The sequence below is a fragment of the Streptomyces sp. NBC_01261 genome (assembly GCF_036226385.1).
GTDB lineage: Bacteria > Actinomycetota > Actinomycetes > Streptomycetales > Streptomycetaceae > Streptomyces.
In genome coordinates, this window is the sequence record NZ_CP108463.1 from 10,786,112 (window position 1) to 10,840,694 (window position 54,583).

General features: G+C 70.3%; 55 protein-coding genes, 3 pseudogenes and 2 riboswitches (1 of these 60 only partly in view). Of the genes and pseudogenes, 28 read left to right on the forward strand and 30 right to left on the reverse strand.

Annotation, left to right across the window (positions count from 1 at the left end; translation table 11 throughout):
- Positions 1-959, forward strand: partial view of an NtaA/DmoA family FMN-dependent monooxygenase gene (locus OG226_RS47960; RefSeq protein WP_329352768.1) — the 3' portion only. 442 nt of this gene lie to the left of the window's left edge; 959 of the gene's 1,401 nt are visible here — the last part of the coding sequence; its start codon lies beyond the left edge, outside the window; its stop codon occupies positions 957-959.
- Between the two features lie 184 nt (positions 960-1,143).
- On the opposite strand, the gene OG226_RS47965 is transcribed toward OG226_RS47960, so the two are convergent.
- From OG226_RS47965 to OG226_RS47975, 3 genes are all read right to left on the reverse strand, one after another.
- On the reverse strand, positions 1,144-2,124 hold the full coding sequence (locus OG226_RS47965) for an ArsR/SmtB family transcription factor (protein WP_329352769.1): 981 nt from the start codon (positions 2,122-2,124) through the stop codon (positions 1,144-1,146).
- Between the two features lie 208 nt (positions 2,125-2,332).
- Positions 2,333-3,160, reverse strand: coding sequence for a DUF1684 domain-containing protein (locus OG226_RS47970; protein WP_329352770.1), 828 nt, complete (start codon positions 3,158-3,160; stop codon positions 2,333-2,335).
- 252 nt (positions 3,161-3,412) lie between these two features.
- Positions 3,413-3,901: a beta-class carbonic anhydrase gene (locus OG226_RS47975; protein ID WP_328685817.1), complete on the reverse strand. Its 489-nt coding sequence runs from the start codon at positions 3,899-3,901 to the stop codon at positions 3,413-3,415.
- Positions 3,902-4,142: 241 nt separating this feature from the next.
- Between OG226_RS47975 and OG226_RS47980 the strand changes: the two genes are divergently transcribed.
- Complete coding sequence (locus OG226_RS47980; RefSeq protein WP_329352771.1) at positions 4,143-4,967, forward strand: DUF427 domain-containing protein; 825 nt, start codon at positions 4,143-4,145, stop codon at positions 4,965-4,967.
- 134 nt (positions 4,968-5,101) lie between these two features.
- Positions 5,102-5,929, forward strand: coding sequence for a hypothetical protein (locus tag OG226_RS47985; RefSeq protein ID WP_329352772.1), 828 nt, complete (start codon positions 5,102-5,104; stop codon positions 5,927-5,929).
- Positions 5,930-5,941: 12 nt separating this feature from the next.
- Here the strand turns inward: OG226_RS47985 and OG226_RS47990 are convergent, their stop codons facing one another.
- Positions 5,942-7,102 (reverse strand): hypothetical protein, encoded by a 1,161-nt coding sequence (locus OG226_RS47990; RefSeq protein ID WP_329352773.1) that lies wholly within the window; start codon positions 7,100-7,102, stop codon positions 5,942-5,944.
- 337 nt (positions 7,103-7,439) lie between these two features.
- Here OG226_RS47990 and OG226_RS47995 point away from each other — a divergent pair, with 337 nt between their 5' ends.
- The 4 genes from OG226_RS47995 to OG226_RS48010 all read left to right on the forward strand — a co-directional run bounded on the left by OG226_RS47995 (position 7,440) and on the right by OG226_RS48010 (position 9,534).
- Entirely contained in the window at positions 7,440-7,766 is a 327-nt protein-coding gene (locus OG226_RS47995) for a plasmid stabilization protein (RefSeq protein ID WP_329353722.1), read from the forward strand.
- 46 nt (positions 7,767-7,812) lie between these two features.
- Positions 7,813-8,157, forward strand: coding sequence for a hypothetical protein (locus tag OG226_RS48000; RefSeq protein ID WP_328685822.1), 345 nt, complete (start codon positions 7,813-7,815; stop codon positions 8,155-8,157).
- Positions 8,158-8,281: 124 nt separating this feature from the next.
- Positions 8,282-8,355: riboswitch (cobalamin riboswitch) on the forward strand.
- A gap of 57 nt (positions 8,356-8,412) precedes the next feature.
- The gene (locus tag OG226_RS48005; protein WP_405854459.1) at positions 8,413-8,631 is read left to right on the forward strand and encodes a CbtB domain-containing protein; all 219 of its coding nucleotides are present in this window, start codon (positions 8,413-8,415) and stop codon (positions 8,629-8,631) included.
- A 36-nt stretch (positions 8,632-8,667) separates the two neighbouring features.
- On the forward strand, positions 8,668-9,534 hold the full coding sequence (locus OG226_RS48010) for a CbtA family protein (protein ID WP_329352774.1): 867 nt from the start codon (positions 8,668-8,670) through the stop codon (positions 9,532-9,534).
- A 72-nt stretch (positions 9,535-9,606) separates the two neighbouring features.
- Here OG226_RS48010 and OG226_RS48015 read toward each other — a convergent pair whose 3' ends face one another.
- Together OG226_RS48015 and OG226_RS48020 are read right to left on the reverse strand one after the other, a co-directional pair.
- Positions 9,607-10,410: an SAM-dependent methyltransferase gene (locus OG226_RS48015; protein WP_329352775.1), complete on the reverse strand. Its 804-nt coding sequence runs from the start codon at positions 10,408-10,410 to the stop codon at positions 9,607-9,609.
- A 76-nt stretch (positions 10,411-10,486) separates the two neighbouring features.
- Positions 10,487-11,335 carry a universal stress protein gene (locus tag OG226_RS48020; protein WP_329352776.1) on the reverse strand — a complete coding sequence of 283 codons (849 nt, stop codon included), beginning with the start codon at positions 11,333-11,335 and terminating at the stop codon, positions 10,487-10,489.
- Between the two features lie 172 nt (positions 11,336-11,507).
- Positions 11,508-11,720, forward strand: a riboswitch (cobalamin riboswitch).
- Between the two features lie 54 nt (positions 11,721-11,774).
- Between OG226_RS48020 and OG226_RS48025 the strand changes: the two genes are divergently transcribed.
- The 3 genes from OG226_RS48025 to OG226_RS48035 are packed head-to-tail and all read left to right on the forward strand — an operon-like array spanning position 11,775 to position 14,637.
- The gene (locus OG226_RS48025) at positions 11,775-12,836 is read left to right on the forward strand and encodes an ABC transporter substrate-binding protein (RefSeq protein WP_329352777.1); all 1,062 of its coding nucleotides are present in this window, start codon (positions 11,775-11,777) and stop codon (positions 12,834-12,836) included.
- The gene (locus tag OG226_RS48030; protein WP_329352778.1) at positions 12,833-13,846 is read left to right on the forward strand and encodes a FecCD family ABC transporter permease; all 1,014 of its coding nucleotides are present in this window, start codon (positions 12,833-12,835) and stop codon (positions 13,844-13,846) included. Before OG226_RS48025 ends, OG226_RS48030 begins: the two co-directional genes overlap by 4 nt.
- Positions 13,843-14,637 carry an ABC transporter ATP-binding protein gene (locus OG226_RS48035; protein WP_329352779.1) on the forward strand — a complete coding sequence of 265 codons (795 nt, stop codon included), beginning with the start codon at positions 13,843-13,845 and terminating at the stop codon, positions 14,635-14,637. Before OG226_RS48030 ends, OG226_RS48035 begins: the two co-directional genes overlap by 4 nt.
- A 48-nt stretch (positions 14,638-14,685) precedes the next feature.
- Here OG226_RS48035 and OG226_RS48040 read toward each other — a convergent pair whose 3' ends face one another.
- Entirely contained in the window at positions 14,686-15,465 is a 780-nt protein-coding gene (locus tag OG226_RS48040) for an SDR family NAD(P)-dependent oxidoreductase (protein WP_329352780.1), read from the reverse strand.
- A gap of 138 nt (positions 15,466-15,603) precedes the next feature.
- On the opposite strand from OG226_RS48040, the gene OG226_RS48045 reads away from it, so the two are divergent.
- The 4 genes from OG226_RS48045 (at position 15,604) to gap (ending at position 18,345) form a co-directional block, all read left to right on the forward strand.
- Positions 15,604-15,840 (forward strand): hypothetical protein, encoded by a 237-nt coding sequence (locus OG226_RS48045; RefSeq protein ID WP_328685830.1) that lies wholly within the window; start codon positions 15,604-15,606, stop codon positions 15,838-15,840.
- Entirely contained in the window at positions 15,840-16,217 is a 378-nt protein-coding gene (locus tag OG226_RS48050; RefSeq protein ID WP_328685831.1) for a toxin Doc, read from the forward strand. Before OG226_RS48045 ends, OG226_RS48050 begins: the two co-directional genes overlap by 1 nt.
- A gap of 61 nt (positions 16,218-16,278) precedes the next feature.
- Positions 16,279-17,235: a GlxA family transcriptional regulator gene (locus tag OG226_RS48055; RefSeq protein WP_328685832.1), complete on the forward strand. Its 957-nt coding sequence runs from the start codon at positions 16,279-16,281 to the stop codon at positions 17,233-17,235.
- A 111-nt stretch (positions 17,236-17,346) separates the two neighbouring features.
- Positions 17,347-18,345: a type I glyceraldehyde-3-phosphate dehydrogenase gene (gene gap, locus OG226_RS48060; protein WP_328685833.1), complete on the forward strand. Its 999-nt coding sequence runs from the start codon at positions 17,347-17,349 to the stop codon at positions 18,343-18,345.
- A gap of 185 nt (positions 18,346-18,530) precedes the next feature.
- Here the strand turns inward: gap and OG226_RS48065 are convergent, their stop codons facing one another.
- On the reverse strand, positions 18,531-19,022 hold the full coding sequence (locus OG226_RS48065) for a GNAT family N-acetyltransferase (protein WP_329352781.1): 492 nt from the start codon (positions 19,020-19,022) through the stop codon (positions 18,531-18,533).
- Positions 19,023-19,348: 326 nt separating this feature from the next.
- Between OG226_RS48065 and OG226_RS48070 the strand changes: the two genes are divergently transcribed.
- The 3 genes from OG226_RS48070 to OG226_RS48080 are packed head-to-tail and all read left to right on the forward strand — an operon-like array spanning position 19,349 to position 20,887.
- Positions 19,349-19,711: an ArsR/SmtB family transcription factor gene (locus tag OG226_RS48070; RefSeq protein ID WP_329352782.1), complete on the forward strand. Its 363-nt coding sequence runs from the start codon at positions 19,349-19,351 to the stop codon at positions 19,709-19,711.
- Complete coding sequence (locus OG226_RS48075) at positions 19,695-20,222, forward strand: SRPBCC family protein (RefSeq protein ID WP_329353723.1); 528 nt, start codon at positions 19,695-19,697, stop codon at positions 20,220-20,222. The genes OG226_RS48070 and OG226_RS48075 overlap by 17 nt, the downstream gene beginning before the upstream one ends.
- Positions 20,222-20,887, forward strand: a complete 666-nt coding sequence (locus OG226_RS48080) for a dihydrofolate reductase family protein (protein WP_328685836.1) — start codon at positions 20,222-20,224, stop codon at positions 20,885-20,887. The genes OG226_RS48075 and OG226_RS48080 overlap by 1 nt, the downstream gene beginning before the upstream one ends.
- Before the next feature lie 107 nt (positions 20,888-20,994).
- On the opposite strand, the gene OG226_RS48085 is transcribed toward OG226_RS48080, so the two are convergent.
- Genes OG226_RS48085 through OG226_RS48095 form a run of 3 tightly spaced genes read right to left on the reverse strand, consistent with a single transcriptional unit; the run spans position 20,995 to position 23,747 of the window.
- Positions 20,995-21,651 carry a response regulator transcription factor gene (locus tag OG226_RS48085; protein ID WP_329352783.1) on the reverse strand — a complete coding sequence of 219 codons (657 nt, stop codon included), beginning with the start codon at positions 21,649-21,651 and terminating at the stop codon, positions 20,995-20,997.
- Between the two features lie 45 nt (positions 21,652-21,696).
- Positions 21,697-23,442, reverse strand: coding sequence for a sensor histidine kinase (locus tag OG226_RS48090; protein ID WP_329353724.1), 1,746 nt, complete (start codon positions 23,440-23,442; stop codon positions 21,697-21,699).
- 56 nt (positions 23,443-23,498) lie between these two features.
- Positions 23,499-23,747, reverse strand: coding sequence for a hypothetical protein (locus OG226_RS48095; protein ID WP_329352784.1), 249 nt, complete (start codon positions 23,745-23,747; stop codon positions 23,499-23,501).
- A 108-nt stretch (positions 23,748-23,855) separates the two neighbouring features.
- On the opposite strand from OG226_RS48095, the gene OG226_RS48100 reads away from it, so the two are divergent.
- Entirely contained in the window at positions 23,856-26,492 is a 2,637-nt protein-coding gene (locus OG226_RS48100) for an alpha-L-rhamnosidase-related protein (RefSeq protein WP_329352785.1), read from the forward strand.
- Positions 26,493-26,699: 207 nt separating this feature from the next.
- Positions 26,700-27,962 carry an MFS transporter gene (locus tag OG226_RS48105; protein WP_329352786.1) on the forward strand — a complete coding sequence of 421 codons (1,263 nt, stop codon included), beginning with the start codon at positions 26,700-26,702 and terminating at the stop codon, positions 27,960-27,962.
- Positions 27,963-27,988: 26 nt separating this feature from the next.
- Here OG226_RS48105 and OG226_RS48110 read toward each other — a convergent pair whose 3' ends face one another.
- Positions 27,989-29,242: an acyltransferase family protein gene (locus tag OG226_RS48110; protein ID WP_329352787.1), complete on the reverse strand. Its 1,254-nt coding sequence runs from the start codon at positions 29,240-29,242 to the stop codon at positions 27,989-27,991.
- 148 nt (positions 29,243-29,390) lie between these two features.
- Here OG226_RS48110 and OG226_RS48115 point away from each other — a divergent pair, with 148 nt between their 5' ends.
- Positions 29,391-29,960 (forward strand): hypothetical protein, encoded by a 570-nt coding sequence (locus OG226_RS48115; protein WP_328685841.1) that lies wholly within the window; start codon positions 29,391-29,393, stop codon positions 29,958-29,960.
- A gap of 106 nt (positions 29,961-30,066) precedes the next feature.
- Here the strand turns inward: OG226_RS48115 and OG226_RS48120 are convergent, their stop codons facing one another.
- The 3 genes from OG226_RS48120 to OG226_RS48130 form a co-directional block, all read right to left on the reverse strand.
- Positions 30,067-30,231, reverse strand: a complete 165-nt coding sequence (locus OG226_RS48120; protein WP_329352788.1) for a hypothetical protein — start codon at positions 30,229-30,231, stop codon at positions 30,067-30,069.
- 87 nt (positions 30,232-30,318) lie between these two features.
- Positions 30,319-32,040: an MFS transporter gene (locus tag OG226_RS48125; protein ID WP_329352789.1), complete on the reverse strand. Its 1,722-nt coding sequence runs from the start codon at positions 32,038-32,040 to the stop codon at positions 30,319-30,321.
- A gap of 44 nt (positions 32,041-32,084) precedes the next feature.
- Positions 32,085-32,552 (reverse strand): MarR family winged helix-turn-helix transcriptional regulator, encoded by a 468-nt coding sequence (locus OG226_RS48130; RefSeq protein ID WP_328685844.1) that lies wholly within the window; start codon positions 32,550-32,552, stop codon positions 32,085-32,087.
- An 88-nt stretch (positions 32,553-32,640) separates the two neighbouring features.
- On the opposite strand from OG226_RS48130, the gene OG226_RS48135 reads away from it, so the two are divergent.
- A complete protein-coding gene (locus OG226_RS48135; protein ID WP_328686641.1) occupies positions 32,641-33,210 on the forward strand; it encodes an RNA polymerase sigma factor in 570 nt (189 codons plus the stop codon).
- On the forward strand, positions 33,207-33,827 hold the full coding sequence (locus OG226_RS48140) for a hypothetical protein (RefSeq protein ID WP_329352790.1): 621 nt from the start codon (positions 33,207-33,209) through the stop codon (positions 33,825-33,827). Before OG226_RS48135 ends, OG226_RS48140 begins: the two co-directional genes overlap by 4 nt.
- A 10-nt stretch (positions 33,828-33,837) precedes the next feature.
- On the opposite strand, the gene OG226_RS48145 is transcribed toward OG226_RS48140, so the two are convergent.
- The 7 genes from OG226_RS48145 to OG226_RS48175 all read right to left on the reverse strand — a co-directional run bounded on the left by OG226_RS48145 (position 33,838) and on the right by OG226_RS48175 (position 41,523).
- Positions 33,838-34,686: a PaaX family transcriptional regulator gene (locus OG226_RS48145; RefSeq protein WP_329352791.1), complete on the reverse strand. Its 849-nt coding sequence runs from the start codon at positions 34,684-34,686 to the stop codon at positions 33,838-33,840.
- 12 nt (positions 34,687-34,698) lie between these two features.
- The gene (locus OG226_RS48150) at positions 34,699-35,136 is read right to left on the reverse strand and encodes an acyl-CoA thioesterase (protein ID WP_328685847.1); all 438 of its coding nucleotides are present in this window, start codon (positions 35,134-35,136) and stop codon (positions 34,699-34,701) included.
- A complete protein-coding gene (locus tag OG226_RS48155) occupies positions 35,133-37,502 on the reverse strand; it encodes a bifunctional salicylyl-CoA 5-hydroxylase/oxidoreductase (protein ID WP_329352792.1) in 2,370 nt (789 codons plus the stop codon). The genes OG226_RS48150 and OG226_RS48155 overlap by 4 nt, the downstream gene beginning before the upstream one ends.
- A complete protein-coding gene (locus OG226_RS48160; protein ID WP_329352793.1) occupies positions 37,499-39,157 on the reverse strand; it encodes an AMP-binding protein in 1,659 nt (552 codons plus the stop codon). Before OG226_RS48160 ends, OG226_RS48155 begins: the two co-directional genes overlap by 4 nt.
- Positions 39,158-39,218: 61 nt before the next feature.
- Positions 39,219-40,184, reverse strand: a complete 966-nt coding sequence (locus OG226_RS48165) for an acyl-CoA thioesterase (RefSeq protein ID WP_329352794.1) — start codon at positions 40,182-40,184, stop codon at positions 39,219-39,221.
- A complete protein-coding gene (locus tag OG226_RS48170) occupies positions 40,181-40,666 on the reverse strand; it encodes a cupin domain-containing protein (RefSeq protein ID WP_328685851.1) in 486 nt (161 codons plus the stop codon). The genes OG226_RS48165 and OG226_RS48170 overlap by 4 nt, the downstream gene beginning before the upstream one ends.
- Before the next feature lie 2 nt (positions 40,667-40,668).
- Positions 40,669-41,523 (reverse strand): fumarylacetoacetate hydrolase family protein, encoded by an 855-nt coding sequence (locus tag OG226_RS48175; protein ID WP_329352795.1) that lies wholly within the window; start codon positions 41,521-41,523, stop codon positions 40,669-40,671.
- Positions 41,524-41,739: 216 nt separating this feature from the next.
- Here OG226_RS48175 and OG226_RS48180 point away from each other — a divergent pair, with 216 nt between their 5' ends.
- Positions 41,740-42,177, forward strand: coding sequence for a RidA family protein (locus OG226_RS48180; RefSeq protein ID WP_328685853.1), 438 nt, complete (start codon positions 41,740-41,742; stop codon positions 42,175-42,177).
- A 265-nt stretch (positions 42,178-42,442) separates the two neighbouring features.
- On the opposite strand, the pseudogene OG226_RS48185 reads toward OG226_RS48180, so the two are convergent.
- From OG226_RS48185 to OG226_RS48195, 3 genes and pseudogenes are all read right to left on the reverse strand, one after another.
- Positions 42,443-42,975: pseudogene (locus OG226_RS48185) on the reverse strand (hypothetical protein); the annotation flags it as partial.
- Positions 42,976-43,194: 219 nt separating this feature from the next.
- Positions 43,195-44,160: a hypothetical protein gene (locus OG226_RS48190; RefSeq protein ID WP_328685855.1), complete on the reverse strand. Its 966-nt coding sequence runs from the start codon at positions 44,158-44,160 to the stop codon at positions 43,195-43,197.
- 183 nt (positions 44,161-44,343) lie between these two features.
- On the reverse strand, positions 44,344-45,243 hold the full coding sequence (locus tag OG226_RS48195; protein WP_328685856.1) for a helix-turn-helix domain-containing protein: 900 nt from the start codon (positions 45,241-45,243) through the stop codon (positions 44,344-44,346).
- 162 nt (positions 45,244-45,405) lie between these two features.
- On the opposite strand from OG226_RS48195, the gene OG226_RS48200 reads away from it, so the two are divergent.
- From OG226_RS48200 to OG226_RS48210, 3 genes and pseudogenes are all read left to right on the forward strand, one after another.
- Positions 45,406-45,792: a signal peptidase I gene (locus tag OG226_RS48200; protein WP_329352796.1), complete on the forward strand. Its 387-nt coding sequence runs from the start codon at positions 45,406-45,408 to the stop codon at positions 45,790-45,792.
- Between the two features lie 50 nt (positions 45,793-45,842).
- A pseudogene (locus OG226_RS48205) lies at positions 45,843-46,352 on the forward strand (condensation domain-containing protein); the annotation flags it as partial.
- Positions 46,353-46,427: 75 nt separating this feature from the next.
- Positions 46,428-47,524 (forward strand): annotated as a pseudogene (locus OG226_RS48210) (IS110 family transposase).
- 8 nt (positions 47,525-47,532) lie between these two features.
- On the opposite strand, the gene OG226_RS48215 reads toward OG226_RS48210, so the two are convergent.
- Both OG226_RS48215 and OG226_RS48220 read right to left on the reverse strand, forming a co-directional pair.
- Positions 47,533-47,850, reverse strand: coding sequence for a hypothetical protein (locus tag OG226_RS48215; RefSeq protein WP_329352797.1), 318 nt, complete (start codon positions 47,848-47,850; stop codon positions 47,533-47,535).
- 13 nt (positions 47,851-47,863) lie between these two features.
- Positions 47,864-50,578 (reverse strand): FAD/NAD(P)-binding protein, encoded by a 2,715-nt coding sequence (locus OG226_RS48220; protein WP_329352798.1) that lies wholly within the window; start codon positions 50,576-50,578, stop codon positions 47,864-47,866.
- A 241-nt stretch (positions 50,579-50,819) separates the two neighbouring features.
- Between OG226_RS48220 and OG226_RS48225 the strand changes: the two genes are divergently transcribed.
- On the forward strand, positions 50,820-51,281 hold the full coding sequence (locus OG226_RS48225) for an RrF2 family transcriptional regulator (protein WP_328685859.1): 462 nt from the start codon (positions 50,820-50,822) through the stop codon (positions 51,279-51,281).
- Positions 51,282-51,503: 222 nt separating this feature from the next.
- Positions 51,504-51,848 (forward strand): DUF190 domain-containing protein, encoded by a 345-nt coding sequence (locus OG226_RS48230; RefSeq protein WP_329352799.1) that lies wholly within the window; start codon positions 51,504-51,506, stop codon positions 51,846-51,848.
- A 16-nt stretch (positions 51,849-51,864) separates the two neighbouring features.
- Here the strand turns inward: OG226_RS48230 and OG226_RS48235 are convergent, their stop codons facing one another.
- The 3 genes from OG226_RS48235 to OG226_RS48245 all read right to left on the reverse strand — a co-directional run bounded on the left by OG226_RS48235 (position 51,865) and on the right by OG226_RS48245 (position 54,348).
- On the reverse strand, positions 51,865-53,187 hold the full coding sequence (locus OG226_RS48235) for an MFS transporter (protein ID WP_329352800.1): 1,323 nt from the start codon (positions 53,185-53,187) through the stop codon (positions 51,865-51,867).
- A 10-nt stretch (positions 53,188-53,197) separates the two neighbouring features.
- Complete coding sequence (locus OG226_RS48240; protein ID WP_328685862.1) at positions 53,198-53,983, reverse strand: nucleotidyltransferase domain-containing protein; 786 nt, start codon at positions 53,981-53,983, stop codon at positions 53,198-53,200.
- A 98-nt stretch (positions 53,984-54,081) separates the two neighbouring features.
- Positions 54,082-54,348: a PqqD family protein gene (locus OG226_RS48245; protein ID WP_328685863.1), complete on the reverse strand. Its 267-nt coding sequence runs from the start codon at positions 54,346-54,348 to the stop codon at positions 54,082-54,084.
- Positions 54,349-54,583: the final 235 nt, after the last annotated feature.

The following is a 54,583-nucleotide window of genomic DNA, read 5'->3' on the forward strand; positions in this document are numbered from 1 at the left end:
GCCGCGGGGGGTACCTCGACCACGCCGACCGCTACCGCCGCGCCGAGGAGTTCCTCGCCGTCGCCCGTGCGATCTGGGACAGCTGGCAGGACGCGGCCGTGTCCGGCTCGGCGGATGCCACGGAGTGGGCCGCACCCGGCGCCGTACGCCAAGTCCGCCACCAGGGACCGCAGTTCGACGTCGACCTCGCACCCACCCTGCCGCGCAGCGCCCAGGGACACCCGGTGATCTTCCAGGCCGGGGACTCCGGCGAGGGCCGGGACTTCGCGGCCCGCAACGCCGACGTCATCTTCTCCGCGCACGGCAACGACTTCGACGACGCGCTCGCCTTCGCCGACGATCTGCGGCGCCGGCTGCGAGCCGTCGGCCGCCCCGAGGACGACCTGCGCATCCTCCCGGGCACCGAGATCATCATCGGCGCCACGGAGGAGGAGGCCCTGGAGAAGAAGCGCTGGATCCGGCTCCAACAGGTCACCCCCGCAACCGCGTTGGGCATCGCCGGACTCCTGTGGGGCATCGACCTCTCCGGCCGCGACGCCGACGGGCCGTTGCCCAAGGAGGACCCGGTCGTCGCCGAGAACGACGGGTCCTTCGGCGCGCGGCGCATCACCGATCCCCGCCAAGTCGTCGCCGAATGGCGGGAGAAGGCCGACGCGAACCGGTGGTCGCTGCGCGAGACCGTCATCGCGCTCGGCCCCCAGCGCGGCCACGTCGGCACCCCGGAGGGCTTGGCCGACAAGTTCGCCCACTTCGTCCGGCACGGCGCCGTCGACGGCTTCAACGTCACGCCGTACCTGATCCCCGACGGCCTCGACGACATCGTCGACCACCTCGTCCCCGCACTCCAGGAACGCGGCGTCTACCGCACCGACTACACCGGTACGACCCTGCGCGAACACCTGGACCTGCGCGAACCCCTCACCCACCGCACCGCGACGGACCACCGCCGGGCGGGCTGACGAACCGACGCCGCGGACGCGGTGCCCACCGGCCCCCTGTGTCCGGTGGCCACCGCGCCCGCGTCGCCCCGGCCCGGCGCCGCCGCGACTCCCACGGCGACCGTGACCAACGATGGCGGTGAGAGGCGCTGGGCGGCAATGAATTCGAAGCCCTTCAAAGTCGCACCGGGGAGGTTTGCCCCGGTCACCGTTCGTCAAGTAAGCGCAGGCCCAGCGCAGTTGCCGAGTGCCGCACGAACTGGCCCTCCCGGTGACTGGCGATCAGGCCCCCGTCGCGCAGCACACCGAGCTGGTAACTGGCGCTGGGCAGCGCGATGTTGGCCGCCGTGGCCACCTCGGACGTCGTACGCGCGCCATGGCTGGCCAGATCCGCCAGGACCACCGTCCGGGTACGGCCCAGCAGCCGCTCCAGCCCGTCCCTGCTCGCCCGCACGATCTCCAGGGGCTGTTTGGCGACCGGGTAGACGAGTACCGGCCCGAGCGTGGGGTCCGCGAGCGCGGTGGGCCTGCGCCAGCAGAAGTACGACGGGATGAGCAGCAGACCGCGCCCGTCCAGGTGCAGCTCGCGGTCGACGGGATAGTCCACCTCAAGGACCGGAGCGTGCCAACGGGCGTGCGGGCGCAGCGCGTTGAGCAGCGCGGAGGTACCGCCGTCGAGGAGCGCGCGGGAGCGCAGCTCGACATCGTTGCCGACAGCCGTCTGGATGCGGGGCCAGTACGGTTCGAGCAGCGTCTTGCAGGACAGTTCCAGGGCGCGCGTCAACGTCCCCAAGGCCTTGGCGCCCGGTCTGTTGAGGGTCGACACCCAGGACGGCAGCGGACGCGACTCGGAGAGCCGGGACAGCTCACGGGTCAGCCGGGTACGGGAGGTGCTCCGCACCTGGTCGAGGCCGCCGGCCAGACCGCCGCCCGTGACCGACGGCGTGAGGAAGTCCGGGATGTAACCCACCGGAGGAATCAGCGTCTGCAAGGGCAACAGGGCCCGCCGGGCCCGCGGATCCTTCGCCAGCCCCTCGCGCACCGACCGGCGCCAGTGCCCGAACTCCAGCGCCCCTTGCCGGGCGTCCAACCGGCAGACACCACACACGAGTTCCCAGAGAGCGTGGGGCCGGCGGGCCACCCGGATGCTCTGCAGGTCCTGCGAGGTGAAGTGGATACGGAGCATGCGGCCTCTTTCCTGCGCGTCGTCCGTGCGCAGTGTCGGTGGGGGTTGCGGCCGCGCGAAAACCTTCGCGCCATTAAGGGGGACGACTGAGGGCTGCGCATGGTTGTCGAAGGGGCAAACGGATGGAGGTACCGCGCTCCGGTGAGCAGCCGGGTTCAACGAACCCGGCTGCGACCTGGTGGCGCCGTGGACGCTTCCGGGGCGACGATCAGGCCGTTCCTCCCCGCTCACGGGGTGTCTTCTGCCCGGCCTCGACGGATACGTCCAGCCGGTTCTCCGCCGGCGGCAGCGGGCAGGTGGCCAGGTCGGTGTAGGCGCACGGCAGGTTCGTCGCACGGTTGAAGTCCAGGACGACCGTGCCGTCGGCGTCCGGCGCGGCGAGCGCCAGGGCCCGGTTCGCGGCGTACGTGGTCACCCCGGAGGTGGCGTCGGTGAAGAGCACCAGCAGTCCGCCCGGCCCACGCCCCGGGAACGCCGTCAGGGCCAGCGACTGCCCGTCCAGCTCGAACTCGACCCGGCCCGGCGCGTCGTACACGTGCTCCAGCCCCTCGACCGCCGCGCCCACGGTCGTAGGACGCGGCGTCTCGAAGGCCGTGTACCGTCCCCGGACCACCCAGCGGGGATCCGGCGCGTAGGCGGGCGTGCCGGCGAAGTCGGTGCGCAGCGGCGCGTCCGGGTGCCGGGGCCGCACGATGTCGTTCCCGCCGCGCTTCGCCACCTCGATCACGGCATCGCCCCAGACCGCGTTCACCCCGCCCCGCTCGGGCAGCACTCCGAAGCGGTGCTCACCCCGCACCGGCGTTCCCTCCACGACGAGTTCCTCACCGTCGTCGAGGGCTACGGCGACCCCGTCGGCGTCGGTCCACCAGGCACCCGGCGCGTCCGGGAAGCGCTGCGGACGGTCGTCCAGCCAGTGCAGCCCGGTGATCGCCAGGAACCCGTGCGGAGCGGCGAGGCGTTCCTCCTGCCCGCGATACCACTCCAGCCAGTCCTGGGTGAAGACCTGGAGGTCGGTCGTGGTCAGGTCAACGGTCATGGTGGTCGCTCCTTCGTCGTGCGAGGCCCGGCCTCGAAGCGGGGTCGTACCAGTGCCAACCGCGGCGGCCCGGCGGGGGATTCCGGTCCGTGTGTGACAGCTTCGTGTCACACACGGACCCGGCGGGACACCGTCCACCCGAAGGCCGGAAAGCGCGATAGTCGAGCGGAGAGGATTCGTCCCCGGGCGGGCCCTCCAAGGGGCGCCCTATCGCCCCTTCGATCCTTTTCGATCGGCCCGGCCGGACGGTTCTCAGCCGACTTCGTTGAGCTTCCCGGTGGCCACGTCGAAGACGAAGCCCCTGATCCGGTCCTTGTGCACGATGGAGGGGTCGGCCTTGATACGGGCGATCGACTGCCGTACGTCGGCGTCCAGATCGGTGAAGGCCTCCGCGGCCCAGGACGGGCGGATACCGGTGTCCTCCTCGATCGCGGCCTTGAAGCCGTCGTCCGTGAAGGTCAGCATGCCGCAGTCGGTGTGGTGGATGAGGATGATCTCCTCGGTGCCCAGGAGCCGTTGGCTGATGGCGAGCGAGCGGATCTCGTCCTGTGTGACGACACCGCCCGCGTTGCGGACGACGTGGGCCTCGCCCTCGTTCAGGCCGAGGATCGCGTACACGTTGAGGCGGGCGTCCATGCAGGCCACGACGGCGAGGTGGCTGGCGGGCGGAAGGGGCAGCGGGCCCTCGAAGGTCTCGGCGTAACGGGCGTTGTTGGCCAGCAGTTCATCGGTCACGGACATGGTGGACCTCGGTTCTCGTCTCGTGTGTTCTCAGCGGTGCTGTGCGGGAGTCGGGGACGGCGCACGGCAACAGAACAGGTCGAAGACGTGGACACGACGCGAGGGCCAGAAGCCCGTCAGCGTGGTGGCGAAGGTCTGCACCCGACCAGTGAACCCTCCGCCACCGCAAACTGGCAAGCAACGGCCGACCGCACCGGCCTCCCGGCCCGCCCCACAACCCACGGATCACGGAGGAACGCTCATGAGCACCTTCCCCACCGCACGAGACGTCAGGACCACCCCCGAAGGCCTCCTCTGGGAGCCGAGCCCCCGCTGGGTACGCGGTCGCAAGGGCGACACCACCGTCGTGGACAGCAGGCACCCCGTCCTCGTATGGGGGCCGGCCGTACCCGTACCGACGTACGCCTTCCCCCACGACGAGGTCCGCGAGGACCTGCTCCACCCGGCGAAGAACCCGCCGACCGGCACGCACACCGGATCACGCGTCTTCTACGACCTTGAAATCGGCGGGGAGCTGGTGGAGAACGCGGCCTGGACCTACCCCGCCGACGACCTGGCGGGGCACATCGCCTTCGAGTGGTTCCGGCGGGTCGGGCGGGGCCTGGACCACTGGTACGAGGAGGAGGAAGAGATCTTCATCCACCCCCGTGACCCGCACAAGCGGGTCGACGCCATCCCCAGCAGCCGTCACGTCCGGGTCGAGATCGACGGCACGGTCGTCGCCGACACCCATCGCCCCGTCCTGCTCTTCGAGACCGGTCTCCCGACCCGGTACTACATCCCGCGCGAAGACGTTCGGCTGGATCTGTTCGAGCCGACCGGCCACAGCACCGGGTGCCCCTACAAGGGCACCGCCACGTACTGGTCGTGGCGGGGCGAGGTCGGCGTCTCCGGTGTCCTGGCGAACATCGTCTGGAGCTATCCGGAGCCGCTGCCCGCGGTCGGCGCCGTAAAGGATCTGCTCGCCTTCTACAACGAGGCGGTCGACATCTCCGTGGACGGCGAGATCGCGGAGCGCCCGGTCACGCCCTTCAGCGAGGCGCTCCCGGAGCAGTCGCCGGCGTGACGGTACCGGTGAAGTCCAGCCCCGTTGGTGAGAGTTGAGGTGAAACACCGCCAACCGGGCAGTCGACACCTTGCACATGCCTCTTCGATGGCTGTCGTGCTCCGGAACCGTCAAAGGGATGTTGAAGGACATTGATGGAGAGTCACAAAAAGGATGAGAAAAAGCATGCACCGAAGCGCAAGGTGCTCGACCTGACCGTTGTGCAGGTGGTGGCGAGTGCGCTTGCCACCGTGGTGGGCGCGGTACTGGCGTCCATGCTCGGGGTGACCGGGACGATCATCGGCGCCGCCGTGGTCAGTACCAGCGCCACCACCGGCGCGGCGGTCTTCCAGCACGCCTTCCGACGGACGGGCGAGGGGATCCGCAGAAGGGTGCCGTCGGTCGCGATGGCGCTGACACCGAGTGAGGAGCGGGCCGTACAACGTGCCGACGCCCGGGCGGCGTTCGCGCTACGGGGCGACACCTCGGCCGGTGCCTCGACACGGGCCGACGACCCCTCCGAGGATCCCGGGGACGCCACCGCCGACGACGGATCGGTGACCACCTACCGGACCACGTCCGGTTCCTTCTGGAGGTCCATCGGCTGGAAGAAGTTCGCCCTGGCGACCGGCCTGGTGTTCGCCCTGGCGATGGTCACGGTGACCGCGGCGGAAATCGTCATGGGCAAGCCGATCGCGGCCGCGGTCAGGAACGAATCCGGCAGCGGCACGTCGCTGGGCGGCGGTTCGGCCGGAAAGAGCGCTCCCGCACACAGCCCGACACCCACGCCGCTCACGTCCAGCAGCGCGGGGTCGTACTCGGGCCGCACCGCCTCGCCGTCCGCGAGCACGGAGCCGGAGAACAGTTCCACTTCCGGTGCCGAGCCGAGCCACAGCGCCGCCTCCAGCCCCGCGGCCTCGGCGTCGAGCGTGCCGTCGGCGAGCGGTGACGCCGTGAACGGCTCCGGCGCCACCGCCCGTTGAGCGGGACCGACCCTACTGAGGCGTCTGGTTCGCGTCGGCCAGCGCCCGGTGGTCGGGATGGCCGGGAAGGTCCAGCTGCCGGCCGAACCGCCGCGAGGCGAGGAGCGCGAGCAGCGCGGTGAGCGCCGCCAGTGCGGCGAGTACGGCCATCAGACCCGCGAACCAGGGCGGCGCGGCGGTGATCCGCAACGCCTGGGAGAGGCGTGAGGAGTGGAACCGCCCGTCGAACAACTGGAGGGCGGCCAGCGCGGCCGGCACCACCACGGACACGGCGAGCACGAACAGGCCGCCGTGCAGGATCAACGCCGGTGCCAGCAGGACGCACAGGATCGACACACCGAGCGCGAACCCGTAGGCGGTGCCGGAGGCTCCGTCACGGTGCAGCGGGAAGTACGACAGCCCGCACAGGATGAGCGCCGTCGCCGCGATCAGCCTCGGCCAGACCGGGGGAGCGGTGCGGCGGGTCGCCGTACGCGCACGTCGTGGGCGGCGTTGACGAGCGGCCGGACGGTCGCCCGCGGGTTCTCGATCGTGCGTGTCCGCCGGGGTCCGTCCGGGCGCCTCGTGCAGCGGAGCCGTAGACCGCTCCGCCGTCGGTCCAGGGGCCTGGGCGGACGCGTCCTGTTCCTCGGCCAAGCGGCCGATCAGCTGGACGAGTTCCTCGACCGGCCGGCCGGCCGCGGCCCGTACCGCCTCCTCGCCGCAGTGCGGCTCCACCGGCGCCCGCTGGAGCAGGGCCATCAGCCGGGTGACCTCTTCCACGGGCCGGCGTTCGGCAGCCGCGCGGATCGCCTCGTCGGCGGCGTCGGGACTGCGCGGCGGCTGGGTCAGCAGGGTAACGAGTCGTGTGACGTCCTCCACGGACCGGTCGACACCGACCGCACGAAGGGCGTCGACGGTGGCCTGCGCGTACTTCGGTGACTGCTCCAGCAAGGTGATGAGCTGGAGCACCTCGTCGAGCGGCCGGTCGGCGACGGCGGCATGCACCAGGCGGTGCATCGGATCGACGTTCTCGCCCTCGGGGCCGGTCTGAGCGGGACCCTCTTGCGTCGGACGTGACGTCGGCGGCGTTCCGTCGGCCGGCCCTCCGTCGGAGGGCGCGAACGCGTGGGCCGCACTGCCGTGAGGTATGTCGGGTTGGTCCGGGCTGGGCGAGAAAGAGCGGATGGTCATGCTCGGCTCCATGAAGAGGGTGATGCTGCTATCGCCCCCCGAAGCGCGATGAACAAGCTGATCCAGTCCATTACTAGGCGGCCGCCCGCCACCCCGCCACGCGAGTACGCCACCCGTGTGACCCCGGCCCGCCGCCCCGCGCCTCCCAAGGGCCCGCGCGCTCATCCGTTCGGTGGCTGTCTGCTCGCACCGCGCGCGGGCCGTGCGTCAGATGGAGACAACGCGTTCCGGGGGCCGCGTGAGAAGCGGCGGACGCCGGGTACCTGGGAAATCACCGGAAAACGGGTCGGGTACGGCCGAGCCGGACCGCACCCGCGAGGAAAGGAAGGTGAGCGCCGTGCCGCGAGGTTCCAGCGCGAAGCGCGAGCGTCAGTACGAGCACATCAAGGAAGGCGCCGAGCAGCGAGGTGTCTCCGAGGGCAGGGCGAAGGAGATCGCCGCCCGTACCGTGAACAAGGAGCGCGCCCGCGCCGGCGAGTCCGCGACCGCGAGCAGGACATCCACCCAAGACCCGAAGTCCGCCCCGCAACGCGGCGGTGAGCGCTCCCACAGCGGGGCGCGGGGACCGACGAAGGACCAGCTCTACGCGGAGGCCAAGAAGCGCGGTGTCGACGGCCGTTCGTCGATGAACAAGCGGCAACTGGCCAAGGCCCTCGGCTACTGACCGATCTCACCGCCCCACTCGAAGAACCCAAGGAGAGTGACCCCCGATGGCCACCGTGTCCCTCACCGGAGCGTCCAAGGACGACGCCGGCACCGTCTTCGGCGTCCTGCGGACCGCCTTCCCCACCGACCGGCCCTCCGACGACGTGCCCCAGGAGACACCGGGCGACCGCACCGCCGTATGGACCGCCGAGTTCGAGCCGACGCAGGAATGGATCCCGACCGACCCCATGCCCCTGGAGGGTTCGGTCTCCGCCACGCTCCAGGGCGGCTACGTCGCCGTCGGCCGGCTGCGTGAGGCGCTGAGCGTCGCGTTCGCCGTGGACGAGCGGGGCACGGCGTCCGGGGACCAGGAACAGGAGGTCGACCTGAGGCTCACGTCGAAGCGGTGACGGGAGGGGCGCAGGCAGCCAACTCCTCGTACACACACGGTGCTGTCAGGAGCAGTACGCGGAACGGGCCTGATTGACGGCCTGGAGAGACGCGCCGTACTCTCCCCCTGTAGTGATGGCATAAGGAAGCTGGTGGAATTCCAGCACGGTCGCGCCACTGTGAGCCCGCCGCCGGAAGGTGGAGGGCGAGTCAGACACTGAACCTTCACTCGCCCGTACACGCAAGGGACGCACGATCCCGAAGGAGGGCTCACCTTGAGCAGCAGCATTTCCACCACCCGTCCGGTGTCCACGCCGGTTGTCCTGCCGGTCTCGAAGTCGATCGTCTGGCTGGTCGGCACCGCGCTGATCGCCCTGGCCATCTACTACTTCGTCGGTGTCGACCAGGGCGCCGTGTCGGTGTTCGGCAACGACATGCACGTCCACGAGTTCGTCCACGACGCCCGCCACTTCCTCGGCTTCCCCTGCCACTGACCCTCCGCCGGCACCTGGACGTACGGACAACTCGACATGGAAAAGAAGCTCATACTGCGCGGCATACTCGCCGGCGCGGTCGCGGGCCTGCTCGCCTTCGTGTTCGCGCGCATCTTCGCCGAGCCACAGATCGCCAAGGCCATCGACTACGAGAGCGGTCGTGACGCCGCCCAGAACGCCCTGGACAAGGCGGCCGGCCTGCCCGTCGATGGCCACGAACATGAACTCTTCAGCCGCACCATCCAGGCCAACGTCGGCATCGGCGCCGGCATGATCCTCTTCGGCATGGCGATGGGCGCCCTTTTCGCCGTCGCCTACGCCGTCTGCCTGGGCCGTACCGGCGGTCTGCGGCCGCGCAACCTGGCGCTTCTCGTCGCCGGCGGCGGATTCCTCGGCATGTACCTGGTGCCGTTCCTGAAGTACCCGGCCAACCCGCCCGCGATCGGCCACGAAGAGACCATCCAGCAGCGCAGCGCCCTGTACCTGATCATGGTGGTGTGCTCCGTCGCCTTCCTCGCGGGAGCCGTCTACCTCGGCAAGCACCTCCAGGCCCGCTTCGGCAACTGGAACGCGACCCTCCTCGCCGGCGCCGCGTTCGTCGTCGCGATCGGGATCGTCATGCTGCTCCTGCCGCAGCTGGGCCATCTCTCGTACAACAAGGCCAACTTCGGCAACCAGGCCACCGAGACACCACTGCCGCTGAAGGACGACAAGGGCACCATCGTCTACCCGGGCTTCCCCGCAGACGTGCTCTTCACCTTCCGCTTCTACTCGGTCGCCGCGCAGCTCATCCTCTGGACGGCCCTCGGCCTGATCTTCGCCCCCCTCGCCGAACGCCTCCTCAACCCCGCGCGCCCGGACGCCACCGCACCCTCCCAGGAGCCCGACCCCGTCCCGGCGTAACGGCTGCTTCCACCTCTTCGACTTCTACGGCGAGCGCGGTGATCGATGCGATCACCGCGCTCGGTCCGTTCCTCACGGTGTGCGGGCGACCCCGACGTACAGGGGGATCTGGTCGGTCTCGCTGGGTTGTGCTCCGGGCTCGGGGTGCCAGCGCGCGGCGAGTTCTATGCCGGGGGCGACAAGCTCAAGTCCCCTGAAGAAGCTGGTGAATTCGGCCCGTGACCGTACCTGGGCGGGTGTGCCGCCCTTGCGGTAGACCTCCACGACGCGCTCCCAGGTCTCCGGATCGAAGTCCCCCGTCGCGTGGGACAGGGTCAAGTAGCTCCCGGACGTCAGGGAGCCGAGCAGTTCACCCACGATGCGATGGGGATCGTCCTCGTCCGCCACCAGGTGCAGGAGGGCCATCAGGGACAGGGCGATCGGCTGCTCGAAGTCCAGCTGTTTCCTGGCCGCCGCGAGGATCTTTCCCGGCTCGCGCACGTCGGCCTGGATGTAGGCGGTGCTGCCCTCCGGTGTGCTGTGCAGAAGCGCCTCGGCGTGCCTGAGGACGATCGGGTCGTTGTCCGCGTAGACCACGCGGGCACGGGGGTTGATCGCCTGGACCACCTGGTGAAGGTTCGGGCGGGTGGGTATTCCGGTGCCGATGTCCAGGAACTGGCTGATTCCCCGCTCGGCCGACAGCCGCGAGGCCCGGTGCATGAAATCGCGGTTCACCCGCGCCATCTGCCTGACGGCGGGGAACAAGGAGATGACCTGCTCGGCGGCTTCCCAGTCGACGGGATGGTTGTCCTTGCCGCCCAGGAAGTAGTCGTACATGCGGGCCGACTGGGGTTTGCCGGTGTCCACGTCGTCCGCGCTGAATCCCGCGTCCGTCACTTCGGTTCTCCTGTTGCCCAACAGCCTGTGTCGCGAGGTGAGTTCAGGTCCGCGAGTGTAACGGGCGGAGCTGTTCTCAGGTGCGGTGCGGGACTACGGCCACCGGGCACGCGGTGTGTTCCAGTACGGCGTGCAGGATGGGCCCGAGTGTCGTGCTCGCGCGGCCGATCACCAGCAGTTCCGCCGAAGCCGGGACCGACGCCTGGACCAGGGCGGCCGCCGGGCTCTGGAGGCGGAGATCCTCGTAGACACCCACGTGCGGATACTTCTCCCGCCAGGGCCGCAGTGCGTCCGAGAGGCGTTGGGCCTCCTGGTCCTCCCAGCGGCCTCGGTCCTTCTCCGGCGGTGCGTACGGCATCCAGTGCTCGGCGGGCGAGGGCAACCGCCAGGCGTGGACGACGTGCAGGCCGGTGTCACGCCGACAGGCGGCGTCGAAGGCGAAGTCGACTACGGCGCCGGGCAGTTCGCCGCCGTCGACGCCCAGCGTCACGCCGTACGGTGACCGCCCGCGGCGGCTGTGGACGGACCCGCTCGGCACCAGCACCACCGGCCGCTCGGAGCGCTCGGCGACCGCGTGGGCCACGGAACCGAGGGCCAGGCCCGCGAAACCGCCCGTACCGCGCAGCCCGAGGACCGTGCGGTCTGCCTCGGCGGTCAGCGGGAGCAGCTCCGGCACGACCTCTCCGGTGAGGGCGACCACCTCGGCCCGGAGTTCGGGGTGGTCCTTCGCGAGTGCCGTGACGAGGGCGTCGGGAGAGGGCTCGCGGAAGTAGGGCCAGGTAGTGAGGAGTTGCTCGTCGGGGAGTGTCGAGACGTGGACGACCCGCAGGGTGAGTCCACGCAACTCGGCTTCCGTAGCTGCCCAGTCGGCGGCTGTGCGACTGTCCGCGGAACCGTCGACACCGACAACGATCAGTTGGGCCATGGTCGTTGGACCTCCGTGCGAGCGGGTCGGGGCCTCTACGATCCGCCGCGCGGAGCGTGCCGCACAGGGGTCGGACGGAACCGGGGGAAAGTCCTGCGGTAGCGGTACAGAGCGGCAGTGGTTCAGGGGCACCTCCGTGCCGCACCCCGCAGCGGGAGCCGACCGCCGATCTTGATACGTTGTGCGGGCCAGTCGTGCCACAACCGAGGCCAGGGAATCCGGTGGGAATCCGGAACTGACGCGCAGCGGTGAGGGGGACGGGCGGGGCAATCGACGCCACTGGGGCGACGCGGGCCGGCCGAAGGAGCCGGTGCGTGACGCGCCGGGAAGGCGCCCCGTCCGGACGAACCCGAGTCCGAAGACCTGCTGGCGCCTTCTCGCCCTCGGCGAGGGGGAGTTCGTAGGCCAGGCTCCGCGTTCGAGCCCCGACAGGCAAGGCATGCCCGTGATCCGTACCGCCCCCGTCCCGCTGCGCCGCCGTACCGCGGTCCTCCTCGTCGCGCCCGCCCTGCTGCTCACCGCGTGCGGCGGATCCGACGGCGACAGTGCCGACGGCGAGACGCAGAAGTCCGCCGCGGGCTTCCCGCTCACGCTCACCGACTGCGGGCACAAGGTCACGTTGAAGTCGGCCCCCGAGCGGGTCGTCTCCCTCAACCAGGGCACCACCGAGATCCTGCTCTCCCTCGGCCTCGCCGACCGCATCGCCGGCACCGCAACCTGGACCGACCCGGTCCTCAAGGGCCTGACGAAGGCCAACGCGACCGTGCCGCGTCTCGCCGACAACGCGCCCTCCTTCGAGAAGGTCCTCGACGCCGAACCCGACTTCGTCACCGCCTCCTTCGTCTCGACGCTCGGCAAGGGCGGAGTCGCGACCCGCGAACAGTTCGAGAAGCTGGGCGTGCAGACGTACGTCTCGCCGTCCGACTGCGCGGGCAAGGACAACGACAGCGGCGGCGACGGTTCGCGCAGCACACCGCTCACGCTCGACAGCGTCTACGGCGAGATACGCGACCTGTCCCGCGCGATGGGCGTGCAGGAGCGTGGCGACAGGCTCGTGGCCCAGCTGAAGGCGCGGGTGACCAAGGCCACCACCGGCCTCGACGCCTCCGACACCTCCCTCATGTACTGGTTCGCCAACGCCCAGTCGCCCTACCTGGCGGGCTGCTGCGGCGCCCCCGGCGCCATCACCCGCACCGTCGGTGCGAAGAACGCCTTCTCCGATACCCATGACGAGTGGCCCCAGATCAACTGGGAGACCGTCGCCGACCGCGATCCCGACGTCATCGTCCTCGGCGACCTGACCCGGAAGTCGCAGACCGCCGAGACCGCCAAGGCGAAGATCCACTTCCTGGAGAGCAACGCGGCCACCCGCAACCTCACCGCCGTCAAGAAGAAGCGGTACATCCTGCTCAGCGGCCAGGCGATGAACCCCTCCATCCGCACCGTCGAAGGGATCGAGCAGGTCGCCGCCGGCCTGCGCGACTTCGGACTCGCCAAGTGACCGTCCGCACCCTGCTGTTGACGGGTGGCGGGCTGGTCGCGCTGCTGGTCTCCGTGGCCTTCGCGGTGACCATCGGACCCGCCGACATCTCCACGGCCGACGTCTGGGCGTCCGTCGCATCCCACCTCGGTGGCGGCGAGAGCGCGCTCGCCCCGCTGCGGGACGGCATCGTCTGGGACCTGCGTATGCCCCGCACGCTGCTCGCCGCCGTCTGCGGCGCCGGGCTCGCGCTGTGCGGCGCGGTCATGCAGTCCCTGCTGCGCAATCCGCTGGCAGACCCGTTCGTGCTCGGCGTCTCGTCCGGGGCGTCCACGGGGGCGGTCGCTGTGGTCGTGCTCGGGGTGGGCGGCGGGGCCGTGTCGCTGTCGGCGGGGGCCTTCGTCGGCGCGCTGCTCTCCTTCGGGCTGGTGATGCTGCTGAGCCACAGCCTCGGCGCGAGCATGGACCGGGTGGTGCTGTCCGGCGTGGCCGCCATGCAACTCTTCTCCGCGCTCACGTCGTTCACGGTGCTGACGTCGGCGGACGCCGAGACGACCAGGGGCGTGCTGTTCTGGCTGCTCGGCTCGCTCTCCGGCGCGGACTGGGGCCAAGTGCTGCTGTGCGCGGGCGCGTTGGCGCTCGTGCTGGTCGTCTGCCTGGGCCATGCCACCACGTTGGACGCGTTCGCCTTCGGTGAGGAGGCAGCCGCGGGCCTCGGCGTGAACGTCGCCCGCGCCCGGCTGATCCTGCTGTGCGCCACGGCGTTGCTCACCGCCGTCCTGGTCAGCTGCGCGGGGGCGATCGGCTTCGTCGGCCTGGTCCTGCCGCATGTCACCCGCGCGCTGACCGGTTCCGGGCATGTACGACTGCTGCCGATCACCGCGCTGACCGGAGCCGTCTTCCTGGTGTGGGTGGACACCCTCGCCCGTACCGTCGTCGATCCTCAGGAGGTGCCGGTGGGCGTGGTGACGTCACTGATCGGCGTACCGGCGTTCGTGATTGTCCTGCACCGGGGCCGGAGGAAGACATGAGCAGCCCCGCGCCGGACACCGGCCTGCACGCGGACCGGGTGGCCCGCCGCGCCGACGGTCAACTCATCGTCGACGGCGTCACGCTCGCCCTGCACCCAGGCGAGACCGTCGGCCTCCTCGGCCCCAACGGGTCAGGAAAATCAACCCTGTTGCGTCTACTGGCCGGAGTCCTCCCGACCTCCACCGGAGTCGTCACGCTGGACGGGCACCCGCTGCCCGAGATCGGGCGCCGCGCAACCGCCCGCCGTATCGCGACCGTCGAGCAGCACACCCACACCCAGACCGAGTTGACCGTCCGCGAGGTCGTCGCCCTCGGCCGCATCCCGCACCGCCGCGCCTGGTCACCGGCGTCGGCCGCAGACGCCCACGCCGTCACCGAGGCCCTCGAACGCACCGGCCTCACCGACCGGGCCGCCCAGTCGTGGCACACCCTCTCCGGCGGCGAACGCCAACGCGCCCAGATCGCCCGCGCGTTGGCCCAGGAACCCCGCGAACTCCTGTTGGACGAACCGACCAACCACCTCGACATCCAGCACCAGTTGGACCTGCTGGACCTGATCGCCGATCTCCCGGTCACCACCGTGATCGCCCTCCACGACCTCAACCTCGCCGCGATGTACTGCGACCGCCTGCTCGTCCTCAACACCGGCCGCACGGTGGCCGAGGGCACCCCGACCGAGGTCCTCACCCCGGCCCTCATCAAGGACGTCTACGGGGTCAAGGCCGAGGTGGGCCATGACCCGGGGCATCCGGTGATCCGTTTCCTGCGGCGGGGGAGCGGGGCGTCGTAGCGGCGGGCGACCTCTTCTGCAACTGGCCGAGGTGCAGACGGTGTCGGGCTAGTGGACGGAGAATCCGCCGTCCACGAAGACCGACTGTCCGGTGACGTAAGCGGAGGCGCGGCTCGCCAGGAACACCGTCGCGCCCGCGAAGTCCTCGGCCAGGCCGTTGCGGCCGATCAGGGTGCGGGCGGCCAGGGCCGTCACCATCTCCGGGTTGGAGGACAGGCGTTCGTTGAGCGGGGTCATCACGAAACCCGGGACCAGGGTGTTGCAGGTGACGCCGTGCGGGGACCAGGCCTCGGCCTGGGAGCGGGCCAGGGACTCCAGGGCGCCCTTGGAGACGCCGTAGGCGCCGCTCTGGGCGAACGCGCGGTGGGCCTGCTGGGAGGTGATGTGGATGATGCGGCCGAAGCCCCGTTCGGCCATGCCCGGGCCGAAGCGTTGGCCCAGGAGATGGGGGGCCTCCAGGTTCAGGGCCATCGTGATGTCCCATACGGCCTCGCTCAACTCACCCATCGGCGGGCGCAAGTTGATGCCGGCGCTGTTCACGAGGATGTCCGGTTCGCCGAACACCTCGGCCGCCGCTTCCGCCGCCGCCCGGACGCCGTCCCGGGTGCTCAGGTCGGCGCTCACCCACGCCGCCCGGCAGCCGGCCGCCGTCAACTCGTCGACCGTGACGGTCAGTTCCCGCTCCTTGCGCGCCACCACGACCACGCTCGCCCCCGCCCGGGCGAGTGCCCCGGCGGCGGCCCGGCCGATGCCGGAGCTGCCGCCGGTCACGACGGCGACTCGGCCGTCGAGTGAGAACAGTTCGGAGAGGTAGTCGTTGGAGAGCATTACCGCAGCTTAGGCGCCGGGTCCGGGCGGGTGGGACGGGGCCCTGTCGGACGTGGGTGGACAGCCCCGTACCCCTGCCGTGTCGGCTCCGATCGCACGCCTCTCGCACCGGCGGCACCAACTAGGTACCATCGCGGCATGCCATCACTGAATGTGTCCTTCACCGAAGAGGAACTTGAGGGAGTGCGTGCGGCCGCCGCGGCCGAGGGGAAGAGCCTCAAGCAGTATCTGCACGACCTCGGTGTCCGCGAGATGCAGCGCGGCCGGTTCGTCGCGGGCGCGTCCGTGTGGGCCGAGCGGCTGCGCGGGGAGTTCGACGACGCCTTCCCCGACGAGGTGCCGCCTTCCGAGCGTGACGGGGCCGCGGCCGCCTGATGCACCTGTACATCGACGTCTCCTGGCTGCTCGACGTCCAGGAGGCCGCCCTCGGCCGCGAGGACATGTCGGTCTCCGACTACTCCGCGCTCGTGGCCGCCGTATCGCGGCACAGGACCAAGCTGCCGACGCTCGCCGCGGCCGACCCGGACGCCGCCTGGCGGGCTGCCGCGCTCATGCACACCATCGTGCGCCTGGAACCGCTGCCGCACCGCAACAGCCTCTACGCCGCGTTCGTCGCCGCCCAGTACATGGGCCAGTCCGGCGAAGGCATCGACCCGCCCTACGGCGCCCTCTCCGACCTCGTCCGCAAGATCCGGGACACCCGGGTCGGGGTCCTCGCCGTCGCCGATCAGCTGCGGTCCTGGAAGGTCTGACCTGCGGCGACCTGGTGCGGCTCGGTGAACGTGGGGCCGTAGCCCTGCGTAGGCTGTCCCCGTGTCCTCCGCCCGTCTGCGTCGCGTCGCCGTCCTCGTCCTCGAAGGCGCCAAGCCGCTCGACGTCGGAATCCCCGCGCAGGTGTTCACGACGCGGGCGAGCATGCCGTACGAGGTGCGGTTGTGCGGTGCGGCGCCCGGACTGGTGACCGGGGGCGACGGGCTGTCGTACCACGTGGCTGACGGTCTCGACGCGCTGACCTGGGCCGACATCGTGTTCCTGCCCGGGTACCGGTTCCCGGACCGGGAGGATCCGCCGCAGGGTGTCCTGGACGCGCTGATCGCCGCGCACGACCGGGGCGCGCGGCTCGCCGCGATCTCGACCGGGGCCTTCGCGCTCGCCGCCACGGGGCTGCTCGACGGCAAGCGCGCCACGACGCACTGGCACTACACGCGGGCGCTGGCGACGAAGTACCCGCTCGTCCAGGTCGACGAGAACGTCCTGTTCGTCGACGAGGGCAGCGTGCTGACCTCGGCGGGCGCCGCCTCGGGGATCGACCTGTGCCTGCACATCCTGCGCGGCGACCTCGGGGTGGCCGCCTCCAACCACGCGGCCCGGCGCCTGGTCGCGGCTCCCTACCGCAGCGGCGGCCAGGCGCAGTACGTGCCGCGCAGTGTGCCCGAGCCGCTCGGTGAACGGTTCGCCGCGACCCGTGAGTGGGCGCTGCACCGGCTCGGCGAGCCCCTCACCCTGGAGAGGCTCGCCCGGCAGGCCGCGGTGTCGCCGCGCACGTTCTCGCGGCGCTTCGTCGACGAGACCGGCTACACGCCGATGCAGTGGGTCATGCGCGCTCGCATCGACATGGCCCGCGAACTGCTCGAACGGTCCGAGCGCAGCGTCGAGCAGATCGCCGCCGACGTCGGTCTCGGCACCGGTGCGAATCTCCGGCTGCACTTCCACCGTCTCCTCGGTACGACGCCGAGCGAGTACCGGCGGACCTTCGCGCAGGGGGAGTAGCCCGGCCCTGCCCCGGGGTGTGGCGGGATCCTTTTGAACCATGGCGATCGCGCCACTGTCCGCGTCGGCTGCCGCGCGCGAGCCTGGTGGGGAACCGAAGGGACTCAACTCATGACTCGCATTGCCATCAATGGATTCGGCCGCATCGGACGCAATGTGCTGCGCGCCCTGCTCGAACGCGACAGCGAGCTGGAGGTCGTGGCCGTCAACGACCTTACGGAGCCCGCCACTTTGGCGCGGCTGCTCGCCTTCGACACGACGTCCGGCCGGCTCGGCCGTCCCGTGACCGTCGACGGGGACACCCTTGTCGTCGACGGCCGGCGCATCAAGGTACTCGCCGAGCGCGAACCGGCCGACCTGCCCTGGGCCGAGCTCGAAGTGGACCTCGTGCTGGAGGCCACGGGCCGGTTCACCTCCGCCAAGGCCGCCCGCGCCCACCTCGACGCGGGCGCGCGCAAGGTACTCGTCAGCGCGCCCTCGGACGGCGCCGACGTCACCCTCGCGTTCGGGGTCAACAACGACGCCTACGACCCGGCCACGCACACGATCGTCTCGAACGCCTCCTGCACGACCAACGCGCTGGCACCCCTCGCCGCGGTGCTCGACGAACTCGCCGGTATCGAGCACGGCTTCATGACCACGGTGCACGCCTACACGCAGGAGCAGAACCTGCAGGACGGCCCGCACCGCGATGCCCGCCGAGCCAGGGCCGCCGCGGTCAACATCGTGCCGACCACGACGGGCGCCGCGAAGGCGATCGGGCATGTACTGCCCAACCTGGAGGGCAAGTTGTCGGGTGACTCCATCCGCGTTCCCGTGCCGGTGGGCTCGATCGTCGAACTCAACACCACCGTCTCCCGTGACGTGACCCGCGAGGACGTGCTCGCCGCGTACCGCACCGCGGCCGAGGGGCCCCTTGCCGGCGTCCTTGAGTACTCCGACGACGCGCTCGTCTCCTCCGACATCACCGGCAACCCGGCGTCGTCGATCTTCGACTCCGCCCTCACCCGCGTCGACGGCCGCCATGTGAAGGTCGTCGCCTGGTACGACAACGAGTGGGGCTTCTCGAACCGTGTGATCGACACGCTCGAACTCCTCGCCGCGGGCTGACCGGCCGCGCAGCCGCGTTGATCGTCAGGGCCGGGGGGGGCAGGGGCCAGCGGTGTCGTAGTGTCGCGCGACGCCCTCTCCGTCAAGTCCCCAAACGCACGCTGTGTCCCGCCGAGCCCGTCAACTCGGGCTCGGCGTAGGTGACGTGCCCCGTTGGGGTGAGTACCTCCGAATTGGTGCTGGGCCTAGACGTCGCGCCGGTACCAAGTGCCTTGCTTGCCGCCGATGTCGGACGGGTGGGCGGGGCCGACCGGGGTGAACCCGGCCTTGGCCAGGACCCTTTGGGATGCGATGTTCTCGTGGGAGGTGGCCGCTCTGATCGTGCGCAGGGTGTGTTGTGAGGCCGCCAGTCGGCACAGTTCCTTGACGGTTGCCGTCGCCATGCCCCGACCGGTGACGTGTTGCGCCATCCGGTAGCCGAGTGTCGCCGAGTGCTCGTCGGTGATGTCGACCAGGTTGAATCTGCCGAGGACCGAGCCGTCCTCGCCCACGAGCACGTAGAAGGCGCAGACGCCGGCCTCTTGTTCGGCCAGCAGGGCGTCGAAGCCGGCGGTGAACTCGTCGAAGTAGGCGTCGCCGCGGTCGGAGATCGAGGTGGCGAAGTAGGCGCGATTGGCCAACTCGAAGGTCAGGACCGCCGGGGCGTGGGCTGCGCGGAGTGGCTGTAGTTCGGGCATGTTCCGTGCCTGTTCGGGGAGTTGGTCACTTTCTGACGAGGAAGCAGGTGCCGTCCGGGTCCGTGTCTCCGGCAGAGCAGGGACAGCTCGCGTACACGCGCTCGGTGGGCATGTGGGCCATTGAAGCCCGCCGGTCCCTTGAGCCACATCGGCCTGAGGTCGTAGGGGATGCCCGGAAGACTCGGGATGGTTATTCAGGATGTCCCCTGGTGCGCCAACAGCCCACCGGGTTGGGTCAGTTCGTGAGGTCCCTGGTCCCTCGTCGCGGGATGCACGGCCATGCGGTGAGACGTTGACGCATGCCGATACAGGCATATGATGAGGCCATGGCACGAGCGGCGACGACCTCGGATGCGTTCAACGCGATAGCCGAACCGCAGCGGCGGGAGATCCTGCTGCTCCTGCGGGGCGGCGAGCGGCCGGTGACCGACCTGGCGCGGGACCTGGGGATGACCCAGCCGCAGGCGTCCAAGCACCTGCGGGTGCTCCGGGAGGTCGGGCTGGTGCGGGTTCGCGGGGCGGGCAAGCAGCGGCTGTACGACCTCGATGCCCGCGGGCTGCGGCCGGTCCATGAGTGGGTGGGCGGCTTCGAGCGGTTCTGGAGCGGGAGCTTCGACCGGCTGGACGAGTACGTGCGGGAGCTGAAGCGGACAAGGCAGGAGGGCCCAGATGATGGCGACGAGCAGTAGCGGCGGCGAAGCCGCGGACGCGACCGTGACCGCGGACCGCGAGGTCGTGATCTCCCGGGTGATCGGCGCCTCGCGGGAGCTGGTGTTCGAGGCGTTCACGCGCGTCCGGCACCTGTCGCGGTGGTGGGGACCGGAGGGCCTCACCACTACGACGCGGTCCTTCGAGTTCCGCGTGGGCGGGACCTGGGACTTCGTGATGCACGGGCCGGACGGGACCGACTACCAGGAGTGGATCACCTGGCGCGAGATCGTCCCGCCCGCGCGGATCTCGCTGCTGCACGGTGAGTCCCGCGACGACCCGAACGCCTTCGAGTCCGTCCTGGCCTTCGAGCCGGCCGGTGACGAGACCCGGATCGTGATGCGCACGGTGTTCCCCACCAAGGAACTCCGCGACGAGGCGGTGGAGAAGTACCACGCGATCGAGGGCGGCGAGCAGACGCTGGGCAACCTGGCGGCCTACGTCGCCGAACTAACCCGGAACGAGAGCGACTTGAAGGGAACGGAGAGCTGATGGCCGGGAAGGTGTTCTTCAGTGTGACGATGTCCCTGGACGGCTTCATGGCGCCCGAGGACGTGCCCGTCGACCACGTGTTCTCGCCCGAGGGGCAGAGCGACCCGAGGGTCCACCGCTGGATGGCGAAGTGGTCGGAGCTGCAGGCCTGGGTGTTCCCGCTGCGGTTCTTCCGGGAGAACCTGAAGCTGGGCGAGGGCGGCGAGGAGGGCCGCGACAACGACATCGCGCGGGAGACGTTCGAGCGCACCGGCGCGAGCGTCATGGGCAGGCGCATGTTCGACGGCGGCGAGCTGTCATGGCCGGAGGACGCGCCGTTCCACACCCCGGTGTTCGTCCTCACCCACACCGGGCGCGACCCGTGGGAGCGGCCGGGCGGCACCACCTTCCACTTCGTCGACGACGGCATCGAGAGCGCCCTCGACCGGGCCCGCGAGGCGGCCGGTGAGCGCGACGTGCGCATCGCCGGCGGCGCCGACACGATCCAGCAGTACCTGGACAGCGGCCTGGTCGACGAGTTCTCGATCGCGCTCGCGCCCGTGCTGTTCGGCACCGGCATCCGCCTCTTCGACCACGTGGACCCCGACCGCCTCACGCTGAACCAGACCCGCACGGACACGTCGTCCCGGGTGACCCACCTGACGTACACCGTCGGCAAGCGGTAGCACCTCACCCGTGGTCGACGGGAGGATCACCGAGCACTGGGGCGTGGCCAACCTCTTCTCCTCATGGAGCAGTTGGGAGCCAGGTCCGGCGGCTGACGACCCGTGGATCAGCTCGGTCCCAGCCCCGCGTCCCGCGCCAACAGGGCCACCTGGACCCGGTTCTCGCACCGCAGCTTCGTCAGGATCCGGCTGACGTACGTCTTCACCGTCGCCTCGCTCACATGGATCCGCTCGCCCGCGTCGGCGTTCGACAGCCCCTCGCCGAGCAGCGCGAGCACGTCGAGTTCCCGGGTGCTGAGCGACTCCAGGCGCCGGCGCGCCTCCTCGCCGCGCGCCGCCGCCCGGCCCGAGGCGAGCTGGTCGACCACGTGACGCGTGGCGGCCGGTGACAGATACGCGTCCCCGGCCGCTGCCGCCCGTACCGCCTGGATCAGTTCGGCCGGCGCCGAGTCCTTCAGCAGGAACCCGGCGCCGCCGTGACTCAGCGCCCGCAGCACGTTCTCCCGCTCGCCGAACGTCGTCAGGATCAGTGGACGTACGGCCGGTGCCACCCGCCGCAGTTCGGCCAGTGCGGACAGCCCGTCCAGCACGGGCATCTGGATGTCGAGCAGGGCCACGTCGACGGCGTGCGCGCGGACCAGGTCGACCGCCTCACGGCCGTTGGCCGCCTCCGCCACGACATCGATGTCGGCGGCGGAGGTGAGGATCATCCTGATGCCCGCCCGGATGAGGGGTTCGTCATCCGCGACGAGGACTCTGATCACAACTCTCCTGCGGGACGTGCGACGGGGACGACGGGCGGCCCAAGACTACGACTTGGTGGCGAAGGCCCGCTTCTCGATCAGTTTGCCGTCCTTGAAGCAGAAGCGGAAGGCGGGCATCTTCCCTCCTCCGGTCGGCCAGTTCCTCGTGGAGAGATACGACGAGCAGGCCGCCCCCCGCGGCTTGGCGGGCGCCTCGTCGCCCAGGGCCGGGCCCAGGAACGACTTTCCGTGCGGCAGCCTGTCCCGTACGGCAGTCTCGGAGTCCCCGACCTTCACCGACTCGTAGACCTTCGGATCGAGCATGAGCTTGTCGCCCTCCTTCCCCACCAGGTTGACGATCAGCACGACGGCAAGCACCCCGAGAATCACGAAGGCCAGCACGGCGCCGCCGCATCCGATCACGACGCCCTTCTTCTTGCGTCCCATGGCGATGTCGAACTCCTTCTGCCTGTCCGGCGCACCGGACCAGTCGATGTCCGCACCACCGTCGCCCGGCACCGCCCCCTCGCTCTGCCCCCGGAAGTCGTTCGCCGCGTCGACGAAGGTCGCTCCGTCCGGTCCCGGGTCCGCCGGCCACCGGTCGCTCTCCGTCGCGCGCGGCGACCGGGGACCGTAGGGCAGCACGCCCGCGATGCGGAACCCGCCGTCCGCCGCGGGCCCCGCGTGCACCATGCCGCCGACCAGCCGGGCCCGTTCCTGTAGCCCCGTCAGTCCCTGTCCGCCGCTCACCACGGTCCGTCGTACGGCCGAAGCCAGCGCGGGTGCGGGCCCGTTGGCGACCTCGACGACCAAGGAGTCGGGCTCGTAACGCAGTTCGACGGCGATCGCGGCACCCTGCGCGTGCTTGAGGGCGTTGGTCAGCGCCTCCTGCACGATCCGGAACGCCGCGTGGTCGGCGGCGGGAGCCAGCGGACGTGCCTGGCCCGTACGCCGCAGCGCTACGGCCGTCCCCGCGCCCCGTGACGCGTCCACCAGGCCGTCGATCCCCGCCGCGCCCCGGGACTGGGGCTCCAACTCGGTGTCCTGGTCCCGCAGTTGATCGGGGGTGCCGTCACGCAGGATGCCGACCGCCTCCCGCAGTTCGTGCATCGCGGTCACGGACGCTTCCCGCAGTACGCCGACCACCTCGCGCTGCCTGCCCGTCAGCTCGCGGTCGACCTCCAACGCGCCCGTGTGGACGGCGATCAGGGCCAGTTGGTGGCCGAGACTGTCGTGCATGTCCTGCGCTATGCGCTGCCGTTCGCGCAGGCGCGAGTGGGACGCGATCATCTCGCGTTCGCGCAGGAGCTGGGCGTTGTGCTCGTGCAACGCGCGCATCAGCGTGCGGCGTTGGGCACGGTTGCGACTGGCCAGGCCGGGCACGACCCCCGTCGCCAGGAACGCGAGCGTGGTGAACACCAGCGTCTGTACGGCGGACAGCGGCTGCGACGGACTGGGGACGGACAGTCCGACGTAGAGGACGTAGGTGGCCGTGAAGAACGCGAGTGCCCGGCGTGGTGCGTCGATCCGCGCGCCCGCCGACCAGCTCACCACGATCAGCACGAACCCGAAACCACCGAGCGCACCGGCGACCGCGCCGGTGACGAGCAGGGTGCCGACGGGGAACGCCCGCCGCAGCAGGGAGATCACCGCGGCGACGACCCCGACGGCGACCATCCGCAGGGCGCCGTCGCCCGTCTGGGTCACGGCCATGCACAGGGCCAGAACGACGGCCAGCACCGTCTCGCCGACGATCTGCCGCCGGGACCACATGCCTGCCGCGCCCAGTCGGCTCCGGACATCGAGGGCCATCGTCTTCGCATTCACGCGCCAACGGTAGACACCACCGCCCGCGCGCACAGCATCCGTTAGTCGCATCCACGAACGACCAAAGTCGTACGGTCCACGTCCCACGCGGGCCCGCCCGCCACCATGGCGCGTACGCCGTCGCCGTAGCGCGGGTTCTTCGCCGGGTCCATCTGCACCGGTTGCAGCGGGTGTGCCGAGTCGCAGGCTTCGTGGGTGCCGCCCCCGCCACCACCGCGGGCGGCGAGCCGATCAGCGTTCAGTCCGGTCGTCATCCCGTTGTACGGCGCCGCGTTCCGCACGGTGCGCATCGGCAATCACTTCTGTCCCAACGCTGTACGCGTATCCCGTGTTCGAGATAGCGTCACCACGCAGCTGCCGAGTGAAACGATTCAATCCATTGCGCTCAAGGGGACAGCATGGCGTCGAACAGCACACCGGACAGAGGCATTTCCCGTCGCGTAGCTCTGGCGGCGGCCGGCACCGTCGGACTCACCGCGGCGTCCCTCTCCACCGGACTCCCCACGGCCGCAGCACTGCCCGCCGAGGAGGCCTCCGCTTCCCCCACCGCCAACCCGCCCCGCCGCTCCGGCGGTTGGCACCGCTACGTCCAGGGCCCGTCCTCGCGCACGGTCCGCCCGGTACGGATCACCACCTCGACCGGAGACGTGAAGAACCCCGACGCGCTGCTCAAGCCCGGCGGAGCCAGGTCCGTCCTGCGCCGCCCGCAGCCCGCGGCGGCGCCGACCTGGCCCGCCGGTACCACGGCCGAGGCCTCCTCGGCCCACGCGGGCAACAACGGCAACGACGGTCAGCCGCGCACCTACGACGCCTCCAACGCGATCGACGGAAACCCGGACACCTTCTGGAACGACGACACCCTCGGCGTCTTCCCCGACGTCCTCACCATCACCGCGCCGCAGGTCACGACCTTGCAGGGCATCACGGTGATCTCCAACAGCGACGGCGCGCCGACCGACTGCACCGTCGACGTGTGGACCGGCGGCGACTGGCACACCGCCGCCACGGTCACCGGCAACGACGCGGTGCAGAAGGCCGTCCCGTTCACGGAGAAGGTCAGCACCGACCGCGTCCGCATCACGGTGACCCACGCCCAGGACACCTCGCACGGCAACTTCACCCGGATCAACGAGGTCTGGCCCGCACCGGTCGAACCGATCCCGATACCGACCGTCACCGTGGACTTCGGCAAGGTCGTCGTCGGATACCCGCAGATCAGGTTCACCTCCGCCTCCGCCAACTCCCCGGGCGTACGCGTCGCGTTCTCCGAGACCCGCCAATTCCTCACCGACCGCTCGGACTTCACCCGCGCTGACCAGGCGGGCGGCGCCGGAGGCGGCACGGACCAGTTCGCCGTCCCCGCGAAGGGCGCCAACTGGACGGACCACAAAGGCTTCCAGGCCGGAGACAAGGTCTTCGCGGACGGACTGCACGGATTCCGCTACCTCAAGATCAGCCTCGACGCACTCGCCTCGGACAGCCCCGCCGCGCAGCCCTGGGGAACCGTCGAAATCGACTCCGTGGCACTGCAGTTCACCGCGTACGTGGGCACGCCGAGCACCTACCGCGGCTGGTTCCTGTGCTCCGACGACGAGTTGAATCGTTACTGGTACGGCGCCGCGTACACCAACGAACTCGTCACCGACACCTTCCGCCAGGACGACGTCGACCCCCGCAACGCGTGGAGCGCCACGCTGGAAGGGAAGTTGGTCCTCCAGGACGGCGCCAAGCGCGACCGCGACCCGTACGTCGGCGACCTCGCCGTCTCCGCGCGCACCCTCTACCTCACCCACGACGACGCGGCCGACGCGGCCCGCAACGTCCTGGCCGACCTCGCCGACCACCAGCGCGCCGACGGCTGGATCCCGCCCGCGTCCATCGGCAACTACACCCTGCCGCTCTTCGACTATCCGCTGTACTGGGTCACGTGCAGCTGGGACTACGTCCTCTACACCGGCGACCGCCAGTACGCGACGCGCTACTACCCCACCCTGCTGAAGGTCCTGGACACCTGGTACCCGAGCGTCACGGACGGCGCCGGACTGCTGAGCAAGGGCCTCAACGGCACCGACGGATACGGCGACTACGCCTTCCTCGGCCGCACCGGCCGCGTCACCTACTACAACGCGCTCTACGTCCAAGCCCTCCAGAACGCCGCCCAGTTGGCCCGCCTGCTGGGCCAGAAGGCCGACGCCGCACGCTGGAGCACACGGGCCGACAACGTTGCCCAGGCCGTCAACTCCCTGCTGTGGGACGCCGATGCGGGCGCCTACCTGGACTCGGGGACGGGCGCGGTACGGCACGCCCAGGACGGCAACTCCCTCGCCGTCGTCACCGGCATCGCCGACGCGGCCCGCGCCACCTCGGCCCTCGCGCATCTGGACGCGACGACGCAACGGCCGTACGGCAACGCCTTCATGGACAACGACACGATCTTCGACCAGGCCTCGCAGCGGGTCTACGCCTTCACCTCGTACCCGGAGATCGAGGCCCGCTTCCTCAGCAGTCAGGCCGGGTCCGCGCTCGACCAGATCCGGCGCATGTACGGCTGGATGGACAAGAACGACCCCGGCATCACCCACTGGGAGGGCATCGGCCCCAACGGTTCGCTGTACGAGGACGCCTACACCAGCATGGCCCACGGCTGGTCCACCGGTGTCCTGCCGGCGCTGACCAACAACCTGCTCGGTGCCCGGCCGACCGCACCCGGGTACGCCACCTGGGAGGTACGTCCGCAGCCCGGCGACGTCGACTGGGCGACGGGTCAACTCCCCACCCCGCACGGCCCGTTGGGCGTCGAGTGGGAGAACAGTGCCCGCGTCTTCCGGCTCACCGTCCGCGTGCCCCGGCACACCCAGGGCTCGGTCGTCCTCCCGGGTGACGCGCGCGACCTGCGCGTGAGTGTCGGTCGGCGGACGCTGTGGGACGGACGGCGGGCGTCGAGCCGTGACGTGAGCGTGGCCGACGGCACGGTCACGGTCGCGGGCCTCGGCGCGGGCGACCACAGTTTCGTGAGCGAGCTGCGCGGCAACTGACCCTATTCGGGAGCCTCGTCGGCGCACGGCGTCGCGACGAACCGCTCCGGGACGGACCAACGTGCGTCTGGTCCGGAGCGGTTCACCGTGAACCGGGTGAACCGGGCCTTCGCTTTGGCTAGTTGTGGCGGGTGTTCTGCCGGTCCTCGCGTTGCCCAGGCCTATCGCGCCCACCTAGCCTGACCTGCGGACCAAGGGAGGGCCGACATGCTGAAGACCGTCCGGGAACAGGCAGCGGGACTCACCAAGGATCAGCGCAACGCCTTCGTCGCCGCCTACTTGGGCTGGGCGATGGACGCCTTCGACTACTTCCTCGTCGTACTCGTCTACAGCGAGATCGCCGACGACTTCCATGTCTCCCTCACCGACATGGCCTTCCTCACCACGGCCACCCTGGTGATGCGACCGGTCGGCGCCCTCCTCTTCGGCCTGTGGGCGGACCGCAAAGGCCGCCGCACCCCGCTCATGGTCGACGTGGCCTTCTACTCGGTCATCGGATTCGCCTGCGCCTTCGCCCCGAACTACACCGTCCTGCTCGTACTGCGCCTGCTCTACGGCATCGGCATGGGCGGCGAGTGGGGCCTGGGCGCGGCGCTCGCCATGGAGAAGATCCCGGCCGAGCGGCGCGGCTTCTGGTCGGGCCTGCTGCAGAGCGGCTACTCGCTCGGCTATCTGCTCGCCGCCGTGGCGTTCTTCGTCATCGAACCCGCCTTCGGCTGGCGGGGGTTGTTCGCCTTCAGCCTGGTGCCCGCCCTGGTCTCGCTGTGGGTGCGCGCCCGGGTGGAGGAGAGCGAGGTCTGGGAGAAGAGCGTCAAACTCAACCGCACCCCCGCCTACCAGGTGTTCAAGAACCCCGCGGTGCTACGGCGCTTCGTGTACCTGGTGGCGCTGATGACCGCCTTCAACTGGATGTCGCACGGCACCCAGGACATTTACCCCACCTTCGTCAAGAAGGGCCTGGGCCTGTCCCCGGACACCTCGATCGCCATCGCCGTCGTCTACAACATCGGCGCCATCATCGGCGGCATGGTGCTCGGGGCGTACTCCGAGCGGCTGGGGCGACGGCGGACGATCATGATCGCGGCGGCCGCGGGCCTGGTCGTGGTGCCCTTCTTCGTCCTGTCCACCGCCGTGGGCTGGCTGATGCTGTCCTCCTTCCTGATGCAACTGTGCGTACAGGGAGCCTGGGGCGTCATCCCCGCGCACCTCACCGAGATGAGCCCGGACACGATCCGGGGCTTCTATCCCGGCGTCACCTACCAACTCGGCAACCTGATCGCCGCCCTCAACCTGCCGATCCAGGAGGCCATCGCCGAACGGCACGGCTATCCGACGGCGATGGCGTGGACCGTAACTCCCGCCCTGGTCCTGGTGATTGTGCTGAGCGCCGTGGGCAAGGAGGCCAAGGGGATCCGGTTCGGCGGTACGGGGCCGCAGGCGCCGAGCACCGCGGCGGCGGACCCGGCGTAGCTCCGGCGGCGCGTGCAGGGGGCCGGTCACAGGACCGGTGCCCCCGGTCCCGTGGCGACAACCGGCTCCACCCGGCGCACGCGGGACCGACCGCGTCGTAGCAGAGGCCGTTCGACGAGGGCGTACGACGCGAGGGCCGCGGCGAACGTGGCCGCGAGGCCGGTCTGCAGCAGGGCGTCACCGCGCACACCGAGGTCGTGCAGCAGCCGGATGACGGGGTAGTGCCACAGGTACATCCCGTAACTGAGGTTGCGCCCGATCCAGACCATCGCGGACAGCGACAGCAGACGGGTGGGCCATGACCGGGGGCACAGTTCCAGCGCGGCGATCAGGCACGCCGTCAGCAGGGCGGTGGCCAGGAAACCGACCGTGTACCAGGCCGGGTTCCAGCCGTTCACCTCGGTGATCGGGATCTGCCAGGCGATCAGCCCCAGCACCGCGAGCGCGGGCCAGCAGAGCCGACCAGCCCAGCGCCGCAGCGCCGCCAGCCGGGGATCGTCGGCGCGCAGCCTGGCCAGGACGAGGGCGAGAAGGGCGCCGATGAGGAGCTGGTCGGCGCGGGTGTCGGGGCCGTTGTAGATACGGTGCACGGCTGTCGGGTCCCAGAGCACCGTCCGCCAGAGCGCCGGCAGCACGCACAGCACCGCGACGCAGGCCAGCACCACGCGTGCCGTCGCGTGCCGCAGCAGGACGAGGAGCAGCAGCGGCCAGGCGAGATAGAACTGCTCCTCCACGCCGAGGGACCAGGTGTGGCTGAGGGGCGCGGTGAGATCCGAGTACGCTCCCGAGTCCCCGGCCCGTACGAGATTGACCACCGATCCCGCGGCCAGGGCGGCGGCCACCCACGCCCCGCGGAAGAGCGGCAGCGCGAACGACAGGGAGAGCAGGGCGGTGACCGCGCACATCACCAGCAGGGCGGGCATCAGGCGCAGCCACCGGCGCCGGTAGAACGACCACAGTCGGATGCCACCGGTACGGGCGTACTCGCCGATCAGCAGCCGCGTGATGACGAAACCGCTGATCGTGAAGAACACGTCCACACCCACCGAGCCGCCCGGCACCAGGTCCGGCTGCACGTGGTAGACGATCACGAGGAGCACCGCGACCGTCCGCAACCCGTCCAGCCCCGCGACCCGCCCACCACCCCGCAGCGCCGACGAGAAGCCCCGCCCGCCACCTCTGCCCCGTTCCGCGGACGCGGGCACGAGCGGCGGCGCCGCCCGCACATCAGGGCTCTGCTCCGTGGCTTCGTCTACCGTGCTCCGCTGGAGGGTGCTCATACCGGCCGCGTCTGCCCCCGCCTGCGCGGATCACACAAATTCTCATGTTGCGCACAGGTTGGCGTTGCTCGGACGTCGCCTTTCGGACGCCGTATTCCGGCGATTAATGGTCGGCAGACAGGCCGCCTGACTTGGCAGACTGCTCGGCATGGCCAACTCGTATGCGCAGGCAGTGCTGAGGACGACGGATCTTGCCGAGGCACTGCGCGCCGCCGGGCGACTGCTCGAACTCGCCGACACCACGGAACTCGAAGTCGACTTCGAGGCGTGGGTCTCCACGCCCGGAGAGCTGGAGCGGTTGAGCGGTGCGATGCCGGATGCCGAGTGGTTCTCCGACGGAACCGACCGACACGGCTCCTCGAAGGACGGCGGCGTTCCGTCGGAGTGCCTCCCGGTCCTCTTGCGCAGATGGTGCATGGCCCCGGAAACCGTGGAGGAGTTCGTGGCCGCGGCCGGGGACGTCCCCGCCATGGTCCGCTGGGACTTCGCCGGTTGGCCCGAGGCTCCGGAAGTGGGCCTCGGCTCCGGGGGGTGCAGAGGCGCCTACGTGACGGTGTGCATGAACGCACGCGACCTCGACATCTGCTTCGTCAAGGAGCCCGCGCCGGACCACACGCTGTACGTCCACGTGAAGCAGGTCGAGGCCGAACGGGCTCCTTGGCTGGCGGCACAGGTCGGCCTGCGGGTCATCGGGGAACTGGAGATGGCACCCCTCTGAGCGTGCTCGCCGAACGTCCGCCGGCCCATTGGCCAGGAGGACGAGGCGGACATGGTGGCCGTCATGTCGTCCTTCGCGGCGCCCCCGGATCTTCCCCGCTCGGCTCTCAGGCCCCGATCCGGCGGCTGAGCAGGCTGCCCGCGCCGGGTACGACCGTGGGCAGGCCCAGTTCGGCGAGGATGCGGTACGCCGTGGCGGTCGCCGCCGAGAGGACCGGCAGCCCGGACGCCTCCTCCACCGGCCGGATCGACGGCAGCGCGCATCTGGACACAGGTGGACAGGACGAGCGCGTCGGCCCGTGCCAGGTCCAGGCGCCGCCAGTGCTCGCGCAGGTCGACCGGTCGGTGCGCGGTGACGGTCAGGCGGCCCCGTCGCGCAGGGCCGGCAGGGTGGCCGAGGTCAGTTGCCGTGGCGCGTTGTCGGGTTCGACGAGGACGACGGTGCAGGTGGCCGCGTGGGTGAGGGCGGTGGTGAAGCTGCCTTCCGCGAACTGGGTGAGGGGGCCGTGCGGTGAGCGGCCGACGGCGATGGCGCGGGCGCCCGTGTCGGCGGCGTGCCGGGCCAGTACACGGCCGGCCGCGGAGTGGTCGCCGACGGTGGTGAGGATCTGGCCGGTAGCCGGGACACCCTGCCCGGCGAGGCGGTCGAGGTGGGCGGTCACGGCGGCGCGGGCCTGGTCACGCGTCTCCGTGTCGGCGGCCAGTTCCTCGACGAGGGCCGTCAGTTGGACGTGTACGACCTCCAGCGGACTGTGCGTGTCGCGGGCGAGCCGCGCCGCCGCGTCGACGATGGCCGCGGCCTGGTCATGGGCGGAGACGGCGACGACGACCCGAGGCGCGCTCCCGCTCGCGGGCTTGCCGACCGGGATGAGGGTCGGCGCGACCGACTCGCCCTCCCCAGTGCGCTGTTCGGCCTCGCGGAGCAGGTTGTGGCCGCTGGCCAGGACCGGAATGGCCAGCAGGAAAGTGGCCGCGCCCAGATAGAACGGGACGCTCAGATCGGTGGCGTCGGCCAGCTTGCCCGCCACGTACGGCGCCAGACCGCCGCCGATGAAGCGCAGGAAGCCGTACGCGGACGACGCGACGGGCCGCTCCACCGGCGAGACGAGCATGACGGCCTGCGTGGTCAGGGTGTTGTTGATGCCGATGAAGGCGCCGCTGACGATGACCGCCACGATGACCACGGTCGGCGTGGCGACTCCGGCGGCTATCACCGCCATCACCACGGAGAGACCGGCCAGATTGACGTACAGGACGGGTGCGGTGCCGTAGCGCGCCTGGAGGCGTGGGGCGAAGAAGACGCTGAACGCGGCCACGAGCAGTCCCCACCCGGTGAACACGAGACCGAGCCGATGGGCGTCCAGTTCCATCGGATAGGGGGCGTAGCCCAGCATGGTGAAGAAGCCCCAGTTGTAGAGCAGCGCCATGATGCCCATGGTCAGCAGGCCACGGTGCCGCAGTGCCTTCAACGGCGCGAGGGGTGAGGTGACCCGCTCCGGCTTGGGCAGGTCCGGCACGAACACGGCCGTGGCGACGAGCGCGACGGCCATGAGGACCGCGACGCCGAAGAACGGGCCGCGCCAGCTGATGCCGCCCAACTCGCCCCCGAGCAGCGGCCCTACGGCGATACCGAGGCCCAGCGCCGTCTCGTACAGGATGATCGCGCCACCGAACCCGCCGCTGGCCGAGGCCACGATGACGGCCAGGGAGGTGGCGATGAACAGGGCGTTGCCCAGCCCCCAGCCCGCGCGGAAACCGACGATGCCGTTGATGGAACCGGAGGTGCCGGCCAGGGCGGCGAAGACCACGATGACCGCCAGGCCTATGACGAGGGTGCGCTTGGCGCCGAAGCGGCTGGAGAACCAGCCCACGAACAGCATCGCCACCGCCGTCACGATCAGGTAGCTGCTGAACAGCAGGGAGACCTGGCTCGGGGTCGCGTGCAGGCTGTCGGCCAGTGCGGGCAGGATCGGGTCGACGAGACCGATCCCCATGAAGGAGATGACGCAGGCGAACGCGACGGCCCAGACGGCCCTGGGCTGCCGGAACGGGCTGGCGGCATTTCCGTGTGGTGCGCTCATATGTGCTTTTCCTCCAAGGAGTTGAAGGGTGCGGGAGGGCTCTGTCAGGAAGGGGGCCGGTGGTCCTGGATCGCGCGGGCCAGGGCCGGTAGGGCGACCCGCACCGCCTGCTGTTCCGGCTCGCTCAGCTCCGCGATGAGCAGGTCGAGGGCGTGGGCGCGTTCGGCGCGCCGCTGCCGGGAGACCTCCAGGCCCGTGTCGGTCGCCTCCACCAGTACGCCCCGGCCGTCGCTGCGGTCGGCGGTGCGCCGTACCAGGTCGGCGCGCTCCAGGCGGGTGACGAGCTGCGTCATGTTCGGCTGGGAGGCGCCCTCGGCCCGGGCCAGATCGGTCAGCCGGCACGGACCCTCGCGGCCCAGGCGTCCGAGCACGGCGGAGGCGGCCACGCTCAGGCCGCCGGTGACGGCGCTCTGCCGGACGTAGCGGACCATCCTCTCGACGGCGATGATCAGGTCCTCGGGTGAGGCCTCGGGGACCGCCGGCGCCGCTGGATCCATAACCCGCTTATGCATAACGGCATGATGCACTTACATGTAGCTTGAATCAATGTCGGGGCGGAAAGGAACCGGCCGCTGCCGGACAGTACGGGTTGTGGAATCCATGACGGAACAGGAGGCGCGCCGGATGCGGCGGGCGCGCTTCGAAGGACTGGCGCACCTGGTGGTGGAACCGCTGCACCGGTATCTGCTGCGAAGGACGAGCGCCGACATGGTCGATGACGTGCTGTCGGAGACGATGCTGGTGCTGTGGCGTCGGCTCGACGACGTCCCCGGGCTGGGGGAGGAGGCCGAGCCCGATCCGGGTGACGTGCTGCCGTGGTGCTACGGGGTGGCGCGGGGGTGCCTGGCGAACGCCCGGCGGGCCGACGGGCGCAGGCTCCGGCTCGTGGAGCGGCTGGTCAGGACCCAGGAGGAGGCTCCGGCAGGGGCCGCCGATCACAGCGAACTGCATGCCGCGCTCGACGCCCTCGGAGCGCTGGACCGCGAGGTCGTGCGGCTGTGGGCGTGGGAAGGACTGGCGCCGCGGCAGATCGCGGAGGCGACCGGGCTGACGTCCAACGCGGTGAGTATCCGGCTCCATCGGGCGAAGGCGAGACTCGCCGACCGGCTGGGGCGAAAGGATGTCGGACGGCCCGGACACAAGAGGGATGAAGGAAGGAGCAGTCAGTGAATGACGACGAGTTGCTGGCCCGGCTGAAGTCCGCGGACCCGGCACTGACCGGAGTTGCTCCGCCGCCCGACATCAACCGCCTTGTGGAGGACACCTTGAACACCGACACCGCGCTCCAGTCCGCGACCACCGCCGCCGGCATCGCAACCGCGGGATGGGGACGCCGTCGTCTCTTCGGACTCGCGGCGGCCGGACTACTGGTACTGGGCGGCGGCATCACCGGAGGAATCATGGCCAACAGCGGTAACGGCAACGGTCATTCGGCCACGGCCAAGAGCGCGGCCCCGACCGGCGCACTGAAGCTCACCGCCGAGGGCGGCTCCGGCAAGTGCGTGCCGCCCGGCCTCGACACCCTGAGCAAGTACCCGACCCTCTTCGAAGGAACGGCCGTTTCCGTCGAGGGCTCGACGGCCACCTTCCGGGTGGACCGGTGGTTCAAGGGCGGCGACGCCGAGGCGGTCGTCCTCACCAGCGACACCAGGATCCCGGAGACGCTGACGTACACGGAGGGCGGGCACTACATCGTGGGCGCCGAGGACGGCTTCGTCCCGATGTGTGCCGCGATCGAGGCCTCGCCCAAGGACATCGCCGAATTCCGCCAGGCGTTCGGGAAGTGACCCCGCCCGATCACGAGGGGTCGTCCAGCACACTCCGGGCGAACTCGTGCGCGGGGTCCGTCAGGGTGCGCCGGAGCGTGGCGAAGAGGTCCGCCGCCGTCGTGCCGGACCACGTGGCGGGGAGGAGGGAGCTGGGCAGGCCCGGGTCGAGATAGGGCAACCGCCGCCAGGCGGTGAGGACATGGACGTAGTCGATGAACGCGACCCGGTCGGACACCTTGCCCGGCCCGGCCCAACGCCCCGCCATCGGGGTGAACTCGGCGACGAAATCGTCGTAGAGCTTCTGGAGCGCCTCCAAGTCCCACCAGCGGCCCACCTGTTCGGCGGGGTCACCGAAGGCCACGTAGTCGCCGCGGAAGAGGTCGACGTACTGGTCGAGACCGTGGCGGAGCAGGTGGTCGCGGGTGTCGTCGAGCGCGTGGGCCGGGGCGATCCAGATCCCGGACGAGACCGTGCCGAAGCCCAACCAGGCCAGCCGCGAACGGAGTTGGTGCCGGTGCTGGCGTTCGCTCTCCGGCACCGAGAAGACGGCGATGACCCAGCCGTCGTCGGTGACGGCATGGCGCTCGAAGATACGGCGGTCACCTGTCTCCAGCACGGAACGGGCGTACGGCGAGAGCGCGTAGCCCGCGCGGCCGTCCCGGCGCTCGGCCACCAGGATCTCGCGGCGCTTGAGCCGGGAGATCGACGAGCGGACCGCCTGGGCGTCGACGTCGAGTTCGGCGAGCAGACGGATCAGGGTGCTCACGCTGATCCAGCCGCCGACCTCGCGCGCGTAGAGCCCGTACACCGTCACGATCAGGGATCGCGGCGGTGCGGGCTGGCCCGGGCTGTCGTCTTCGAGATCGCTTGCCGTCACGATCGTAGTATTTCAGTGCGCCTGGCCGGCCGCCGATTCCGGCCGGCCGCCCAGCGCCGTACGCCAGGCGGCCGGCCAGGGCGCGCTGCCGCCGGTCGCCTTGTCGGGGACGTGCACGGTGACGTAGCTGCCCCGGGCGGCACGGCGGTCCGGCTCGCCGTCCTCGGTGTTCCGCCACACCTCGAAACCGAAGGTCATCGAGGACCGGCCGAGGCGGATCAGCTCGACCCGCGTCTCGACCTCCTCACCGAACCGGATCGACGCCTCGAACTCGACCTCGTAGCGCACCCTCGGGGCCACCGGGAAGTAGCCCGGGACGCCGTACGCGCGCATCAGCTCGGCCTCCGCCGCCTCGGCGAACCGGACGACGGTGGTGTTGTGGTAGATCCCGGCCGCGTCGGTGTCGATCCACTCCACGCGAGCCCGGTGGACGCCGAACGGGCCGCTCATTCCGCCGCCCCGCCCGGGGTCCACCGCAGGTGCACGGCATCCCGCGGGGCCTCCCGCAGCAGCGCGAGACGCGGACGGACCGCGTCGGTGCGCGAGGTGGGCGGCTTGCGACGACCCGCCGCGAACTGAACCGGCCAGTCGGCACCCGCGCCGCGGTACTCCTGCTCGGCCGCCGCCTGCAGCGTCCACTGCGGGTTGTAGAGATGGGTACGGCCGAGCGCGCACAGGTCGGCCCGCCCGGCGAGCAGGATCGAGTTGACGTCGTCGTACGACGAGATCGCTCCTACGGCGATCACCGCGGCGCCCGCCGGAGCGGCGACCTCGTGCCGGATGCGGTCGGCGAACGGGGTCTGGTACGAGCGGCCGTACGCCGGCCTCTCGTCCTTGGTGACCTGCCCGGACGACACGTCCACCGCCGCCGCGCCGTGCGCGACGAACGCCCGCGCGATCTCCACCGCGTCGTGCTCGGTGTTGCCGTCGGGGGTCCAGTCGGTGGCCGAGATCCGGACCGTGACCGGGCGGTCGGCGGGAAACGCGGACCGGACGGCGTCGAAGACCTCCAGCGGGAAACGCAGCCGGTTCGCGAGGTCGCCGCCGTACTCGTCGGTGCGGTGGTTGGCGATGGGGGAGAGGAAGGAGGAGAGCAAGTAGCCGTGGGCCGCGTGCACTTCGAGCAGGTCGAAGCCCGCTTCGGCGCCCCGCCGGGCGGCGGACACGAAGTCGGCCACGACCGCGTCCATGTCGGCCCGGGTCATCTCGCGCGGCTCGTGGCAGCCCGTGCCGTAGGGCAGCGGGGACGGGCCCACGACCTCCCAGTTGCCCTCGGTGAGGGGCTCGTCAATGCCCTCCCACATGAGGCGGGTTGAGCCCTTGCGGCCCGAATGACCCAGCTGGAGACCGATCTTCGCGGTGCTACGGCCGTGGACGAAGTCGGTGACCCGGGTCCACGCGTCGCGCTGGGTGTCGTTCCACAGGCCCGTGCAACCCGGCGTGATGCGGGCCTCGGGGGAGACGCAGACCATCTCGGTCATGACGAGGCCAGCGCCGCCGAGCGCCTTGGAGCCGAGGTGGACGACGTGGAAATCGTCCGGCACTCCGTCGACGGCGGAGTACATGTCCATCGGCGAGACGATGATCCGGTTCTTCAACTCCAGGCCACCGATGGAGAACGGCTGGAACATCGCCGGGACCGACTCGGTGCGGCCCTGCGCCGCCGCGAAGCCGCGCTCGATCAGGTCGGCGAAGCCGGCGTCGCGGTCCTTCAGGTTGTCGAAGGTGATCCGGCGAGAACGCGTGAGCAGGTTGAAGCAGAACTGCTCGGGGTCCTGGTCGGCGTACCGGCCGATGTTCTCGAACCACTCCAGCGAGGCCTGGGCGGCGCGCTGGGTGGACTCCACCACCGGGCGGCGCTCGGTCTCGTACGCCGTCAACGCCTCGTCCACGGTGGGGTGTTCGTGCAGACACGCGGCGAGCGCGAGGGCGTCCTCCATGGCCAGTTTGGTGCCGGAGCCGATGGAGAAGTGCGCGGTGTGGGCGGCGTCGCCGAGCAGGACCACGTTGTGGTGGTGCCAGCGCTCGTTGCGGACCGTCGTGAAGTTCAGCCAACGGGAGTTGTTGGTCAGGAGGTTGTGCCCGGCGAGCTCGCCGGCGAAGATCTCGCGGATCCGGGTCACCGACCGCTCGTCGCTCACCCCGGGCGGGAACTGAGTCCCCTCCGTCGCGTCGAAGCCGGCCTTGCGCCACACGTCGTCCGCCATCTCGACGATGAACGTCGAACCCGCGTCGGAGAAGGGGTAGCCGTGGATCTGCATGGTCCCGAACTCGGTCTGCTTGACGAGGAACTGGAACGCCTCGAAGACCCGGTCGGTGCCCAGCCACATGTACTTGTTGGTGCGCTGGTCCAGGGAGGGGACGAAGGCGTCGGCGTACTTGGTGCGCACGGCCGAGTTGATGCCGTCGGCCGCGACCACGAGGTCGTAGGAGCCACGCAGTTCGTCCACTTCCGGGGCGAGGGTGCGGTAGTGGACGGTGACGCCGAGTTCGGCGGCCCGCTCCTGGAGGATGTGCAGCAGGTCCTTGCGGGACATCGCCGCGAAGCCCTGGCCGCCGACCGTGAAGGGGTGCCCGTCGAACTCGATGTCGATGTCGGTCCAGCGCGCGAACCGGCTCTCCATCGCGTCGTGCACGACGGTGTCCGCGTTCTCGATGCCGCCGAGGGTCTCGTCGGAGAAGACCACCCCGAAGCCGAAGGTGTCGTCGGGCGCGTTGCGCTCCCACACGGTGATCTCATGGGCGGGGTCGAGCTGCTTCATCAGCGCGGCGAGGTACAGCCCACCAGGCCCGCCGCCCACGATCGCGATCCTCATGCCCGGTTCTCCTTCTCGACGATCCGACGCAGCAGGAAGTGCTGAAGCTTTCCGCTGGTGTTGCGGGGCAGCGCGTCGCAGAAGCGCACCGCCCGGGGGTACTTGTACGGCGCCAGCTGCGCCTTGACGTGGTCCTGGATGTCCTTGACCTTGGCGTCGTCGCCGACGACGCCCTCGACGAGGACGACGAACGCGCAGACCACGGAGCCGCGTTCGGGGTCGGGCTTGGCGACCACGGCCGACTCGACGACGTCCGGGTGGGTGTTGATCGCGGACTCGACCTCGGGGCCGCCGATGTTGTAGCCGGAGGACACGATCATGTTGTCCGTGCGGGTGCGGTAGAAGAAGTAGCCGTCCTCGTCGCGCACGAAGGTGTCGCCGGTGACGTTCCAGCCGTTCACCACGTAGTTCGCCTGGCGCTGGTCGTCGAGATAGCGGCAGCCGACCGGACCGATCACGGCCAGCCGCCCCTCGACACCCGGTCCGACCTCCTCGCCGTCCAGGTCGAGAACGGTGGCGCGGTAGCCGGGAACGGGTCGTCCTGTCGATCCGGGCCGGATGTCGTCACCGGCGGCGGAGATGAAGATGTGGATCATCTCGGTGGCGCCGATGCCGTCGATGACCTTGATCCCGGTCTCGGCGTGGAGCTGCTCCCACACTTCCTCGGGTATGTGCTCCCCGGCACTGACCGCACCGCGCAGACCGTGCAGCCGGTCCGCCTTCCCTGCCTTGAGGATCTGCCGGTACGCCGTCGGCGCGGTCGCGAGCACGGTGACGCCCGCCTCGGCGACCAACTCGGCGAGCGGTTCCGGTGCTACGGCCTCCGTCAACAGCGCGCACGCACCGGCCCGCAGGGCGCAGACGACCAGGATGCCGAGCCCGAAGGTGAAGGCGAGGGGCGCGGTGCACGACACGAGATCGTCGGGCCGTAGGTGGAGCGTGTGGTGGCCGAAGGTGTTGTCGATGGACAGGATGTCGCGGTGGAAGTGGGTGGTGATCTTCGGTACGCCGGTGCTGCCCGAGGTGGGGCCGAAGAGGGCGACGTCGTCCGCGGCGGTGTCGACCGCCGTGAACTCCGCTGGTTTCGCGGCCACTTGGCGCGTCAGGTCGTCGGGTGCGTCGCCGCCGTAGGCCACGATCGTGAGGTCCGGCAGGACGGTGTCGCGTACGGTCTCGACGTCCGCCGTGAAGCGGTGGTCGACCAGGGCGACGGCCGGGCGGGTCTTCTCGACGACCGGGGTGAGTTCGCGGGCGCGCAGGGCCGCCATGGTGGTGACGACGATGCCGCCGGCCTTGAGGGTGCCGAGCCAACAGGCCACGGTCCAGGGGTTGTTGGGGGAACGCAGGAGCACCCTGTTGCCGGGGACCAGACCGACGTCGTCGGTGAGGACGTGGGCGATCTGGTTGGCGCGGCGCAGGAGTTCGCCGTAGGTCCACACCTCGCCCTCGGGCGTGCGCAGGGCTGGACGGTCGGGGCCGAAGCGGGCGGTGGGTACGTCGATCAGCTCGGCGCCGGCGTTGAGGCGCTCGGGGTAACGGAGTTCGTCGGTGGTGAACTCAAGGACGGGCCACTGGGCGCGTGGTGGGAGGTGGTCGCGGGCGAACGTGTCCGGATAGGCGGAGGGCGAGAGGCCCATCTGGTCCAACTGGTCCATCGGGAGGGTCCTTTCCGCAGGCCGGGGGTGGGCCGTGCAGGGATCAGGAGCTGCGTGGGAGTCAAGAGCTGCGGATCAGGCCTTCCTGGACGACGGTGGCCAGGTGGGTACCGGTGGGGGTGAAGAAGCGGCCGACGGCGAGGCCGCGACCGGTGTCGGCGGCGACGGCTTCCTGGGCGTAGAGGAGCCAGCCGTCCATGGGGCCGGGCCGGTGGAACCACATCGCGTGGTCGAGGCTTGCGGTGATGAGTCCGGGCAGGGCCCACGGCAGGTCCAGTACGCGCAGCACGGGTTCGAGGATCGTGTAGTCGCAGACATAGGCCAGCGCGGCGAGGTCGCGCTGCTCGTCGGTGAGCCCGTCGACGGGACGCAGAGCGTCGAACGGCCTGACCCACACCGCCTGTTGGGGTACGCGCTCGCCCTCGACCGTGAGGTAGACGGGTCCGGGCACGTGCCGCATGTCGAAGCTGCGGCCGCCGCTCCAGTACGCCTCGGAGGTGTCGGTCATCGTGCCCCGGGGCGCGGCGGTGTCGCTCAAGTACGCGGCGGAGCTGGGCAGTTCGGTGGGATCCGGTACGCCGACAGGGGGCTCGGCGGTGTAGGTGGCACCCGGCTCGCCCGCGGCGAAGTTGGCGAGGCTGGTGTAGACGGGCTTGCCGTTCTGGAAGCCGCGGACCTGCCGGGTGGCGTAGCCGCGGCCGTCGCGCAGCAGCTCCACCTCGTAACGGACCTCGGCGCCGATGTCGACCGGCCGCAGGAAGTAGGAGTGCATCGAGTGCAGCGTCTTGCCCTCGACCGAGCGCATCGCGGCGGCCGTGGCCTGGGCGACCATGTCACCGCCGTAGGCCTTCGGCCAGGGGCAGGGCTGGGTGGTCGCGGTGAAGGCGAGGTCGAAGTGCTCGGGCTCGGTGGGGGTGAGTGCGATCGCGTCGGTGAAGATCGCCGAGGTCGGGGCGGAGCGGGCGTCCGCGCGGACGTCGGTGCCGGCGGCGCGGGAGTCGGAGCTGGTGCTCTGGGTGTCGTTCACGGCCGGTCCATCCAGTCGCGCAGGTCGGCGTCGGCCACCTCGTCGAGGTTCACCACGATGTTCTCCGGGGTGCGGGTCGTCATCCAGGTGAGTGGGTTGTTGCGGTCGAGGTTGCACTCGACGTGCGGCATGAACGGCGGGACGAAGACCCAGTCGCCCTCCGCGAGGTCGAGGTAGTCCTCGAACCGTTCGCCGAAGTAGATCCGGGCCCGTCCCGAGAGGACGTAGCCGCCGGTCTCGGCCTCGCCGTGGTGGTGCGGCACCGAGCGGTAGCCCGACTCGTTGCTCACCTTCCCGAACCACAGCTTGGTGGCCGGCGTGTGCTGCACGGAGACACCGGAGATCCGGGTCGCCCCGGCGGACTGCCCGGTGGCACCGACCTCCAGACCACCGCGCGTCACGACCGGCACGACCAGGCCGGACTCGTTGGCGTACAGCGAGTTGTCGCCCTCTAGGACGTACTTGGAGAAATCGGGTTCCATGATCAGCTCCTGGAGTCGGTGCGGTGAAGGTCGGTGAGGGCGGAGTCGGTGAGGCGGAAGCGGTTGCGCAGGGTGCCGATGCCGGGGACCTCGGTCTCGACGAGGTCGCTGTCGGCGAGGTGGACCGGCGGGTTCATGCCGGAGCCCACGCCGCCGGGGGTGCCGGTGAGGACGATGTCGCCGGGGCGCAGGACCGTGAAGGTGGAGACGTAGGCGAGCAGCTCGGCGGCGTCGAATACCAGCGTGCTCGTGTTTCCGCGCTGCCGCTCGACGCCGTTGACCCGGCAGATCACCTCTACGCCCGCGACCGGGTCGAGCTCGTCGGGCGTGACGACCACCGGTCCGAGCGGGGTGGTGCGGTCCCATGCCTTGCCCTGGAACCACTGGAGCGTGCGCTTCTGCCAGTCCCGGACGCTGATGTCGTTGGCGACCGTGTATCCGGCGATGGCACGGTCGGCCGTGTCCCGGTCGGCGTTCCTGAGTTCGGCTCCGACCACGACCGCCAGTTCCGCCTCCCAGTCCACGTCGAGGCCGGGTGGGAGGAGCAGGTCGTCCTCGGGGCCGGTGAGCGTGTCGGCGTACTTGGCGAAGAGCGTGGGGTGGGCGGGCAGGTCGCGGCCCATCTCGGTGATGTGGTCGGCGTAGTTCAGGCCGCAGCAGACGACCTTTCGAGGTGACGGCAGGGGCAACACGGGGGTGGCGCCGGGCAGTTCGGACCCGGCGAGGGCGGCGATGCGGTCGGGCTCGGTGGTCGTCAGCAGTACGGAGAGGTCGTCGGCCGGCAGCGCCCGCCAGTGGTCGCCGTCGAGCACGGCGGCCGTGGTGCGGCCTCCGTGGGCCACGGTGGCGAGCTTCATGGGGGTACTCCCTCGGGGTGGTGGCGGTGGCCGGAGCGACCGGGATGCCCGGAGTGGCCGGGCTGCGTTATAGCGAGATTTTCACGACCGTCGAAAACAGTCAATAGATGAGTTAGGCTGCGTGTGTCAGCCCGTCCGGTCCATGCCGACTCCTCCGGTCCATCCGGTCCGTGCGGCTCATCCGGTCCGTCCGATCCATCCGAGGAGCAACCAGCAATGACTCCGATCCCGGTGAACCCGCCCTCGCTCCCCACCCCGAGCGGCTACTCGCACGGCACGCTCAGCGGCAACACGCTGTACCTGGGCGGACAGACGGCCCTGGACGCGGACATGCGGATCGTCCCCGGCGGCATCGTCGAGCAGTTCCGGCAGGCGTTCGGCAACGTGCTCACCACGCTGCGGGCGGCGGGCGGTATCCCCGAGGACCTCGTGAGCCTGACGATCTACCTCACCGACATCCCCGACTACCAGGCGCACGGCAAGGAGATCGGGAAAGCCTGGCGCGAGCTGGCTGGGCCCGTCTATCCGGCGATGGCGGGGATCGGCACGACCGCGCTCTGGCAGGCGGAGGCGATGATCGAGATCCTGGGCGTCGCGGTGATCCCGGACGAGCGGGTTGTCCGGGCGGGGGAGCGGGACACTCCCAGGGTGTGACGTATCGCCTGGCACCGGTGTCCGGAGGTGGTGGGGGCCGGTGCCGCGGGTGCTGCCCTCGGGGCTGACTCCCGCAGCATGTGCGCAGATCCTGACCCGGTCTCCCGGTCTCCCGGTCTGGCGCGGGCGGTCATTCCGCCTTGGGCGCCTCGACGGTGATCTGGCGGTCGTGGAGATCCTTGAGGACCTACTTCGGGGTGTTCTCGTCCTTCGGGGTGTTCTCGTCGACGATTCCGCGTGAGATGTCTTGTCCGCGGCGACAGCGTCGGGTCCGAGGCCGGCCAACCGGCAGACGGACCCGTGTCTTCTGCGGCACGGGGACGAACTGCGGGCTGTCGGCGGCCTGTCCTGCGGTGCGTACGAGTGACAGCGGACGGCACCTGCGGTCAGCGGCGAGATGAATCTTGCTCGTCAGTCCACCGCGGGATCTACCGAGCAGGGCTTGGTCCGAGCGGGGCCTGCGCCGTCGCCTGACACGCCGTCGCTCTTCCTGCTCGGGGCTGTCGCTGCCGTCCCGTCCGTTCTGTTCTGGCGGGCCGCCCCCTTTTGCCGGGTCCGCTCCTGCTCGGCGGCGGCTTCCCCGAGGGCGTCCATGACGTCCTTGCCGATGTGCATCCCGGCTGTGCCGTGGTGGGCGCGGGCGGTGGCGGAGTCCACGCCTACTTGGGACAAGTCCGCCTGTCCCCGGCGGGCGGCCTCCGCGATCATGCCTTCCAGGAGAGCGGAGAAGACCCCGGCGTCCCGCCAGACGCGAAAGCGCCCGTAGACCGTCGGCCACGGTCCGAACCCGGACGGCATCTCTCGTCACTCGGCACTGGACGGGAACCGCCAGAGCACCCCCTCGAATTGCTCCCGTAGCTGCACGGGGTACGGGCCGTACCCGCCTATCGGCAGGTACGGCTCGATTAACTCCCATTGCTCGTCGGTGAGTTGCCTACGCGTCACACCCAGCGTCCTACCAGGTCCTGCACCCGCACGGAACCAGAACCTGAGACTGATCACGACATCACACAGGCCCTAGTCGTTCAGGCGGGCGAGGATCAGGTTGGGGTCCTTGGCCGTGACGTAGGCGGCGCTCAGGACATACACGGTGTCGCCGCGCAGGGCGATGGATGTGGGGTTCTGCAGGCCGTCGGCCGAGGTCAGCAGGGTGGAGTGGGTGCCGTCGGGCTGGACGAGGGCGACCTCGCTCGGGCCGTTGAGGGCGGCCAGCAGTTGGTCGCCGTGGCCGGTGAAGGCGAAGTCGTCGATCCCCGGCAGACCGGTGGCCTCGGTCCGGACCTTGCCGGGGCCACCGTCCCGGCGGATGGGGATGCGCAGCACGGTGCCCTTGTCGAGGTTGGTTGCCCAGACCGCGCCGTTGTGGATCTTCAGGCCGTTGGCGCCCAGGAATCCGGTGGAGGCCAGTTCGGGGGCGCTGGACCAGGTGGTGGGGGTACCGCCGGTGGTGGGCACGCTCCAGATGGCGCCGCGCACGGAGTCGGTGACGTAGAGGATGTGGGTGCGAGGGTCCAGCGCCAGACCGTTGGGCAGGCCGTCCGCCGGTAGCGCGGCGATCCGCTGCGGTTCCCCGCCGGGGCGCAGGCGCCACACGCCGGTGAGATCGGGGGTGCCGGTGGCGTAGAGGAAGTACAGGGTGCCGTCGTGGGCGCGGACGATGCCGACGGTCAGCGGGAATCCCAGGACCGGGGTGTGGACGCCCCCGTCGGCGGGCTCGGGCAGGGTGGCAAGGATCCGGATGGCGCCCTTGGGGGAGACCTCGGCGATCTGGCGGCTCTCGGCGAAGGTGACGTACGCGGAGCCGCCCGGTGCCAGGGCGATGTTCTCCGGTGTCTGCCCCTTGGCCAGGTCGAAGTGCACGGCGGTCCGCACGCTGCTCAGCGGGGAGGAGACGGCCGACGCCGAAGTCGGGGTGAGCGCCGCGGCACCGGCCGCGACGATGACGGCCGCCGAGAGAGCGGACGTGGAGAGCTTCTTGAACATGGTTCCTTCACTGGATTTCGGGCATACGGCGGCAACGCGCCGACGCCGGGGACAGGTGGATGGGATCTGACCGGGGCCGTGCGGCTCCCGGGACGGTGCCCGGAGGCGGCCGATCGGCGGCCGTGTCCGGGTGGGACGGGTACGTAGAGGTGCCGGCTGAGCGTCAGCCGGCGGTGTGCGACGTCAGCCGGCGTCGGCCCGGGCCCCCGACCGAGGATGCTCGGCCGGGACGGTACTTCGGGTGACGGCCTGGGCGAGCAGGGCCAGCGCGGCCCGCGAGGGCGAGCCCGCCTCCGTGGTGGCGACCACGACGTGGGGGCCCGGCCCGTGGCTCAAGGTCTGCTGCACGACGGTCAGTCGGCCGACCAGCGGGTGCCGCATCTCGTAGGTGGCGACGGTGCACGCCTTGACCCGATGGTCGGCCCACAGGGACGCGAACTCACCGCTCCTCGCGCTCAGTTCGCCCAGCAACGCGTGCAGTGCCGTGTCCTGCGGATGCCGGGCCGCCACCAGGCGCAGATTCCCCACGACCGCCCTGGCCTTGCCCGGCCAGTCCGCGTACAGGTCACGGGTGTGCGCGTCGAGGAACACCAGCCGGGCCATGTTGGGGCGCCGCGCCGGCAGTTCAGGGGCGCCGGGATCCAGGTGTCCGGCGAACAGCGCGTGACCCAGGCGGTTCCACGCCAGCACGTCACCGCGCCGGCCGAGCACGAGCGCTGGAGCCTCCGCGAGCACGTCCAGCAACTGAGCCGTCGCCTCCGTGACACGCTCCGGCCCGGGCCGCCGCCCCCGAGAGCGAGGCCGTTCCACCCGGGCCAGGTCGTGCAGGTACCGCCGCTCGGACTCGTCCAGCCGCAGCGCCCCGGCGAGCGCGTCCAACACCTCGGGCGAGGCGCTCAGCGAGTGCCCCTGTTCCAACCGGGTGTAGTACGAGGCGCTCACGCCGGCCAACAGCGCCAACTCCTCACGCCGAAGACCAGGCACCCGCCGGCGCTCCCCGTAGGTGGGCACACCGACATCCTCGGGACGCAGTTGGGAGCGCCGCGCCTGGAGGAAGTCCCCGAGCTGTGATTTACCGGTCATGGATCCGAGTATGGGCCGGGGAGAAAGGCATAACCTGCCCCAACTGTGGATAGGCACCAGCGGGTCAGGCTCCGCCGCGGGACCGCTGTCGAAACCGGGTCCGACGACCCGGCGTCCCTGATGGGCCCGCCGCCCAGTGATCGACTGCTAGCGTGCCGCCGCATGGAAGACGGCGTGTACGTGGGTAATGCGGGCAAGGACGCGGCACTGGACCGGGGGTGGCTGCTCGGTCACTTCAAGGAGCAGGGCGGTCCGCGCCACAGCGATGCCGTGGAGGTCAAGTGGGGCGTTCACCCACGTGGCGAACAGCGGGCGCAGTGGGTGAAGGGCGAGGTGCGGACCACCTTCCTCGTGTTGATCTCGGGCCGCTTCCGTATGGAGTTCCCCGGTCGCAGCGTGCTGCTGGAAGGGCAGGGCGACTATGTCGTCTGGGGGCAGGGCGTGGATCACTCCTGGGCCGCGGAGGAGGAGTCCGTGGTGCTGACCCTGCGCTGGCCTTCTGTGCCCGGATACGCCGTGCCGAAGGAAGACGAGCGGAAGAGTCCGTAAAGCGTGGGCAAGAAAGCGATGTGACCAGGTGATTGGCCACGGAGGGTGACGTGCGCCAGCACGTCGACCCGCCGGGCGCGGGGTTCTCCCTGGCCTTCGAGGACCTCACCGACATCCCCGGCCCGAACCGCGACGCAGGTGTGTCCTCCCGCCAACTCGACGAGGCACGGCGGCCGTTCGACCGCGAAGCAGGCCCGCTCGGACGCGGCCGTCTGCTCGCCCTGGGGCCCGAGCGCCACGTACTCCTGCTGACGTTCCACCACAGCATCTACGACGGCGTCTCGATGAACGTCATGATGGACGAACTCGGGCATCTCTACGAGGCGTTCGCGGCCGACGCCCCAAACCTGCTGCCGCCGCTGGTGGCGCAGTACGCCGACCATGTGCGGACCCAGCGCCAAGCCGTCCTCCGCGGCGGACTCGGCGACCAGGGGGTGTACTGGCGGCGCGCGCTGCACGACGCGCCGCCCGTCCTGGAACTGCCCCTCGACCGTCCACGGCCGACGGAACAGCAATACGACGGCGGCCGGGCCGAGTTCGCCCTCGCCCTCGGCGTCGGCGTCGGCGTCGGCGCCGACGTCACGGCCGGGCGCCGCGGCCGGGCCAGACAGCGCGGCGCCACCCCCTTCGTTGCCCTGCTGGCCGGCGTCGACGCCGGCAAAGGCCATCACCACTGCGCGGTGATCGACGAAAGCGGCAAGCACCTCCTGTCGCGGCGCGTGGCGAACGACGAAGAGGAACTGCTGAGGCTGCTTGCTGACACCCTTGCCCTGGGGCGTGCTCTACATCCCGGGCATGGCGGTCAACCGAGCCTCGGAGCGCTACCGGGGTGAGGGGAAGACCGACGCCAAGGACGCGGCGATCATCGCTGATCAGGCCCGGATTCGCCGAGACCTTCAGGTTCTTCGACCTGGCGATGAACTCGTGGCCGAACTCAAGATCCTCACCCGCCACCGTCGAGATTTGGCAGACGACCGCACCCGTGTGGTCAACCGCCCGCGAGGTCACCTCACCGGGATCTTTCCCGACTTGGAACGGGCCTCGGACCTGACCAACACAGGGCCGCTGATATTGCTCACCGGCTACCAGACGTGGCCATCCGGCGAGCCGGTGTCCGTCGTCTGGAAACCTGGCTGCGCAACCGCAAGGTCCGCGGCGCCGCCCAACTGGCCACGGCTGCCATGGAGGCTGCTGAGCACCAACAGACAAGCGTGTTCGGCGAGAAGCCGACAGCCCACTGGTGCACACCCTGGCGAAGGAGGTGATGCGCCTGAATGGGCAGGTCGCCGACAGCGACAAGCTGATCGAGGTCCGGTTTCGCGAGCACCGGGCCTCGAAGGTGATCACGAGCATGCCCGGCATCGGGCCGTTGCTTGGCGCCGAATTCCTCGCGTCCACCGGCGGAGACATGGCGGTCTTCGGCACCCCAGACCGCGTGGCAGGCTTCGCCGGCACGGCCCCAGCCCCACGCGACTCAGGTCGAATCAGCGGGAACCTTCACCGACCGAAGCGATACAGCGGAGGACTCCAACGCGCCTTCTGCACATCGGCGTTGATCAGCATCCGCTACTGCGACGAGTCCCGCCGCTTCTACCATCGCCAACGCGTCGAGGGTAAACGGCAGACCCAGGCCGTGCTCGCTCTCGCCCGACGACGGGTCAACGTTCGGTGGGCCCTGCTCCGTGACGGGCGGTGCTGCGAACCGTCACCGCCCGTCACGGCAGCGGCTTGACAATAAGATTAGTAATCGTCGAGAGGCGTGGGCAGGGGCCAGCCGGTGAGGTGGGACAAGGCGCTGATGAGTTCCATGAGGTCCTGATAGTCGCGTCGGTCGTTGCCCTGAGCGGTGCGATAGACGCTGCCTTGCCAGGGACCGTCCCCAGGGGAGATGACGATCTTGCGCGAAGGTCCTTTTTTGTCCACGATTGCAATTCCGCTCAGAAGAAAGCCGCTTTTCGAGTCGCTACGGGAGATGGTTTCACGATCATCTCTTTGTTCAAAAGCGCGGCGGCGACGATCGCCGTGTCCGGCCGGCTCGAACTGCGGGCCTGCCTTCACTCGTTCGCGGCCGTCAGGCCGGGAGTGCCGCGAGCCGGCGTCGGTCGTGCGGGGAGAAGCGGCGGTCCAGACGTTGCTGTAGGCGCTTTCTGGCCGTGTCGCACCGGCCTGCCGAGACCAGCGCGTACAGCAGGGTCTCTTCGACGATCTCGCGTTGCGCGGCGCTGCCGCCGACAGTCGGTAGTTTCGGCAGGAGACGTTCAAGCTGCTGTGCCGCCCGGGGCCACGCCTCTTCCACGAGGTTCTCGAACGCCTCGCACAGCGGTGCGATGACGTCCCGTTGGGCGAGGTCGGCGGTCCGGGCGTGGGAGTGCAGGCGTCGCAGCCCCGGCAGGTCGCCCGCCGCGGTAAGCGCGATCGCGGCGTGCAGGGCGGTGAAAGCGGTGGCCGGCCGTTCGAACGCGTCGGCGGCGACCGCGTCCACGACGTCGGTGATGGGGAGGCGACCTTGCCAGGAACCGGTCAGCCACGCTCGCCACAGCAAGGAGCCGGAATCCACGAGCGCGCGGACCCCTGTGACCTTTCCGGGCGCCAGCTGAGTCGTCCACCTGCGGCGAACAGCCGCGCTGTCGTCGAGAGCCAGTTCGTGAAGAGCCGCGTGCCAGGAGAAGTGGGCTCGGTGCGTGGCCCCCCGGCCGTGGCCGCCGAGCCAGTCGTCCAGCCTGCTGCGCCCCACGGCGTGGTCGCCCTGTTCGTAGTGCACGTGGGCGAGCGCGTGCATGGCGTGGCCCGAGTTGGGCTCCTCTGCCAGCGCCTGCTCGGCCAGCTGACCGGCCTCGTCGAAACGGCCCTCTTCCTGACGCATGAAAGCGAGCAGGGAGGTGTGGAACCAGTGACCGCCGTGTGCGGGCGCGGTCTGTTCCACCAGTCGTCGGGCGGTGCCGTTATGGGCATCGTGCAGCCCCGCGAACGCGATGGTGGGGACTGCCGCGGCGAGGGCGAGCCGGTCGCCGGGCCATGCGTCGAGGTAGCGGAGCAGGGCGGCGTCCGCCTCCTGGGCTTGGCCTCTGACGCGCTGCGCCACCATGTCGACGAATGCGCGCTCACGGTCGTCGGCTCGCTCGGCGGCGCACCGGCGGGCCTGTGCCAAGGCGCGGGGGATGTCCACGTCGGCACCGCCTTCGTACCCGATCAGAGCGAGGGCCGCATGGGCGACGGCGAATCCCGGATCGAGTGTCGTGGCGCGGCGGAAGGCCTTCTCGGCGCCCGCCTGCACCTTGAGCATGCGTTCGGTTCCCTTGCGGTACGCGGCCGCAGCCGCAGAGTGGGTGGTGAGCGGGAGTCCAGCACCGTCCGAGGGACGCCGCCTGGTGCGCGGGTTCGGCGAGTCGGTCGCGTCCCGGAAGGCGGGAAGCGCGAGAACGCGGGCCGCCACCTCGGCCGCCTGGACGCGGATCTCAGGGATCGCGGTGGTCTCCCACAGTTCGCCCTGGCGCGGTGCGCCCAGCGTCCACAAAGGGTGACGCGGGTGCCCGGCCTCGTCGCAGAGCTGTCCGTGACGGGTGGCCACGCCGATGCCGAGAGGACCCGGTACCGCCAGACCGTGTCGCCGCAGGTTGCGCCACAGCACATCGGTGGACTGCGCCAGCGGCAGGCCCCTTCCCGTGCAGTCGATGATCCAGCCCACGGTGAGGCGGTGGCCGTCGCTGAGGTCGATGGCCCAGCTGGTGGGGGTGAGGGGGTGCGCGGCGGTGACTTCCGCACGGCGCGTGTGCAGACGGTGGGTCCGGCGCATCCGGGCCAGCACCTCCGCGGTCGTCGGTGGCATGCGGTGGCGGTGCGTGTTCCATACGGAGGCGTCATGGCGCAGGAATTCGGCGCGGTCGTCGGGGGACAGGGAGGCCCACAGCTGCGCGGTGCGGGGGCGCAGCCCGTCCACGGCGGGACGCCAGTCGCCCTGGGCGCGCTGGACCCGGCTGATGTGGCGGTGCACCGCGGCGCGCAGCATGGGCAGGCCGAGGGCCGTCGGCAACTCGTCGCTCGGCACCGGCGGCAGTGGGGTGACCAGATGGGCCTGGGGGAGCAGCCCCGTACGGGAGACGGCGTACACGGTGCGGCCGGCTCGTTCCAGGTGCAGAGCCACATCGACGGCGGTGAGCCCAGTGCCGACGAGCAGTACGTCGTCCGTGCACCCGGGGGCGGCGGGGGCGTCCAGGACGCCGGGTGCCCACGCGTCGGCGACGAAGCGGTCGCAGGTGCGCAGGGGAGCGGGCAGCCTGGCGGAGGAGGTGGAGGTCGGGCCGACTGCGAGCACAACGCCGTCCGCCTCGGCGGTGGTGCCGTCGGCCAGCTCCATCCGGGCGGTACAGCCGTGGAAGTGACAGTCGGTCACTCGGGTACGCAGCCGCCGGATCTCCGCCACGCCGTGCGCGGCGATGATGGCCTGACCGAGAGTGTCCGCGAGGTAGGCGCCGTAGCGATAGCGGGAGACGAAGTCGGCCGCGGTGATCTCGGGTTGGCCGTGCCGGCACAGCCAGCGCACGAAGTGACCGGGATCGTCCGGATAACAACTCATGCCTCCGGCGGGCACGTTCAGCAGATGGCGCGGATCGCGGCTGGCGTACGCCCTGCCGCGCCCGGCTTCCGGCGCCGGGTCGATGAGCAGTATCCGCAACGGGATGTGCCGGCGCATGGCGATCTCGCAGAGCTGGATGGCGGCCAGGGTGCCGGCCGCGCCCACTCCCACGACGGCCACGGTTCCCCGGATGACGGATGCGGATGACGTCATGCTGCCTCCTGCCCGGTGCGACGAGTTGGCTTCGTACGACGCCGGGGCAGGTGTGCGCGCCGGCGGAGTGCTTGACGGAGAGACGGATCCGGCGGGAGGGACCCGCTTCGAGGAACGGAGCGGGCCCTGCGTGCGCCGGCACGCCGTAGTCCACCATTTTCATGAACTACCGGCAACAACCCCCGAGTTCAGGCTCGGAGCGTGGTTTCGCCGGAGTGCGTGAGTGTGAGAAGTTCGCCGCATGCGGATCTCGGCGAGGACGGATTACGCGGTGCGTGCCATGGCGGAGCTTGCGGCTGTACCCGGAACGCCACTGACGGCCGAGCAGTTGTCTGCCCGTCAGGACATCCCGGTGCGCTTCCTGTTCGAGGTGCTGCGGGATTTGCGACTGGCTCACCTGGTGCGCAGTGTGCGCGGCCCACGAGGCGGATACGTCCTGGCGGACGCAGCCGAGAAGATCAGCCTTGCCTCGGTGATCCGAGCCGTCGACGGCCCCCTGGCCAAGGTGCGGGACTTGAGTCTGAGCAGCCTCCAGTACCCGGGTGCCGCGGCGGCACTGCCCGATGTGTGGAGGGCTGTGCGAGCCAGTCTGCGCCAGGTGCTCGAAACCACCACGTGCGCCGACCTCGCCCGGGGCGAGCTGCCGGACATCGTGCGCCACCGTGCCCAGGAGTACTCGGCCCAGGGCCGCCGACTCGGGTGAGCAGCCTCCGAGCGCGCGTTCGAGGGAGGAACACTCCCGGATGAACGGTGGCGGCGTCGGCGGAGGCAGCCTCAAGATGTGGCGGTGTGAAGGCGCTGAGAACGGTGGCGGCGCCCGCCCTGTCTGCCGCGTCGCAGACACGCCGGCACCAACACCCGCCGCGGAGAAGGGAGATGCGAGATGGCCTGGCGGTCACGTACCTCGCCGGAACACGTTGAGACGGTGGCCGACGAGACACGCCCTCTCGATCTGGTGGCCGGCTGCAGGCTCACCGTGACGGTCTCCGGTGGTTCGACGTGGAGACACAAGCCCCTGTACTGCGAGATCGTCCGTAGGGCGAAGGTCCATGGGCTGGCCAACACCCTCGCGTTCCATGCCATGGAGGGGTTCGGCCTCGACGGGGTCATTCACACCACGCGGAGTCTCACCCTGACGGACGGGCTGCCTCTGTGGATCGTCGCGGTGGACGAGGAAGCCAGGATCATGAGCTTTCTTCCGGAAGTAGCGGCGTTCCGCGCCGTCGAATCCATCGTGGTCGACCAGGTGCGGCAGTTCGTCCCGCGCTGAAACGACCGGCTGCGGCTCATGTCTCGGGCGGGGCCGTACCCGGCTCAACAGGCCCCGCGGATGGCTCGACGCCATCCGCGGGGCTGTCCAGGGATGTCAGACGCCAGATCGGCAGGACACCGCCCAACAGCAGCGCGCCGCCCACCAGGTCCGGGGCGGCGAGGCTGAAGTGCTCGGCCGTCACGCCGCCGAGCAGCGCGCCGACAGGCAACGACATGACGTTGAGAGTGTGGTTGGCAGCGAAGACCCGCCCGCGCAGATCATCCGGGACGCGCTGCTGGAGCACCGTGGTCTCGTTGGCGTTCCACACCATGAACCCGCAGTACACCACCGCCAGCAGCAGGGTGGCGACACGGTAGTCGGGGCAGACGGCCAATAGCGCCACTCCCGTCCCACAGGCCAGCAGGCTGGCGCCGAGGGTACGGCGCGTTCCCAAGGCCCGGGTGACCCGGGCCGCGACCAGGCCGCCGATCAGCCCACCCACCCCGGCGCCGGCCATCACCACTCCGTACAGGCCGACGGGTGTGTGCATGGACCGTGTCAGCTGTAGCACGAGGGTGCTGCCGTAGGCGCCCATACCTGTGCTGGCGATCCACGCGGTGCCGCACACGGTCCGCACCTGTGCGTCGCGGCCGAGCCAGGCAAGGCCCTCCCCGATCTCCTGGCGCAGTGACCGTGACGCGCGGCGGCGGTCGGTCCCTGTCCCGGAGGACGGGGGAAGGCGCAGCCGCAGCACGAGGACGGCGGCGGCCAGGAAGCTGACCGCGTCCAGCACGAAGGGGAGAGAGGGGGCCGCTCCGAAGAGCGTGGCCGCGACGGCCGCGCCCACCAGGGTCTCGGCAATGGTGCGCGCCACGCTGAGGCGGCCGTTGGCGACCGTGAGTTCGTCGGCCGGCACCACGGAGGGCAGCATCGACGTCGAGGCGCTGTCGAACAACGTCTGGAGGGACGACAGGGCGAAGCCGACCAGCATGAGGGCGCCCATGCCGGCGTGACCGGTGGCCACCAGGACGGCGAGGACACAGCCCAGGGCGCCCCGCAGCAGATCGGTGACCCACATTGCGGTCTGCCGGTCCACTCGGTCGGCCACCGCGCCTCCGGCCAAGCCGAACAGGAGCCAGGGCAGGTAGTTGACGACCGACACGAGGGACAGCAGGAAGGGGGAGGAGGTCAGACTCGCCGCCAGCAGGGGGACGGCGGTCTTGCGCAGTCCGTCGCCGAAGCGGGAGACCACGGTCGCCGACCACAGAACACGAAAGGCGCCGCGCCATGTTCGGTCCGCGTCCTTCGCCGCCGGAGTGCCCGCGTCCTTGCGCTCGTGCTCCCGCTCGTTGAGCATCGGGTGCTCCTCAGGCCTCCAGGGCGACAGCGAGCACCTCGGCCGCGATACCGCTGGCTACGCTCAGCCGTCGCTTGGCGCCCTCCGTCAGATCTGCGGGCTCGCTGGAGCGGTCCAACTCGGCCTCGGTGTACAGCTTGGTCAGCGCGGCGTCCCCGAGGTCGGTGAGCTTCGCCTCCCGCCACTTGGGCTTGGGGTTGGTGTTGCCGTGAGCGGAGAGCAGCGCGTCGACGGCGTACCCGAGCGCGTCGCGTGAGTGGAGCATCGATGCGACAGGACGGCCGGCGTCCACCGACCCGATCGCGTCCTCTGCGGCACCGGTGTACGCGAGGAAGCGCTTCAGCATGATGATGCCGGCCAGCCGTTGCCAATCGAAGCGTTCGTACAGCGCGTGGAACCGGTCCTCGCCCAGGATGGGCAGTCCGATGCGGAAGCGATGCGCCAGGTCCAGGTCACGGTTCTCGAAGGACTGCGCCCCCAACCAGTCCATCGGCTTCCAGCCGCTGATCCGGTCCGCCAGGTCGGTCAGCCACTGCAACGACCAGACCTCGGTGTCGGTGCGCAACTCGCCCACGAAGTCGGTCTCGATGGCGTACAGGTCGGAGCGGTCCGCAGGGACCTGCTGCGGGGTGGGGTTGTCGTACACGACGTAGATGTCGAGGTCGGACGTCTCGGTGCCGTACCCCTCGACCAGGGAGCCGCTGATGTAGGCGATGGCGGCGTCGGCGTGTGTGCCGGTGACTATCCGGCTGCCGATGTCGGTGAGCATGGAGACAGGGAAGATCTCGCTGGGCACGTTCTCTCCTGGCCGGTTGTGGCGGTGTTCTGTGCGGGACGTCTGAGCCGGATCGCCGGCCGGGAAACCCGCGGCGGCCCGGAAAGGGGGTAGGGCGGTCAGTTCGGTGCTGGTGTGACGAGACCGCGCGTCCGCAGCGTCGCGATGAACTCCTCGGCGTCCGCCTGGATCAGCTCGGTGTCGGCCGCGTAGATCTGTGCGATGGCGGCGCTGATGTCGGCGACGCCGGTCTTTCCGTCGCACCGTTTCCAGATCTCCAGTCCGAGTGCGTTGAGCGTGAACGCCTTGCCGTACTGGATTAGTACGGGGCCGTCCTCGCCGACCGAGACCCGGACGTCGTAACGCCGCATGGGTGGTGCTTCCACAGTTGTCGTTCCTTCGTGTCGATGTGTCCGAGACCGATCCAGGCCGGGGAGGAGGACTCCTCCCCGGCCTGCTGGTCGGTGAATCCGGAAGGACACGCCGACCGGGTGCCCGGATTCACGCAGATATATTAAGAATTCTGCGTGGTTATCGGGCTCAATTCATCCGGATCACGGACCTTCGACAGCCGTCCGCTTCATCTCGGTGGGCTTGATCTGGGGGCGACGGTACTCGCGC

What these genes read in the sequence shown, in the direction of transcription:
- OG226_RS47965 (WP_329352769.1), bottom strand. Translation starts at nt 2,124, where the DNA reads ATGCTCCGTATCCACTTCACCTCGCAGGACCTGCAGAGCATCCGGGTG.
- OG226_RS47970 (WP_329352770.1), bottom strand. Translation starts at nt 3,160, where the DNA reads ATGACCGTTGACCTGACCACGACCGACCTCCAGGTCTTCACCCAGGAC.
- OG226_RS47975 (WP_328685817.1), bottom strand. Translation starts at nt 3,901, where the DNA reads ATGTCCGTGACCGATGAACTGCTGGCCAACAACGCCCGTTACGCCGAG.
- OG226_RS47980 (WP_329352771.1), top strand. Translation starts at nt 4,143, where the DNA reads ATGAGCACCTTCCCCACCGCACGAGACGTCAGGACCACCCCCGAAGGC.
- OG226_RS47985 (WP_329352772.1), top strand. Translation starts at nt 5,102, where the DNA reads ATGGAGAGTCACAAAAAGGATGAGAAAAAGCATGCACCGAAGCGCAAG.
- OG226_RS47990 (WP_329352773.1), bottom strand. Translation starts at nt 7,102, where the DNA reads ATGACCATCCGCTCTTTCTCGCCCAGCCCGGACCAACCCGACATACCT.
- OG226_RS48000 (WP_328685822.1), top strand. Translation starts at nt 7,813, where the DNA reads ATGGCCACCGTGTCCCTCACCGGAGCGTCCAAGGACGACGCCGGCACC.
- OG226_RS48010 (WP_329352774.1), top strand. Translation starts at nt 8,668, where the DNA reads ATGGAAAAGAAGCTCATACTGCGCGGCATACTCGCCGGCGCGGTCGCG.
- OG226_RS48020 (WP_329352776.1), bottom strand. Translation starts at nt 11,335, where the DNA reads ATGGCCCAACTGATCGTTGTCGGTGTCGACGGTTCCGCGGACAGTCGC.
- OG226_RS48025 (WP_329352777.1), top strand. Translation starts at nt 11,775, where the DNA reads ATGCCCGTGATCCGTACCGCCCCCGTCCCGCTGCGCCGCCGTACCGCG.
- OG226_RS48035 (WP_329352779.1), top strand. Translation starts at nt 13,843, where the DNA reads ATGAGCAGCCCCGCGCCGGACACCGGCCTGCACGCGGACCGGGTGGCC.
- OG226_RS48040 (WP_329352780.1), bottom strand. Translation starts at nt 15,465, where the DNA reads ATGCTCTCCAACGACTACCTCTCCGAACTGTTCTCACTCGACGGCCGA.
- OG226_RS48045 (WP_328685830.1), top strand. Translation starts at nt 15,604, where the DNA reads ATGCCATCACTGAATGTGTCCTTCACCGAAGAGGAACTTGAGGGAGTG.
- OG226_RS48050 (WP_328685831.1), top strand. Translation starts at nt 15,840, where the DNA reads ATGCACCTGTACATCGACGTCTCCTGGCTGCTCGACGTCCAGGAGGCC.
- gap (WP_328685833.1), top strand. Translation starts at nt 17,347, where the DNA reads ATGACTCGCATTGCCATCAATGGATTCGGCCGCATCGGACGCAATGTG.
- OG226_RS48065 (WP_329352781.1), bottom strand. Translation starts at nt 19,022, where the DNA reads ATGCCCGAACTACAGCCACTCCGCGCAGCCCACGCCCCGGCGGTCCTG.
- OG226_RS48070 (WP_329352782.1), top strand. Translation starts at nt 19,349, where the DNA reads ATGGCACGAGCGGCGACGACCTCGGATGCGTTCAACGCGATAGCCGAA.
- OG226_RS48075 (WP_329353723.1), top strand. Translation starts at nt 19,695, where the DNA reads ATGGCGACGAGCAGTAGCGGCGGCGAAGCCGCGGACGCGACCGTGACC.
- OG226_RS48080 (WP_328685836.1), top strand. Translation starts at nt 20,222, where the DNA reads ATGGCCGGGAAGGTGTTCTTCAGTGTGACGATGTCCCTGGACGGCTTC.
- OG226_RS48090 (WP_329353724.1), bottom strand. Translation starts at nt 23,442, where the DNA reads ATGGCCCTCGATGTCCGGAGCCGACTGGGCGCGGCAGGCATGTGGTCC.
- OG226_RS48095 (WP_329352784.1), bottom strand. Translation starts at nt 23,747, where the DNA reads ATGCGCACCGTGCGGAACGCGGCGCCGTACAACGGGATGACGACCGGA.
- OG226_RS48100 (WP_329352785.1), top strand. Translation starts at nt 23,856, where the DNA reads ATGGCGTCGAACAGCACACCGGACAGAGGCATTTCCCGTCGCGTAGCT.
- OG226_RS48105 (WP_329352786.1), top strand. Translation starts at nt 26,700, where the DNA reads ATGCTGAAGACCGTCCGGGAACAGGCAGCGGGACTCACCAAGGATCAG.
- OG226_RS48110 (WP_329352787.1), bottom strand. Translation starts at nt 29,242, where the DNA reads ATGAGCACCCTCCAGCGGAGCACGGTAGACGAAGCCACGGAGCAGAGC.
- OG226_RS48115 (WP_328685841.1), top strand. Translation starts at nt 29,391, where the DNA reads ATGGCCAACTCGTATGCGCAGGCAGTGCTGAGGACGACGGATCTTGCC.
- OG226_RS48125 (WP_329352789.1), bottom strand. Translation starts at nt 32,040, where the DNA reads ATGAGCGCACCACACGGAAATGCCGCCAGCCCGTTCCGGCAGCCCAGG.
- OG226_RS48130 (WP_328685844.1), bottom strand. Translation starts at nt 32,552, where the DNA reads ATGCATAAGCGGGTTATGGATCCAGCGGCGCCGGCGGTCCCCGAGGCC.
- OG226_RS48135 (WP_328686641.1), top strand. Translation starts at nt 32,641, where the DNA reads ATGACGGAACAGGAGGCGCGCCGGATGCGGCGGGCGCGCTTCGAAGGA.
- OG226_RS48150 (WP_328685847.1), bottom strand. Translation starts at nt 35,136, where the DNA reads ATGAGCGGCCCGTTCGGCGTCCACCGGGCTCGCGTGGAGTGGATCGAC.
- OG226_RS48155 (WP_329352792.1), bottom strand. Translation starts at nt 37,502, where the DNA reads ATGAGGATCGCGATCGTGGGCGGCGGGCCTGGTGGGCTGTACCTCGCC.
- OG226_RS48160 (WP_329352793.1), bottom strand. Translation starts at nt 39,157, where the DNA reads ATGGACCAGTTGGACCAGATGGGCCTCTCGCCCTCCGCCTATCCGGAC.
- OG226_RS48170 (WP_328685851.1), bottom strand. Translation starts at nt 40,666, where the DNA reads ATGGAACCCGATTTCTCCAAGTACGTCCTAGAGGGCGACAACTCGCTG.
- OG226_RS48175 (WP_329352795.1), bottom strand. Translation starts at nt 41,523, where the DNA reads ATGAAGCTCGCCACCGTGGCCCACGGAGGCCGCACCACGGCCGCCGTG.
- OG226_RS48180 (WP_328685853.1), top strand. Translation starts at nt 41,740, where the DNA reads ATGACTCCGATCCCGGTGAACCCGCCCTCGCTCCCCACCCCGAGCGGC.
- OG226_RS48190 (WP_328685855.1), bottom strand. Translation starts at nt 44,160, where the DNA reads ATGTTCAAGAAGCTCTCCACGTCCGCTCTCTCGGCGGCCGTCATCGTC.
- OG226_RS48195 (WP_328685856.1), bottom strand. Translation starts at nt 45,243, where the DNA reads ATGACCGGTAAATCACAGCTCGGGGACTTCCTCCAGGCGCGGCGCTCC.
- OG226_RS48200 (WP_329352796.1), top strand. Translation starts at nt 45,406, where the DNA reads ATGGAAGACGGCGTGTACGTGGGTAATGCGGGCAAGGACGCGGCACTG.
- OG226_RS48220 (WP_329352798.1), bottom strand. Translation starts at nt 50,578, where the DNA reads ATGACGTCATCCGCATCCGTCATCCGGGGAACCGTGGCCGTCGTGGGA.
- OG226_RS48225 (WP_328685859.1), top strand. Translation starts at nt 50,820, where the DNA reads ATGCGGATCTCGGCGAGGACGGATTACGCGGTGCGTGCCATGGCGGAG.
- OG226_RS48235 (WP_329352800.1), bottom strand. Translation starts at nt 53,187, where the DNA reads ATGCTCAACGAGCGGGAGCACGAGCGCAAGGACGCGGGCACTCCGGCG.